This is a genomic window from Diaphorobacter sp. B2A2W2, assembly GCF_056730635.1.
In genome coordinates this window covers 1-56,545 of record NZ_JBWZOR010000009.1, presented here as the reverse complement: position 1 = coordinate 56,545, position 56,545 = coordinate 1, and the positions used below count along the sequence as shown (strand labels likewise).

At 64.5% G+C, this 56,545-nt stretch carries 48 protein-coding genes, 3 tRNA genes and 4 pseudogenes (1 of these 55 cut by a window edge); 36 read left to right on the top strand and 19 right to left on the bottom strand.

Annotation, left to right across the window (positions count from 1 at the left end; all coding sequences use genetic code 11):
* The 7 genes from AC1PPL_RS14550 to AC1PPL_RS14520 form a co-directional block, all read left to right on the top strand.
* Window positions 1-1,296 carry the 3' portion of a multicopper oxidase family protein gene (locus AC1PPL_RS14550; RefSeq protein WP_479973578.1) on the top strand. 93 nt of this gene lie to the left of the window's left edge, so only the last 1,296 of its 1,389 coding nucleotides appear in the window; the start codon falls outside the window, past its left edge; the stop codon is at window positions 1,294-1,296.
* Between the two features lie 17 nt (window positions 1,297-1,313).
* Window positions 1,314-1,796 carry a cupredoxin domain-containing protein gene (locus AC1PPL_RS14545; RefSeq protein ID WP_479973577.1) on the top strand — a complete coding sequence of 161 codons (483 nt, stop codon included), beginning with the start codon at window positions 1,314-1,316 and terminating at the stop codon, window positions 1,794-1,796.
* 67 nt (window positions 1,797-1,863) lie between these two features.
* Window positions 1,864-2,325, top strand: a complete 462-nt coding sequence (locus AC1PPL_RS14540; protein ID WP_479973644.1) for a DUF411 domain-containing protein — start codon at window positions 1,864-1,866, stop codon at window positions 2,323-2,325.
* Window positions 2,326-2,348: 23 nt separating this feature from the next.
* Window positions 2,349-2,732, top strand: coding sequence for a copper-binding protein (locus AC1PPL_RS14535; RefSeq protein WP_479973576.1), 384 nt, complete (start codon window positions 2,349-2,351; stop codon window positions 2,730-2,732).
* A 55-nt stretch (window positions 2,733-2,787) separates the two neighbouring features.
* The gene (locus AC1PPL_RS14530; protein ID WP_479973575.1) at window positions 2,788-4,998 is read left to right on the top strand and encodes a copper-transporting P-type ATPase; all 2,211 of its coding nucleotides are present in this window, start codon (window positions 2,788-2,790) and stop codon (window positions 4,996-4,998) included.
* Window positions 4,999-5,053: 55 nt separating this feature from the next.
* Window positions 5,054-6,067 (top strand): P1 family peptidase, encoded by a 1,014-nt coding sequence (locus tag AC1PPL_RS14525; RefSeq protein WP_479973574.1) that lies wholly within the window; start codon window positions 5,054-5,056, stop codon window positions 6,065-6,067.
* A 2-nt stretch (window positions 6,068-6,069) separates the two neighbouring features.
* The gene (locus AC1PPL_RS14520; RefSeq protein WP_135147831.1) at window positions 6,070-7,407 is read left to right on the top strand and encodes a TAXI family TRAP transporter solute-binding subunit; all 1,338 of its coding nucleotides are present in this window, start codon (window positions 6,070-6,072) and stop codon (window positions 7,405-7,407) included.
* 29 nt (window positions 7,408-7,436) lie between these two features.
* Here AC1PPL_RS14520 and AC1PPL_RS14515 read toward each other — a convergent pair whose 3' ends face one another.
* Together AC1PPL_RS14515 and ettA are read right to left on the bottom strand one after the other, a co-directional pair.
* Window positions 7,437-9,665 (bottom strand): DUF1631 family protein, encoded by a 2,229-nt coding sequence (locus AC1PPL_RS14515; RefSeq protein WP_479973573.1) that lies wholly within the window; start codon window positions 9,663-9,665, stop codon window positions 7,437-7,439.
* 57 nt (window positions 9,666-9,722) lie between these two features.
* Window positions 9,723-11,384, bottom strand: a complete 1,662-nt coding sequence (ettA, locus tag AC1PPL_RS14510) for an energy-dependent translational throttle protein EttA (RefSeq protein WP_015912846.1) — start codon at window positions 11,382-11,384, stop codon at window positions 9,723-9,725.
* Between the two features lie 256 nt (window positions 11,385-11,640).
* On the opposite strand from ettA, the gene AC1PPL_RS14505 reads away from it, so the two are divergent.
* The 4 genes from AC1PPL_RS14505 (at window position 11,641) to AC1PPL_RS14490 (ending at window position 16,068) form a co-directional block, all read left to right on the top strand.
* Window positions 11,641-13,374 carry a DEAD/DEAH box helicase gene (locus AC1PPL_RS14505; protein ID WP_479973572.1) on the top strand — a complete coding sequence of 578 codons (1,734 nt, stop codon included), beginning with the start codon at window positions 11,641-11,643 and terminating at the stop codon, window positions 13,372-13,374.
* Window positions 13,375-13,510: 136 nt separating this feature from the next.
* Complete coding sequence (locus AC1PPL_RS14500; RefSeq protein ID WP_123676559.1) at window positions 13,511-15,331, top strand: M14 family zinc carboxypeptidase; 1,821 nt, start codon at window positions 13,511-13,513, stop codon at window positions 15,329-15,331.
* Window positions 15,332-15,541: 210 nt separating this feature from the next.
* Window positions 15,542-15,618, top strand: a tRNA-Arg gene (locus tag AC1PPL_RS14495).
* A 147-nt stretch (window positions 15,619-15,765) separates the two neighbouring features.
* Window positions 15,766-16,068, top strand: a complete 303-nt coding sequence (locus AC1PPL_RS14490) for a hypothetical protein (protein ID WP_270175230.1) — start codon at window positions 15,766-15,768, stop codon at window positions 16,066-16,068.
* 560 nt (window positions 16,069-16,628) lie between these two features.
* Here AC1PPL_RS14490 and AC1PPL_RS14485 read toward each other — a convergent pair.
* From AC1PPL_RS14485 to AC1PPL_RS14455, 7 genes are all read right to left on the bottom strand, one after another.
* Window positions 16,629-16,704, bottom strand: a tRNA-His gene (locus tag AC1PPL_RS14485).
* Window positions 16,705-16,753: 49 nt separating this feature from the next.
* Complete coding sequence (locus AC1PPL_RS14480; protein WP_479973571.1) at window positions 16,754-18,676, bottom strand: SurA N-terminal domain-containing protein; 1,923 nt, start codon at window positions 18,674-18,676, stop codon at window positions 16,754-16,756.
* 59 nt (window positions 18,677-18,735) lie between these two features.
* A tRNA-Val gene (locus AC1PPL_RS14475) sits at window positions 18,736-18,811 on the bottom strand.
* 14 nt (window positions 18,812-18,825) lie between these two features.
* Window positions 18,826-19,098 carry an HU family DNA-binding protein gene (locus AC1PPL_RS14470; RefSeq protein WP_011805814.1) on the bottom strand — a complete coding sequence of 91 codons (273 nt, stop codon included), beginning with the start codon at window positions 19,096-19,098 and terminating at the stop codon, window positions 18,826-18,828.
* Between the two features lie 406 nt (window positions 19,099-19,504).
* Window positions 19,505-20,071, bottom strand: a complete 567-nt coding sequence (gene pgsA, locus AC1PPL_RS14465) for a CDP-diacylglycerol--glycerol-3-phosphate 3-phosphatidyltransferase (protein WP_015912838.1) — start codon at window positions 20,069-20,071, stop codon at window positions 19,505-19,507.
* Window positions 20,072-20,119: 48 nt separating this feature from the next.
* Window positions 20,120-22,093 carry an excinuclease ABC subunit UvrC gene (gene uvrC / locus AC1PPL_RS14460; protein WP_252101099.1) on the bottom strand — a complete coding sequence of 658 codons (1,974 nt, stop codon included), beginning with the start codon at window positions 22,091-22,093 and terminating at the stop codon, window positions 20,120-20,122.
* A 100-nt stretch (window positions 22,094-22,193) separates the two neighbouring features.
* Complete coding sequence (locus AC1PPL_RS14455) at window positions 22,194-22,814, bottom strand: DUF6806 family protein (protein WP_015912836.1); 621 nt, start codon at window positions 22,812-22,814, stop codon at window positions 22,194-22,196.
* Between the two features lie 248 nt (window positions 22,815-23,062).
* On the opposite strand from AC1PPL_RS14455, the gene AC1PPL_RS14450 reads away from it, so the two are divergent.
* From AC1PPL_RS14450 to AC1PPL_RS14415, 8 genes are all read left to right on the top strand, one after another.
* The gene (locus tag AC1PPL_RS14450) at window positions 23,063-24,268 is read left to right on the top strand and encodes a tyrosine-type recombinase/integrase (protein WP_241349772.1); all 1,206 of its coding nucleotides are present in this window, start codon (window positions 23,063-23,065) and stop codon (window positions 24,266-24,268) included.
* Entirely contained in the window at window positions 24,265-25,428 is a 1,164-nt protein-coding gene (locus tag AC1PPL_RS14445; RefSeq protein ID WP_167814581.1) for a PDDEXK nuclease domain-containing protein, read from the top strand. The genes AC1PPL_RS14450 and AC1PPL_RS14445 overlap by 4 nt, the downstream gene beginning before the upstream one ends.
* A 325-nt stretch (window positions 25,429-25,753) precedes the next feature.
* Entirely contained in the window at window positions 25,754-26,260 is a 507-nt protein-coding gene (radC, locus tag AC1PPL_RS14440; protein ID WP_241349770.1) for a RadC family protein, read from the top strand.
* A gap of 283 nt (window positions 26,261-26,543) precedes the next feature.
* Entirely contained in the window at window positions 26,544-26,894 is a 351-nt protein-coding gene (locus AC1PPL_RS14435; protein WP_019372677.1) for a DUF2958 domain-containing protein, read from the top strand.
* A 65-nt stretch (window positions 26,895-26,959) separates the two neighbouring features.
* A complete protein-coding gene (locus AC1PPL_RS14430) occupies window positions 26,960-27,238 on the top strand; it encodes a hypothetical protein (protein WP_019372676.1) in 279 nt (92 codons plus the stop codon).
* Window positions 27,239-27,947: 709 nt separating this feature from the next.
* On the top strand, window positions 27,948-28,772 hold the full coding sequence (locus AC1PPL_RS14425) for a DUF932 domain-containing protein (RefSeq protein WP_040435350.1): 825 nt from the start codon (window positions 27,948-27,950) through the stop codon (window positions 28,770-28,772).
* A 79-nt stretch (window positions 28,773-28,851) separates the two neighbouring features.
* On the top strand, window positions 28,852-30,924 hold the full coding sequence (locus AC1PPL_RS14420; RefSeq protein WP_217960704.1) for a ParB/RepB/Spo0J family partition protein: 2,073 nt from the start codon (window positions 28,852-28,854) through the stop codon (window positions 30,922-30,924).
* Between the two features lie 61 nt (window positions 30,925-30,985).
* Window positions 30,986-31,192 carry a hypothetical protein gene (locus tag AC1PPL_RS14415; RefSeq protein ID WP_019372672.1) on the top strand — a complete coding sequence of 69 codons (207 nt, stop codon included), beginning with the start codon at window positions 30,986-30,988 and terminating at the stop codon, window positions 31,190-31,192.
* Window positions 31,193-31,324: 132 nt separating this feature from the next.
* On the opposite strand, the gene AC1PPL_RS14410 is transcribed toward AC1PPL_RS14415, so the two are convergent.
* A complete protein-coding gene (locus AC1PPL_RS14410; RefSeq protein ID WP_180551041.1) occupies window positions 31,325-31,486 on the bottom strand; it encodes a hypothetical protein in 162 nt (53 codons plus the stop codon).
* An 803-nt stretch (window positions 31,487-32,289) separates the two neighbouring features.
* On the opposite strand from AC1PPL_RS14410, the gene AC1PPL_RS14405 reads away from it, so the two are divergent.
* Window positions 32,290-32,604, top strand: a complete 315-nt coding sequence (locus AC1PPL_RS14405) for a DUF736 domain-containing protein (protein ID WP_019372671.1) — start codon at window positions 32,290-32,292, stop codon at window positions 32,602-32,604.
* 36 nt (window positions 32,605-32,640) lie between these two features.
* On the opposite strand, the gene AC1PPL_RS14400 is transcribed toward AC1PPL_RS14405, so the two are convergent.
* The 3 genes and pseudogenes from AC1PPL_RS14400 to AC1PPL_RS14390 form a co-directional block, all read right to left on the bottom strand.
* A complete protein-coding gene (locus AC1PPL_RS14400; RefSeq protein ID WP_075806994.1) occupies window positions 32,641-33,516 on the bottom strand; it encodes a DNA adenine methylase in 876 nt (291 codons plus the stop codon).
* Between the two features lie 2 nt (window positions 33,517-33,518).
* Window positions 33,519-35,207: an AAA family ATPase gene (locus AC1PPL_RS14395; RefSeq protein ID WP_082394029.1), complete on the bottom strand. Its 1,689-nt coding sequence runs from the start codon at window positions 35,205-35,207 to the stop codon at window positions 33,519-33,521.
* 37 nt (window positions 35,208-35,244) lie between these two features.
* A pseudogene (locus AC1PPL_RS14390) lies at window positions 35,245-35,542 on the bottom strand (helix-turn-helix domain-containing protein).
* 230 nt (window positions 35,543-35,772) lie between these two features.
* On the opposite strand from AC1PPL_RS14390, the gene AC1PPL_RS14385 reads away from it, so the two are divergent.
* The 4 genes from AC1PPL_RS14385 to AC1PPL_RS14370 all read left to right on the top strand — a co-directional run bounded on the left by AC1PPL_RS14385 (window position 35,773) and on the right by AC1PPL_RS14370 (window position 38,442).
* Window positions 35,773-36,123, top strand: coding sequence for a DUF2958 domain-containing protein (locus tag AC1PPL_RS14385; protein WP_040435232.1), 351 nt, complete (start codon window positions 35,773-35,775; stop codon window positions 36,121-36,123).
* 308 nt (window positions 36,124-36,431) lie between these two features.
* On the top strand, window positions 36,432-37,193 hold the full coding sequence (locus AC1PPL_RS14380; RefSeq protein WP_241349761.1) for a DUF2285 domain-containing protein: 762 nt from the start codon (window positions 36,432-36,434) through the stop codon (window positions 37,191-37,193).
* An 83-nt stretch (window positions 37,194-37,276) separates the two neighbouring features.
* Entirely contained in the window at window positions 37,277-37,558 is a 282-nt protein-coding gene (locus AC1PPL_RS14375) for a helix-turn-helix transcriptional regulator (RefSeq protein ID WP_003107109.1), read from the top strand.
* 26 nt (window positions 37,559-37,584) lie between these two features.
* Window positions 37,585-38,442, top strand: coding sequence for a replication initiator protein A (locus tag AC1PPL_RS14370; protein WP_241349759.1), 858 nt, complete (start codon window positions 37,585-37,587; stop codon window positions 38,440-38,442).
* A 162-nt stretch (window positions 38,443-38,604) separates the two neighbouring features.
* Here AC1PPL_RS14370 and AC1PPL_RS14365 read toward each other — a convergent pair whose 3' ends face one another.
* Window positions 38,605-38,733: a hypothetical protein gene (locus AC1PPL_RS14365; RefSeq protein WP_257789741.1), complete on the bottom strand. Its 129-nt coding sequence runs from the start codon at window positions 38,731-38,733 to the stop codon at window positions 38,605-38,607.
* Here AC1PPL_RS14365 and parA point away from each other — a divergent pair.
* The 5 genes from parA (at window position 38,732) to AC1PPL_RS14340 (ending at window position 43,199) form a co-directional block, all read left to right on the top strand.
* A complete protein-coding gene (parA, locus tag AC1PPL_RS14360; RefSeq protein ID WP_479973570.1) occupies window positions 38,732-39,370 on the top strand; it encodes a ParA family partition ATPase in 639 nt (212 codons plus the stop codon). The genes AC1PPL_RS14365 and parA overlap by 2 nt on opposite strands.
* Window positions 39,367-39,630 (top strand): hypothetical protein, encoded by a 264-nt coding sequence (locus tag AC1PPL_RS14355; protein ID WP_041111083.1) that lies wholly within the window; start codon window positions 39,367-39,369, stop codon window positions 39,628-39,630. The genes parA and AC1PPL_RS14355 overlap by 4 nt, the downstream gene beginning before the upstream one ends.
* Window positions 39,627-40,172 carry a DUF2840 domain-containing protein gene (locus AC1PPL_RS14350; protein WP_041111055.1) on the top strand — a complete coding sequence of 182 codons (546 nt, stop codon included), beginning with the start codon at window positions 39,627-39,629 and terminating at the stop codon, window positions 40,170-40,172. The genes AC1PPL_RS14355 and AC1PPL_RS14350 overlap by 4 nt, the downstream gene beginning before the upstream one ends.
* Window positions 40,169-40,768 carry a S26 family signal peptidase gene (locus AC1PPL_RS14345; protein WP_041111053.1) on the top strand — a complete coding sequence of 200 codons (600 nt, stop codon included), beginning with the start codon at window positions 40,169-40,171 and terminating at the stop codon, window positions 40,766-40,768. Before AC1PPL_RS14350 ends, AC1PPL_RS14345 begins: the two co-directional genes overlap by 4 nt.
* A gap of 448 nt (window positions 40,769-41,216) precedes the next feature.
* Window positions 41,217-43,199 (top strand): relaxase/mobilization nuclease domain-containing protein, encoded by a 1,983-nt coding sequence (locus AC1PPL_RS14340; protein ID WP_479973569.1) that lies wholly within the window; start codon window positions 41,217-41,219, stop codon window positions 43,197-43,199.
* A gap of 234 nt (window positions 43,200-43,433) precedes the next feature.
* Here the strand turns inward: AC1PPL_RS14340 and AC1PPL_RS14335 are convergent.
* Together AC1PPL_RS14335 and AC1PPL_RS14330 are read right to left on the bottom strand one after the other, a co-directional pair.
* Window positions 43,434-43,736 (bottom strand): annotated as a pseudogene (locus AC1PPL_RS14335) (DUF4148 domain-containing protein); the annotation flags it as partial.
* Window positions 43,737-43,861: 125 nt separating this feature from the next.
* Window positions 43,862-44,096: pseudogene (locus AC1PPL_RS14330) on the bottom strand (ATP-binding protein); the annotation flags it as partial.
* Between the two features lie 2 nt (window positions 44,097-44,098).
* Between AC1PPL_RS14330 and AC1PPL_RS14325 the strand changes: the two are divergent.
* Window positions 44,099-44,332: pseudogene (locus tag AC1PPL_RS14325) on the top strand (LysR family transcriptional regulator); the annotation flags it as partial.
* 178 nt (window positions 44,333-44,510) lie between these two features.
* On the opposite strand, the gene cadR reads toward AC1PPL_RS14325, so the two are convergent.
* A complete protein-coding gene (gene cadR / locus AC1PPL_RS14320; RefSeq protein WP_019372870.1) occupies window positions 44,511-44,954 on the bottom strand; it encodes a Cd(II)/Pb(II)-responsive transcriptional regulator in 444 nt (147 codons plus the stop codon).
* A gap of 94 nt (window positions 44,955-45,048) precedes the next feature.
* Here cadR and AC1PPL_RS14315 point away from each other — a divergent pair, with 94 nt between their 5' ends.
* Window positions 45,049-47,289 carry a heavy metal translocating P-type ATPase gene (locus tag AC1PPL_RS14315; protein WP_167372733.1) on the top strand — a complete coding sequence of 747 codons (2,241 nt, stop codon included), beginning with the start codon at window positions 45,049-45,051 and terminating at the stop codon, window positions 47,287-47,289.
* Here the strand turns inward: AC1PPL_RS14315 and AC1PPL_RS14310 are convergent.
* The gene (locus tag AC1PPL_RS14310) at window positions 47,249-48,601 is read right to left on the bottom strand and encodes a heavy metal sensor histidine kinase (protein ID WP_040435565.1); all 1,353 of its coding nucleotides are present in this window, start codon (window positions 48,599-48,601) and stop codon (window positions 47,249-47,251) included. The genes AC1PPL_RS14315 and AC1PPL_RS14310 overlap by 41 nt on opposite strands.
* Window positions 48,598-49,284, bottom strand: coding sequence for a heavy metal response regulator transcription factor (locus AC1PPL_RS14305; protein ID WP_088887060.1), 687 nt, complete (start codon window positions 49,282-49,284; stop codon window positions 48,598-48,600). The genes AC1PPL_RS14310 and AC1PPL_RS14305 overlap by 4 nt, the downstream gene beginning before the upstream one ends.
* Before the next feature lie 144 nt (window positions 49,285-49,428).
* Between AC1PPL_RS14305 and AC1PPL_RS14300 the strand changes: the two genes are divergently transcribed.
* From AC1PPL_RS14300 to AC1PPL_RS14280, 5 genes are all read left to right on the top strand, one after another.
* Complete coding sequence (locus AC1PPL_RS14300) at window positions 49,429-49,764, top strand: DUF4148 domain-containing protein (protein WP_088887059.1); 336 nt, start codon at window positions 49,429-49,431, stop codon at window positions 49,762-49,764.
* Between the two features lie 727 nt (window positions 49,765-50,491).
* The gene (locus tag AC1PPL_RS14295) at window positions 50,492-51,679 is read left to right on the top strand and encodes a TolC family protein (RefSeq protein WP_236748577.1); all 1,188 of its coding nucleotides are present in this window, start codon (window positions 50,492-50,494) and stop codon (window positions 51,677-51,679) included.
* A gap of 105 nt (window positions 51,680-51,784) precedes the next feature.
* Complete coding sequence (locus AC1PPL_RS14290) at window positions 51,785-52,339, top strand: hypothetical protein (RefSeq protein WP_075807007.1); 555 nt, start codon at window positions 51,785-51,787, stop codon at window positions 52,337-52,339.
* Window positions 52,336-53,448 (top strand): efflux RND transporter periplasmic adaptor subunit, encoded by a 1,113-nt coding sequence (locus tag AC1PPL_RS14285; RefSeq protein WP_051001391.1) that lies wholly within the window; start codon window positions 52,336-52,338, stop codon window positions 53,446-53,448. Before AC1PPL_RS14290 ends, AC1PPL_RS14285 begins: the two co-directional genes overlap by 4 nt.
* Before the next feature lie 9 nt (window positions 53,449-53,457).
* A partial coding sequence (locus AC1PPL_RS14280) for an efflux RND transporter permease subunit (RefSeq protein ID WP_479973568.1) occupies window positions 53,458-56,545 on the top strand: 3,088 nt, incomplete at its 3' end.

The following is a 56,545-nucleotide window of genomic DNA, read 5'->3' as shown; positions in this document are numbered from 1 at the left end:
GAGGCGCCCTCGCAATCCTCTGCCGACACGGCCGCGCCGCTAACCCCGTCCAGCGGCCGGCCCTACCAGCCCGTGGTCACGCTCAACGGCTGGACGCTGCCATGGCGCATGAACGCCGGCGTCAAAGAATTCCACCTGGTGGCCGAGCCGGTAGTGCGCGAGGTGGCGCCCGGCTTCATGGTCAACATGTGGGGCTACAACGGCCAGAGCCCGGGCCCGACCATCGAGGTGGTGGAAGGCGACCGCGTGCGCATCTTCGTCACCAACCGCCTGCCCGAGCACACCAGCGTGCACTGGCACGGCCAGCGCTTGCCGAGCGGCATGGACGGCGTGGCCGGGCTTACCCAACCGCACATCCCCGCGGGCAAGACCTTCGTGTACGAGTTCACGGCGCGCCGCCCCGGCACCTTCATGTACCACCCGCATGCGGACGAAATGGTGCAGCTGGCCATGGGCATGATGGGCCTGTGGATCACGCACCCGAAGGCGCGCCACCCCCTGATCGCGGAGGTGCAACGCGACTACGCCTTCCTGCTCAGCGCCTACGACGTGGAGCCGGGCAGCCTCACGCCCAAGGTCAACACCATGACCGACTTCAACATCTGGACCTTCAACAGCCGGGTGTTCCCCGCCATCGACCCGCTGGTGGCGCGACAGGGCGACCGCGTGCGCATCCGCGTGGGCAATCTGACCATGACCAACCACCCCATCCACATCCATGGGCATGAGTTCGAGATCACGGGCACCGACGGCGGGCCGACCCCGAAGGCCGCGCGCTGGCCCGAGGTGACCACCGACGTGGCCGTGGGCCAGATGCGGCAGCTGGAGTTCATCGCCGACGAGCCCGGCGACTGGGCGCTGCATTGCCACAAGAGCCACCACACCATGGGCGCCATGGGCCACGGCGTGCCCACCATGATCGGCGTGGACCATCGCGGCCTGGTCGGGAAGATCCAGAAGATCATTCCCGACTACATGGTCATGGGCGAGCGCGGCATGGCCGACATGGGCGCGATGGAAATGCCGCTGCCCGACAACACCTATCCCATGATGACCGGCACCGGCCCCTTCGGCCCGCTGGAGATGGGCGGCATGTTCACGACCCTGAAGGTCCGCCAGGGCCTGGCCGCCCAGGACTGGCGCGACCCGGGCTGGTACCAGCACCCGGCGGGCACGGTGGCGCACGAATGGGCCGGCGCGCCCTTGGACGCCACAGCCCCGCGCCAGACCCCGCCCGGCCGGGTCCCCGGCGCCCCCAGCGTGCGCAAGCCGGGCGCCGACCACGAACACCATTGAAACCCTCGGAGAAACCCATGAAATCTATCAAATTCATAGCTGCTTGCTCTTTACTGGCGGGCGCTACAGCCAGTTTTAGCCATGAGAACATGCACAACAGCCACCCTGCCGTCGCCCCGCAGCAGCAGGAATGGGGGATTGCGGGAGAGGCCAAGGGCGCAAAGCGCACCATTACCTTGCGCATGACAGACGACATGCGCTTTACCCCCTCGCACTTCACCGTCAAGCAAGGCGAGACCGTGCGCCTGCGCGTGGAGAACAAGGGCCAGGTCATGCATGAGGTGGTGCTGGGCACACAGGGCACGCTGGACCAGCATGCGGCCATGATGCGCCAGTACCCCGACATGGAGCATGCCGAACCCCACATGGCCCACGTGGCCCCGCGCGCCAAGGAAGACCTGGTCTGGCACTTCAACCGGCCCGGCCGCTTCGACTTCGCCTGCCTGATCCCCGGCCACTACGAAGCAGGCATGCGCGGCACCTTCACCGTCACGCCCTGAACAACACCACCATCCGCATCATCAGGAGTCCACCATGCGAATCACGCAACCCACCCGCCGCCAATGGATGACGGCCCTCGCCGCCGGCTTGGCCGGCGCTACCCTGCCCGCCCTGGCCCGTGCCGCCGCCCCGCAGACTGCCGTGGAGGTCTGGAAAGACCCCAACTGCGGCTGCTGCAAGGATTGGGTGAGCCACATGCAGGCCAACGGCTTCACGGTCACCGTGCACGAAACGGGCAACGCCGCCGTACGCGCCAAGCTCGGCCTGCCCACGCGCCTGGGCTCATGCCACACCGCGCTGGTGGGCGGCTACCTGCTCGAAGGCCATGTGCCCGCTGCCGACGTGCGCAAGCTGCTCAAGGACAAACCCAAGGCCCTGGGCCTCACCGTCCCGGGCATGCCGGTGGGCAGCCCCGGCATGGACGGGCCCGAGTACAACGGCCGCAAGGACCCGTACGACGTGCTGCTGGTCACCAAGAACCTGATGAACAGCGACGTCTCCACGCGCGTATTCACCAGCTACCGTTGATGCACACCATGAAAGGCCACGCCATGCCATCGCACACCCTGCCTGCGCGCGCGCCGCGCATTGCCCTCGCATCCGTGGCCGCTCTGGCACTGCTGGGCCTGCCCGGCAGCTGGGCACATGCCCAGGGCTCGGACCACGACGCCCATCACACCGAAACGCCCGCCGCGTCCGGCGACAGCACGCAGGATCTCAGCGAGGGTGAAGTCACGCGTTCGGATGCACGCAGCGGCAAGATCACGCTGCGCCACGGCGAGCTCAAGAACCTTGCCATGCCGCCCATGACCATGGTGTTCACGTTGCGCGACCCGGCACAGGCGGCCACCTTCAAGCCCGGCGACAAGGTGCGCTTTCGGGCCGAACGGGTGAAGGGCGTATTCGTCGTCACCCTTATCGAACCATTGCGCTGACGCCCCACGGACCGGGCGGCAGTTGCCCGGCCCCTTGTCGCACCAAGGAGCCCCCATGCATTCCCACAGCACGCCGCCCGCAGCTGCCCCACACGGGCAGCACCGGCACCACAGCCCCCAAGTGCCCCGGCCATCGGCCGCTCCACCCGCCCCACCAACCGCCGACACGGTCTATACCTGCCCCATGCACCCGGAGGTGCGACAGAGCGGCCCCGGCCACTGCCCCAAGTGCGGCATGGCGCTGGAGCCGGTACTGCCCAGCCTGGACGCAGCCGATGACAACCCCGAACTGCGCGACTTCTCGCGCCGCTTCTGGTGGACGCTGCCGCTCACCATGGTCGTCACCACGCTGGCCATGGCCGGGCACCGGCTGGGTTGGGTCGGCATGGCCACGCAAAGCGGGGTGGAGCTGGTGCTGACGCTGCCCATCGTGCTGTGGGCCGGCGCACCGTTCTTCGTGCGCGGCTGGCAATCCGTGGTGCAGCGCAGCCCCAACATGTGGACTCTGATCAGTCTGGGCACGGGCGCGGCCTTCCTCTACAGCGTGGTAGCCACCGTGGCGCCGGGCGTGTTCCCGGCCTCGTTCCAGTCCATGGGCCGCGTGGGCGTGTACTTCGAGGCGGCCGCGGTCATCATTTCGCTGACGTTGCTGGGCCAGATGCTGGAGCTCAAGGCGCGATCACAGACCTCGGCCGCCATCCAGTCGCTACTGGGCCTGGCGCCCAAGACTGCGCGCCGCATCGCAGCCAACGGCAGCGAGGAGGACGTGCCGCTAGCCCACGTGCATGTGGGCGACCTGCTGCGCGTGCGCCCCGGCGAGAAGGTGCCGGTGGACGGCGTGGTCGTCGAAGGCGGCAGCGCCGTGGACGAGTCCATGCTCACGGGCGAGCCGCTGCCAGTGGGCAAGCGCACGGGCGACAAGCTGATCGGCGCCACGCTCAACACCAGCGGGGCGCTGGTCATGCGCTCCGAACTCGTGGGTGCGGCCACGATGCTGTCGCAGATCGTGCAACTGGTGGCGCAGGCCCAGCGGTCGCGCGCGCCCATGCAGCGCATGGCCGACCGCGTTGCGGGCTGGTTCGTATTGGCCGTGGTCGGCGTGTCGGTGCTCACGCTGCTGGGCTGGGGACTGTTCGGGCCCGAGCCCAGGTGGGTCTACGGCCTGATCAACGCTGTGGCGGTTCTCATCATCGCCTGCCCCTGCGCGCTGGGCCTGGCTACGCCGATGTCCATCATGGTGGCCACGGGGCGCGGCGCCACGCAGGGCGTGCTGTTCCGCGATGCGGCCGCCATCGAGCATATGTGCCGCGTGGACACGTTGATCGTGGACAAGACCGGCACCCTGACCGAGGGCCGGCCGCGCTTTGAGCGCACCGTGGCCGCGCCCGGCTGGGGCGAGGCAGAGGTGCTGCGCCTGGCCGCCAGCCTGGACCAGGGCAGCGAGCATCCGCTAGCGGCGGCCATCGTCGCTGCGGCACGCCAGCAGGGGCTGGCGCTGGACGCGGCCGAGCAGTTCGACTCGGCCTCGGGCATCGGCGTGCGCGGCCGGATCGCGGGCCGCACCTTGGCGCTGGGTAACACGGTGCTGATGCAGCAGTCCAACGTGAATACGGGACCGCTGGCGCAGACCGCCGAGGCATTGCGCGGCGAAGGCGCCAGTGTGATGTTCCTGGCCGTGGATGGGCAACTGGCGGGCCTGCTGGCTGTCTCCGACCCCATCAAGGCCAGCACGCCCGACGCGCTGGCCGCCCTGCATGCGGCCGGCCTGCGCATCATCATGGCCACCGGCGACGGGCTGACCACGGCAGGTGCCGTGGGACGGCGCCTGGGCATCGACGAGGTGCACGGCGAGGTATTGCCCGCCGATAAGCTGGCCCTGGTCGAACGCCTGCAGGCCGAGGGACGCACCGTGGCCATGGCCGGCGACGGCATCAACGACGCGCCGGCACTGGCGCGCGCCGACGTGGGCATCGCCATGGGAACCGGGACGGACGTGGCCATGAACAGCGCCCAGCTCACCCTGGTCAAGGGCGACCTGCGCGGCATCGCCACGGCGCGCGCACTGTCGCAGGCCACGGTGGCCAACATGCGCCAAAACCTGGGCTTTGCCTTCGTCTACAACGCGCTCGGCGTGCCGCTGGCCGCCGGCCTGCTTTACCCGTTCACGGGCTGGCTGCTGTCGCCGATGATCGCGGCGCTGGCCATGAGCCTGAGCTCGGCCTCGGTGATCACGAATGCCCTGCGGCTGCGCCGCACCCGGCTTTGAGAGCACCCCGCAAGACGCGGGGACAGGTGCCGGCGCGGCACCATAATCGGCGCCCATGCAAGCTTGCTCCCTGCACAGCGCCTGCGGCGCCATCACCGACGTTGCCGGCATCGAGGTCGGCCACTTCACCGACCCACGCCGCCCCACCGGCTGCAGCGTGGTGATTGCGCGCGAGGGTGCCGTGGCAGGCGTGGATGTGCGCGGCGCTGCCCCCGGCACGCGCGAGACCGACCTGCTGGCCCCGGGCAACCTGGTGGAGCAGGTGCACGCCATCATGCTGGCGGGTGGCAGCGCCTGGGGGCTGGAGGCCGCCACGGGGGCCGTGCGCTGGCTGGAGGAGCACGGCGTAGGGCTGGACGTGGGCGTGGGCCGCCTGCCATTGGTGCCAGCGGCCGTGCTGTTCGACCTGCACGTGGGCGACATGAAAGTGCGACCCGATGCGGCGGCCGGCTATGCGGCCTGCGCTGCCGCCACACGCGAGCCGCCAGCCGAGGGCAACGTAGGCGCCGGCGCTGGCGCCGTGGTGGGCAAGATGTTCGGCCTGCAGCACGCCATGAAGGGCGGCGTGGGCACAGCCTCGGTCACCGTCGCGGGCGTCACGGTGGGTGCGCTCATTGCCTGCAACGCCGTGGGCGACGTGGTCGACCCGGACACCGGGCGCCCACTGGCGGGCGCCCGCGCTGCCGACGGGCTGACGCTGCGCGATACACGGCACGCGCTGCTGCGCGGCGAGCCCCCTCATCCCCTGCTGGCCGGCAGCAACACCACGATCGGCGTGATCGCCACCGACGCGCGGCTGACCAAGGTTCAGGCTCAGCGACTGGCCGTTGCCGGCCATGACGGCCTGGCCCGCAGCATCAACCCCGTGCACACCATGAGCGACGGAGACACGCTGTTCACGCTGTCGACGGGCCACGTGCCGCACCACCCCGGCATGATGGTGTTGGCCACGATGGCGGCCGAGGCGGTGGCCCGCGCCACCGTGCGCGCCGTGCTCGCCGCGCGCACCCTGCGCACGGCCGAGGGCCTGGCACTTCCGTGCCATGCCGATCTGGCTGCCGGGAGCTAGCCATGGGACAGATGTCACGCCGCCTGCGCACGGCGCTGCTGTCGCTGCGCGACCTGTTGGTGTCTGCCGGGCCGCTGGCGCTACTGGGCGCGGGCCTGGTGCTCCTGGCCTATTGGTGGCTCAACCCCACGCCGCCGCGCACGGTGACGCTGGCCACCGGCCCCGCGCAGAGCGCCTACGAGGCCTTCGGCCAGCGCTATCGCGACGCACTGGCGGCAAGCGGGATCAACGTGGTCTTGCTGCCCAGCGATGGTTCGTCATCCAACCTGCAGCTGCTGCGCGATGGCCACGCCGACCTCGCCTTCGTGCAAGGTGGCACGGGTGAGTTGCGTCCCGAGGACAGTGATGAGCTGGTCTCGCTGGGCAGCCTCTTTGTGGAGCCCATCTGGCTGTTCTACCGCGGCGATGTGGCGCGCCGCATCCACCGATCGGCCCGGCTGGAGGGGCTGCATCAGCTGCGCGGGCTGCGCGTGAACGTCGGCTCGCCCGGCAGCGGTGTACCAACGCTCATGGAGCGCCTGCTGGACGCCAACCACATTCCGCTGGATGCCCTGACGCTCACCCGTCTGGAGCAGACGCCCGCCACGGTGGCGTTCCTGGCGGGGCGGTTGGACGCCCTGGTGTTTGCCTCCGCCCCCGAGTCATTGATGGTGCAGATGCTGCTGCAAACGCCCGGCGTGCAGCTCATGCACTTCCCGCAGAACGAGGCCTACAGCCGCCGTTTTCCGTTCCTCACGCCAGTAGTGCTGCCACGCGGCGTGGTGGACCTGGCGGCCAACGTACCTCCGCGCGACGTACGGCTGGTGGCATCCACCACATCCCTGCTGGCGCGTGAAGGCACCCACCCCGCCCTGCTGCAGTTATTTGCCCAGAGCGCGCAGGGCATCCATGGCAATGCGGGCTGGTTCAACCGTGCGCGCGAATTCCCCAGCACCCGGCACGCGGAACTGCCCATTGCCAAGGAGGGCGAACGCGCCATCAACGAGCCGGCGCCGCTGATGCAGCGCTATCTGCCATTCTGGATCGCCAACCTCGTCGAGCGCATGTGGCTGGTACTGGGTATCTTGATTGCCATCATGCTGCCGCTGTCGCGCGTGGTGCCGCCGCTGTACCAGTTCCGCGTGCGCTCGCGCGTGTTCCGCTGGTATGGGCATCTGCGCGACATCGAAGACGACATGGAACGAGGAGAGGCCACCCCCGACGCGCTGCGCGAACGGCTGGACCGCATGGAGGCGCAGGTGGAAAAAGTGAGCGTGCCACTGTCCTATGCCGACGAGCTCTACGCCCTGCGCAACCACATCCAACTAGTGCGCCGGCGCCTGCCACGCGCGGCAGGCTGAACGGCAGTCCCCGCGACCGGCGGAGCGCCCTAGCGCAGCTTGGCCGGCTTGGTGCGCACGGCGCGCAAAGCGCGGTCCACCACCGGCTGGTCGGAAATCAGGCGGAATGCCCCGTCGGAGGACAGTTTGTCGATCATGCGCCGCGTCATGGACTGCGTGCTCGCGTCGGCTCCGGTGAACAAAAACAGCGTGTTGTGCGGGCTGCACCAGGTGAGCTGGGTTCGTACCGCACGCTGGTTGGTGATGATTTCCACCCACTGGCCGATGCGCAATGCGGGCTGAGCCACTGCTCCGGCCACCGACGGGTCCGCCGCGGCGGCCGTATCGGAGGACAGCACATCGTCAGCGCGGGTTTCAGGGCTGACCTCTTCCGCCGGCGTGTCGCCGAAGACGCTCGCCGCTGCGTAGTTCAGCGCTTCACCCTGAAGCTGCGCCAAGCGCTGCGTCACTTCGGCAATACGCTCGATCGGGTGGTCAATGCTCTCCAGCCCACGCACCAACACCGGCACCATGTCGGCAATGGCCTGGCCCAGGCGCTCCGGGTCCGAGCGCAACTGCTCGGGCTGCGCGCAGCACAGCAGCAGCGGCACCAACGCCAAATAGCCTCCGGGGTCCCCGCCGGTTTCCTGGGGCTGGCTGCTTTGCGCCTGCGCCACCACGTCCGCCCACGGGCCGGTCACGAAGGCCAGCAGGTCGGCCGGTACCTTGTCCGCATCGGGCAGGCGGCGGAAGTCGGCGGCAATCTTCTCGGCCAGCAATTCCCGCTGCTCCCGCTGGAGCAGTTCGCGCTGCTGCGCTTCATGGCGCTCAAGCTGTCGACGCTCCTGCGCGGTCCAGGCCTTTTCCAGCGCCTTGAGCACTTGGGCGAACGGTGCGGCATCCCGGATCTCGATGGAAGCCAGGTGGCCTACGGCTTCGTTCACCAGCCGCATGAAGCGGCTGAAGGCGGGCCCATCCTCGGCGTTGAATGCCAGGCTGCGCTGGGTCAACTCGTCCAGCAGGCGCCGGGCGGGGTGCTGCTCATCCGTGAAGAACCGCGTGTCGTGCTGCACCAACTCCTTCAGCGCGGGCTCCAGGCTTTGCACGGCACGCTGCATGGGGGGCAGCAGCCGCGAATCCTGCGCAATGTTGTCCATCATGCGGCTCACGACCTCATGCGCCGTCCGCGTGGGGGATGCCGCCACCGGCGCATGTGCAGAGGTGCCGTTCCAGCCCGTCACCGGGACCGCGGCCCCCCCCGACAGACGGCCCACGATGCGTTCCAGCTGCGCAATGTCTTCCATTGCTTCCGCCGCGGCCGGCGTGACGTACGCGTTGGCCGGAGTAGCTGCCGTATAGCCGCCGCGTGCATCGTAGGCGAAAGGGTCACCACCACCGGCCAGCATCTGGCGCAGGATACCCACGGTCAGCAGCGCTTCTTCGGCCTGCGGCGCCAAGGCCACGTTGCCCGAGGCGCCTCCCCAGCCTGCCCCGTAACCTTGGCCATAGGCGCTCGCGGCACCATATTCGCTGGCCGGCGCACCATAGGCCGAGGGCGGCGCGTAGCCCACGCCCATCTGGGAACTGTGGGCATATCCACCGCCATGCCCGCTGCGCACACCAGGGGCTCCCGCCACCGCGTAGCCCACGGGCTCGACGCCATGCTCGCGCAGGCTCTGGGCGGCGCGCTTATAGGCGCTTACCAGTTGCATGCCCAGCAGTTCGCGCATCTGGCTCATCCACAGCTGCCGCACTTCCCCGCTTACACCGGTATCGCTCACCACTTGCTGCAGCGCGCGGATGTAGTTCTCGGGGCGGAAAGGGTTGCTTTCGGGTTGCACGCTGTGCAGGCCCTGCGCCGAACTGACGAGCGTGTTGAGTTCCGCCAGCGTTGCCTCTGTCGCCAGAGCGGCGATCTGCTGCGCCCGCGACAGCTCCACCTGGACCAGCACGTCGGCATCGTCCATGAGGGCGAGCTCGCCCAGGTCCATTCCGCCGGGCTGCCCGGCCCTCGTCTTCGCGGCCGAGGGGCCTTCGGCAAAAATCTCCAGCAAGGCCATGGGGTAGGCCTTGGGCAACGACGCCTCGTGCTGCTTGAGCAGGCGCAAGGCATCGCTGATCTGGGTGCGCTTGTGAAGGTCGCGGGTGGAGGATTCCTGCGCCGTGAGCGCTTCGCGCGTACCAGTCACCAGCGCCTCCATCAGGGCCTCGCTGTCCCTGACGGCGTTGACAACGCAGGCGCGAAAAACCGTACGGGCGCGGGACGCGGAAAGGGACATGGTGGAGACGGACGAAGAATGGGCGGCGGTCCGCCCGATGCTACTACCTGTAAGTGCTTATTTGAGGGCCTTGTAGCGCATACGCTTCGGTTTCGCACCCTCTTCACCCAATCGTTTTTTCTTATCAGCTTCGTATTCTTGGTAATTACCGTCAAAGAATACCCATTGGCTGTCGCCCTCGGCAGCCAAAATGTGCGTCGCGATACGGTCGAGGAACCAACGATCGTGGCTGATGACCAGCACGGTACCAGCGTATTCCAGCAGCGCGTCTTCCAGTGCACGCAGGGTTTCCACGTCCAGGTCGTTGGACGGTTCGTCCAGCAGCAGCACGTTTCCGCCCTGGATCAGCGTCTTGGCCAGGTGCAGGCGGCCGCGCTCGCCCCCGGACAGGTTGCCCACCTTCTTCTGCTGGTCCTGGCCGTTGAAGTTGAAGCGCCCGGCATAGGCGCGCGATGCCATTTGGAACTTGCCCACATTGATGATGTCCAGCCCGCCGGAGATGTCCTCCCACACGGTCTTGTCATCGGCCAGTGCGTCGCGGTGCTGATCGACAAAGGCCATCTTCACGGTCTGGCCGATTTCCACGGTACCGGAATCAGGTTGCTCCTTGCCCGCGATCAGCTTGAACAGGGTCGACTTGCCGGCACCGTTCGGGCCGATGATGCCGACGATGGCGCCGGCAGGGATGTTCATGCTCAGGTTGTCGATCAGCAGGCGGTCACCAAAGGCCTTGGAGACATTCTTGAATTCGATGACCTTAGAGCCCAGGCGATCCGCTACAGGAATGAAGATCTCCTGCGTTTCGTTGCGGCGCTGGTATTCGTAATCGCTCAGCTCTTCGAAGCGGGCAATACGCGCTTTGGACTTGGCCTGGCGGCCCTTGGCGTTCTGGCGCACCCACTCCAGTTCCTTCTTCAAAGCCTTGGCGCGAGCCTCCTCGCCTTTTTGCTCGGCTTCCAGACGGTTGCCCTTCTGGATCAGCCAGTCAGAGTAGTTGCCCTTGTAGGGGATGCCGTGGCCTCGGTCCAGTTCCAGAATCCACTCAGCGGCGTTGTCCAGGAAGTAGCGGTCGTGGGTGATCGCCACCACGGTACCGCTGAAGCGGTGCAGGAATTGCTCCAGCCAGTCCACGGATTCGGCGTCCAAGTGGTTGGTGGGTTCGTCCAGCAGCAGCATGTCGGGCTTGGACAGCAGCAGCTTGCACAGGGCCACGCGACGCTTTTCGCCACCCGATAGCTTGCCGATCACCGCATCCCACGCCGGCAGACGCAGCGCGTCGGCCGCAATTTCCAACTGGTGTTCGGAATCGGTACCGGCCGCGGCGATGATGGCCTCCAATTCACCCTGTTCTTTGGCCAGCGCGTCAAAGTCGGCATTCTCTTCCGCGTAGGCAGCGTATACCTCTTCCAGGCGGGCTTTGGCGTTGTTCACCTCGGCCATGGCTTCTTCCACGGCCTGGCGCACGGTGTGCTCGGGATTGAGTTGGGGCTCCTGGGGCAGGTAGCCGATCGACAGCCCGGGCATGGGCAGTGCCTCGCCTTCGAATTCCTTGTCCACGCCCGCCATGATCTTGAGCAGAGAGGACTTGCCGGAGCCGTTCAGGCCCAGCACGCCGATCTTGGCGCCCGGAAAGAAGCTAAGGGAAATGTCCTTCAAGATCTGCCGCTTGGGCGGCACGGTCTTGGTGACGTGGTTCATCGAGAAAACGTATTGGGCCATGGATTTATTCAGGAAACGGGCAGAAGAAGGCGCCAAAATTTTTTGCGCACAAACGCGGATTATCGGCGCATGCGACAATAGACCCCGTCTTGGGCTCCAGTTGCCCACGGCATCAGCCTAGACAAGCTGGGGACGAAGGAAGAATTTTCCGGGCTCCCACCCTTGCAATCATCTGCCTAACAAACTGGCTCGGCGGCCCGTAAAGTCGCCTGCGACAGGCCGATACCCAGCGCCCCGGATGGGCGCATCCAATTACATGACATTTGAAGAACTGAAGCTGGCGCCGGCCATTTTGCGGGCCGTGCAAGAACAAGGCTACGACAACCCGACCCCTATCCAGGCCCAGGCCATCCCGGCCGTCCTCGCTGGACACGACCTTCTCGCCGGCGCACAGACCGGCACCGGCAAGACCGCCGCGTTCACGCTGCCCATGCTGCACCGCCTGGCCGAAGGCCAAGCCCCACGCAGCCAGTTTGGCGGCAAGGGTGTGCGCGCCCTGGTGCTCACGCCCACGCGGGAGCTGGCAGCGCAGGTCGAAGAATCCGTGCGCGGCTACGGCAAATACCTGGATCTGAACTCCACCGTGATCTTCGGCGGCGTCGGTATGAACCCGCAGATCGAACGCATCAAGCGCGGCGTGGACGTGCTGGTGGCCACCCCTGGCCGCCTGCTGGACCTGCAGCAGCAAGGCTTCATGGACCTGTCCACCGTCGAGATCCTGGTGCTGGACGAAGCCGACCGCATGCTCGACATGGGCTTCATCCAAGACGTGAAGAAGGTGCTGGCGCTGCTGCCCCAGTCCAAGCAAAGCCTGCTGTTCTCGGCCACGTTCAGCGACGACATCCGTGAACTGGCCAACTCACTGCTCAAGAACCCGCAGAGCATCCAGGTCACCCCGCGCAATACCACGGTGCAACGCATCAGCCAGGTGATCCACCCCGTGGGGCGTGGCAAGAAGAAGCAGGTGCTGCTGCACATCATCCAGGAACACGACTGGAGCCAGGTGCTGGTGTTCACGCGCACCAAGTTCGGCGCCAACAACGTGGCCGAGTACCTGACCAAGAACGGCGTTTCGGCCATGGCGCTGCATGGCAACAAGAGCCAGAGCGCCCGCACCCAGGCGCTGGAGGGCTTCAAGACGGGCCAGATCCGCGCCCTGGTGGCTACCGACATCGCGGCACGCGGCATCGACATCGACGACCTGCCGCACGTCGTGAACTACGAAATCCCCAACGTGCCCGAGGACTACGTGCACCGCATCGGCCGCACGGGCCGCGCCGGCCGCGAGGGCCATGCCGTGAGCCTCGTCTGCATGGACGAGGAAGGTTTCATGATGGAGATCGAGCGCTTCACCAAGCAGGAAATCCCCGTGCAGGTGATCGACGGCTTTGGCCCGGACGAGGGAGAGAAGGCCGAACCCATCGCCATGGGCCGCCAGACCATCTGGGGCGGCGCGGGCAAGCCGCCCAGCCGCGAAGTCATGCAGGCGGCGGCCAAGGCGGCACGCCAGGAGATGATGGAGCGCATCCGCACCAACAAGGCGGCCACTGGCGGCCAGCGCGGTTCGCGCCAAGGCGGTGGCCAGGGCGAAGGCCAGCAGCGCGCCGGGGGTCAGAACGGCAGCGGGGGCCGCGGCGGCAACGCAGGCAATGCGGGCCGTCCTGCCGGTCCACGTGATCAGCAACGTCCGCAGAACACGGCCGGTGGCCGCCGCCGCGGCGGTCCCGCGGGTGCAGGCAATGGCGGCGGTAATGGCGGAAATCGCCGTTTCGACGACAGCCAGCCTCGCAGCGAGAACGCTCACCTGGGCACGCAGCTCGGCAACATTGGCATCGGCCCACGCCATGGCAGCGGCCGTGCCAGCCAGCCGGACCCCATGCGCACCAGCGTGGACAGCATGGCGGACCGCGGGCGTCGGGGCGGCTTCGGCCGTGGCAACGGCGGCGGCGGTGGTGGCCGCGGCCCACGCGGCGGCGGCTTCGGCCGCTGAGACCTTCACGACAACAGAAAGCCCGGCACAGCCGGGCTTTTTTCCATGGCCCCTGGGCCAACCACCCCGCCGCACGCGCAGGACATCAAAGCTGCCGGGTAACATCCGCCCCAGCACCACTTCCGCCACGCCCACCATGACGCCGAAGAATCTGCTCTCCCACACTTACGCGCTGCCAATCGCCGCAATCGCTGCACGGCACCGCGCTACCGCGCTGCTGGGCGCATTCCTGCTGTCCGCCTGCTCCAGCACGCCCCTGCCTCCGTGGCCCGCGCAGTCCTCCCCCCCCGCGCCCACTGGTCCGCAAACGTCCCGCGCCGTACCGCCGCCGCTGGGAACAGTGCAGCGTGGCGAAGTCGTGCCCAGCCCAGTCACGGTAACGCCCGTCGCCCCGGCCACCGAGCCGGCCTCCACCGCGCTCCCCTACAGCGCGGCTGTCGCGGCACGCTTTCCCGCGCCTTCCGTGCGGTACGAAACGCCGGGGCTCGCCGAGGGGCGCCAGGCTTTCACCACCAACGCCGAACTCACCCAATGGCTGCGTAATCTGGCCACGGCGCAGCGCGGCACGACCCGTGTGCAAATGCTGGACCTGGGGGTATCGCAGCGCGGCACACCCTTGCACGGCCTGGTGCTGACCCGCGCGGCTGGCACCGACGTGGCCGCGCTGGACGCCAGCCGCCGCCCCACGGTGCTGCTGCTTGGGCAGCAACATGGCGACGAACCCGCCGGCAGCGAGGCATTGCTCGTACTGGCGCGCGAACTGGCACAGGGTCTGCTGGAGCCCATGCTAGAGCGCATCAACGTGATCGTCGTTCCCCGCGCGAATCCCGACGGAGCCGAGGCCGGCACGCGAGCCACGTCCAACGGCATCGACATGAACCGGGACCACCTGCTTTTGCAGACTCCGGAGGCCCAGGCACTCGCCAAACTGGTGCGCAACTATCGCCCGATCGCCATTTTCGATGCGCATGAATACACCGTCACCGGACGGTTCCTCGAGAAATTCCATGCCATCCAACGCTACGACGTGCTGCTGCAGCACGCAACGACGGCTAACCTGCCGGAATTCATGACCAAGGCAGCTCTGGAATGGTTCCACCACCCCATGATCAGGGCCCTGGAAGCGGAAGGCCTGAGCCAGGAGTGGTACTACACCACCTCGACCCGCGCCGAAGACCTTCGCCTGTCCATGGGAGGGACGCAACCCGATACCGGCCGCAACGTGAATGGTCTGAAGAACGCCGTCAGCATGCTCGTGGAAACGCGCGGCGTGGGCATTGGCCGCACCCACATCCAGCGGCGCGTGCACTCGCAGGTGACGGCCCTCACCAGTGCGCTGCGCAGCACCGTGGACCGCGCCGCCGACTTGGAGCAGGTGCGCTCCTATGAAGCGCGGGACATTGCCTCCCAGGCATGCCGCGGCGAGATCGTGGTGGAAGCCACGCAAACCCCTGGCCAGCGCGACCTGGTCATGCTGGACCCACAGACCGGCGCAGACCGGACCCTGCGCGTGGATTGGAATTCCTCGCTGCAACTCAAGCCGGTCAAAAAACGCCACCGTCCCTGCGGCTATTGGTTGGCAAGCGGCGCAACGGATGCAGTGGAGCGCCTGAAGCTGCTGGGCATCCAGGTGATGCACGTCGCCGAGGCGGGCTCCGTACTGGCCGACATCTATGAGGAAACCAGCCGGGAGAGCTCCGAGCGAGAGGACGTGCGCGGAGCCATCCCTGGCGCCCGCCCGATCATCCGCGCCACCGTGACCCCCATGCGCAGCGCCATCGACGTGCCGGGAGGCAGCTACTACGTGTCTCTCAACCAGCCATTGGCCAATCTGGCCGTGGCAGCGCTGGAGCCCGATACGCAGAACAGCTATTTCGCCAACCATGTCATCGGCCAGCTCGGCGATGTGGCACGGGTCATGGCACCTCCATCGCTGGTGTTTGAGGAGATGGACTGAAGAGCACGCCAGACTGCGGCCACTCTTTAAATGATAGCTGCTTGCGCTTGCTGGATAAGCGCTAAAGGCATATTTGGCATCATACACAGCACCCGCATGCCGTCTTCTATTTCATGGGCTGCGCAGGCTGGTGCGGGAGCGCTCCGGGCGCCTGTATGATCCTGCACTCCGAGCGCGCACATCACCGCTCGCACCGCATACCTGCATCATCTGCCCGTAGCTCAACCGGATAGAGCAATTGCCTTCTAAGCAATAGGTCGGGGGTTCGAGTCCCTCCGGGCAGGCCACCTCACTTCGGCTGTGCCTCGGCATCCTGCGAAGACATCTTTCTGCGGCCGAGGTGCCACTGTCGGGCGGAAATGCGGGACGCCGTCCGACACTCTACAGCGCGTAGCGCGCTCTATGGTCTTGCTACCCCCTCACAGGAGAAAACCATGCTCAAGCGCCTCTTTGATCCCGCTGCCATGTATGCCCACCGTCTCGAGACCAGCCTGAATGAGGCGCGAATGGCGGCATTCGAACACGAAAACGCTGCCGAACACCATGCTGCACTGGCACGGATGTACCGGCAGCGCATTGCACGGCTGGAAGCCGAGCTGGCTCCCGCAACTGCGGGCATACCTTCGCGGTTGATCCTCGACCCTGCGGGGCCCATTCCTCGTGTGACACCGCTCAAGAAGCCTCGCGAGCCGCACCAACGCATGCCAGCTTATCTGCCTCAAGGGGCGGGAGGATAGTGTGCGGTGCGACTGTGCAGAGCAACCTTTGGTACCCCGCCCCGTTCCCAGGACTCACGCCATGACTCCCCAGGACCCGAAAGAACACCCGCTGCACACTGTGCCAGACGATTTACCGCGCCCGCCCGGTGATCTGCCACCGGCCCCACCAACGGCCTCGCCACCGCGGCAGCCCGACGAGGAAATACCAGCCAACTTGCCGGGTTAAACCACCTGCAGGCTCCACTAGCTTGGTTCTTGCATAGGGTCACCGGGCAGTTCGATGGGCGGCGTATTGTCGGGCGGATCAATGGGAATAGGTCGCGGCGGCACCTCGCCGGGATTCGGCGGGACGGGCGGGACCGGTTGAGGGGCGGGGGTTGCTGGCATGGGGCATCCTTTGTCCTGGTTGTAGTGCCTTTGCACTTGGCACTCCGTCGGACAAAACCGTATGCAGGCGAACGGCTTCCGGCACGATCAGTCTGCTGTTCGGGAGTGCCTCTTCAGTCAGGCACCGGTCACACCAACCTTGTTGAATGCAAAAGGCCCCCGCAGCTTGCGCTGCGGGGGCCTTCGTTATTTGGGGTGGCTGATGGGACTCGAACCCACGACGACAGGAATCACAATCCTGGACTCTACCAACTGAGCTACAGCCACCGTAGCCTTGAATTATAGCCTGATAAATCTACCCTCTGAGGTAACCGGCTTAGTTTTGTAGCTCTGCCTGTGCCACCGGTCGGGGGGCCTTGATCTGGACCTTGAAACGCTGCTTGAGCAAATCGTAATACGCTAGCGCCTCGGCCGACGCCCACGATTGCAAGTATTGCTCTCGCTCCATACGCGCACGAGCGTCGTTCACACCGTCCCGGGGAACGACGCGGTTGATTTTCACCACGGCATAGCCCTGCGCACCAAGGTCCACACCTGTCCAGGCCGGGAGTTGGTCCACATTGGCACGCAAGGCGGCATCCACCACTGAACGAGGCTGATCCTGCAGCCGGTCCCGCGATACCGTCAACGCAGCAGTCAACCCGGAGGCTGCATCCGGCGCGGCCTTCCAAGCGGTCAGTTTGGCTTGGCCTTCCTGCCGCGCAAGTTCAGCGGACTTCTCGGCGATATAGATCGCGCGCACCTGGTCGCGCGCCTTGTCCAGCGGCAGCGTCATGGCTGGCTGGTATGCCGTAACGCGGCCGGCTGCCAGCACACTTGTACCGATCTCGATGGCCTCGGTATTGCGCTTGTTCTGCAGCGAGTCCGACTGGAACAGCGCCTCCAGGAAGCGTGCGTTGGCAAGCGGCCCCGCGCCGCCGGCAGCCGGAGTACGGGTAACCCCCTCGGCCGTCTGGATCTTGAGCTTGAGCTTGTCGGCAACGGGCTGCAGGCTGTCCGCCTGTTCATACACACCATTGGCAAACGCCTCGGCCACTTCTGCGAACTTGCGTTGGGCCTGCTGCTGCTTGAGTTCTGCCTCGAGCGAGGGGCGCAGCTCCTCGAAACTGGGCTGGCGCGGAGTCTTGATATCGGAAAGCAGGATGATGTGGAAGCCGAAATCGGTTTCCACTACGTCGCTGATCTCCCCCTTCTTCATGGAAAAAACGGCGTCTTCAAAGGGTTTGACCATGGCTCCCCGGCCAAAAAAACCGAGGTCACCGCCGGACGGTGCTGAGCCCGGGTCCTGCGATTCCTTTTTGGCAATCTCCGCGAAGCTGCCCGGCGCTTTGCGTACCTGCGCGAGCAGTTCCTCCGCCTTGGCCTTGGCCTGGGTGCGCGCATCCGCAGGGGCGTCTTTGTTGGCGTTGATCAGTATGTGACTTGCCCGGCGCTCCTCCTTGCCCGCGAGGCGATTCATGTTTTCCTTGTAATAGGTGCGCAGGTCATCTTCGCTGAGCGTGATTCCCGCTTTCACGGCATCAAGGTCAAGCACCACATACTCCACCGACGCTTGTTCAGCCTGCTGAAATTTCGCAGGATGGGCGGTGTAATAGGCCTCCAGGTCGGCATCCGTCACCACGACCTTTGACACAAACGCCGAAGCATTGAAACGGGCGATCTGGATTTCACGGCGCTGGAACAGTGCATCAAGTGCCAAACGTGCTTCCGCCGGGCCGCTGAACGCCGAACCCATGACACCGCCCATGACCTGGTTGACCGACAAGTCTTGGCGAATGCGTGCTTCAAGCCCCTCAGGGGTGAGTCCCTGCGCACCAGCCAGAGCGCGATAGGCTTCGGCATCCAGCGTGCCGTCAGCTCGCTTCAACGCCGCTATCTGCGGAATGCTCTGCAGTTCGCGTGCCAACCGCGCATCGCTGGTCAGCATGTGCATGTCCTGCGCCGCGACTTGCAGCACGCGGTCACGCACCAGCCGCTCCAACGTGGCATAGCGTGCCTGCGGTGAATCCAGCAGCTTGGCATCGATACCTGGCGACTGAGCGCGGATTCGATCGCTCTCCATACGGTGAGCGTTGTCCCAGTCGGCTTGGGTGATGTCCTTGCCATCGACCCGCGCTACCACCGGGCTTCCTCCGCTGAAATAGTTGCTGTCGATACCCACGAGGATGAACGACGGGATGATCAGCAAGAACAACAAGAACATGACGATCTTGGAGTGCTTGCGGATGGATTCGAACATGGTCAATCTTTCAACAGCTGCAAAAGAAAAGGCGAACTTGCGTTCGCCTTTGAATGGGGTGGTGGGTGCTAACGGGGTCGAACCGCTGACCTACGCCTTGTAAGGGCGCCGCTCTACCAACTGAGCTAAGCACCCCCCATATTTCACAATCAGTTCAAAGCATCTTTCAGTGCTTTGCCTGGACGGAACTTTGGAACTTTAGCAGCCTTGATTTTAATCGTAGCGCCCGTGCGGGGATTACGACCAGTGCGCGCAGCGCGCTTGCCGACGGCGAATGTGCCGAAACCGACGAGCGACACCGTGCCGCCCTTCTTGAGAGTCTTCTTAACCGCTTCGATCGTGGACTCCAGTGCGCGCGCAGCTGCAGCCTTGGAGATATCAGCGTTGTTGGCGATGTGCTCAATCAATTCGGTTTTATTCACAAGAAGCCTCTCGGGAAAAGAGTGGATGAATGTCTTTATGCAAATCTGGCCTCCGCGCCCCCTGCAACGGAAGCGGTCCGAAAGGCAGAGGCGGAGGGAACTGAAGCAGCGTCAGAAATTGCTGTGTCAGATTAAAGCCATCGCACTGTAGGGTGTCAATAAGACGTACCGCGTGGGCGACAGCATGGGAGCGAATTCTAGTCGTATTTGATCCCCGTCCCGGATTCGAGCACCGCTTTTGTTTCGACCTTGCGCGCTAGGCGCATTCCGTATTGACAAGCACTTTCGCCCTGCGGTGCCGAGTTGCCGCCACCAGCCTTCTCCATGTGGGCGCGGATTGCCTTGCTATGTCATATATAGCAATGAACCCTTTTGACACAAGGCTCTCCCAGCAGTAGCAAGAAACTTAACGGACTCTCGCTCGAATTTCTGGCAGTGCTTTTTGCAGGTAATAAACCATAGACCACACCGTCAGCACTGCGGCGACCCAGATCAGCCAGGTACCCCACACACCCGTGTCAATGACGCCAAACAACTGCCCGTCATACAACAGGAAAGGAATGGCAATCATCTGCACCGTGGTCTTGAGCTTGCCGATCATGTGCACGGCCACACTCTTGCTCGCCCCGATCTGCGCCATCCATTCCCGCAAGGCACTGATAGCGATTTCGCGGCCGATGATGATGAGTGCCACGAACACATCGGCACGTTGCATATGCACGAGTACCAATAGCGACGCACATACCAAGAACTTGTCAGCCACGGGATCCAGAAACGCCCCGAACGCGGAGGTCTGGTTGAGCTTGCGTGCAAGAAACCCATCGAGCCAATCGGTGGCCGCAAAAACGATGAACATCACCGTGGCGATGAGGTTGCGCATCGCAGGGTCCAGCGGCGCATAGAACACTCCCACGATCAAGGGTATCGCGACAATGCGCGTCCAAGTCATGATGGTGGGAATAGTGAAAAACATGGGTGCCAATTGTGGCACGCGCGGCAATGCCCCGGGCCGTCAACCGGGTCAGCGCAGCGCGCGATAGATCTCTTCTGCCAAGTCGTGAGATATGCCCTCGACCGTGGCGAGGTCGTCCACGCTGGCATCTGCCACGCCGCGCACGCCCCCAAAGCGCTGAAGCAGCCTTGCCCGTTTTTTAGGCCCCACACCGGGTATATCTTCCAATCGGCTGCCGCCTACGCGTACTTTTGCACGAGCGGCGCGCATTCCGGTGATGGCGAAGCGGTGGGCCTCGTCACGGATCTGCGCCACGAGCATCAGCGCAGCCGAGTCTCGCCCCAGATAGACTTTATCGCGTCCATCCGCAAAGACCAGTTCTTCCAGCCCCACCTTGCGGCCCTCCCCCTTTTCGACACCAACGATGCGTGAGATATCCAGGCCCAGTTCCTGGAACACATCGCGCGCCATGCTTACTTGCCCCTTGCCACCGTCCACCAGCACCAGGTCCGGCAAGCGCGGGGCATTTGTCACCTCCGCTCCCCCTGCCTCGCGCTGTGCTTCGGCAACCTTGCTGTAGCGACGCATGAGTACCTGACGCATAGCTGCATAGTCATCGCCCGGGGTAATGCCCTCGATTTTGAAACGGCGGTACTCGCCACTTTGCATTTTGTGGTGATGAAAAACCACGCAGGAAGCCAGGGTCGCCTCCCCTGCAGTGTGCGAAATGTCGAAACACTCGATGGTGAGGTCATCCAAGCTCTCTGCCTCCAGATCCAGCGCTTCCGCCAGGGCACGCGTGCGCGCCCGCTGGGAACCCTCCTCCGCCAGCAACCGTGCCAACTGAATCTGTGCGTTCTGCTCCGCCATTTCCAGCCAGATTCGCCGTTGTTCGCGCGGCTGGTGGACGACTGTCGCTCGCACCCCCGTCTGCTGTGCCAGTACCCAAACCAATGCGGGGTCGACTGGCTCGCTCGTAATCAGTGTCGGTGGCAACGGTACCCCCAGGTAGTGCTGCGCAATGAACGCAGCAAGGATCTGCGCCGGCACCGACTGCTCGAGTCCGCCAGCCTCCTCTACCATTAGGTTATCCGGAGCATCCTCGCGCGTTTCCAGTTGGAAGACGCCTGTCGCTTCCTCTACGTGAACCGGAAAGTAAGGCCTGTCGCCAAGGTGCCGGCCACCGCGCACCATCGCCAGGTTGACGCAGGCACGGCCGCCAGCCACTTTAACGGCGAGTATGTCCACGTCCTTGTCCGATGCCGTCTCCACCGCTTGTTGGTGCAACACACGTGCGAGTGCCGTGATCTGGTTGCGGACCTCGGCCGCCTGTTCAAACTCCAGCTTCTCGGCGTACGCGAGCATGCGCTGTTCCAGCGTTTGAAGCAGTTCCTGGGTTTCACCCAGCAGCAGCGCCTCCGCACTGCGGACATCTGCGGCATAGGCCGTTGGGGAAATCAAACCCACACACGGAGCGGAGCAGCGTTTGATCTGGTACAGCAAGCAGGGACGCGTGCGATTCGCAAACACCGTGTCTTCACAAGTACGCAACCGAAAAACCTTCTGCAGTAGCTGAATGCTTTCTTTGACGGCCCATGCGCCAGGGTAAGGACCGAAGTATCGGTGACGTTTATCCACTGCCCCCCGGTAATACGCCATGCGCGGGTAGCACTGTCCCGGAGCATCCCCCGTACCGTCCTTTGCCGAGACACCGGTGATCTTGAGATAAGGGTAGCTCTTGTCGTCCCGAAAAAGAATGTTGTACTTCGGCCCCAGGGACTTGATGAGATTATTTTCCAGCAGGAGCGCCTCAGCCTCGGAGCGCACCACCGTCGTTTCCAGCCGCGCAATTCTGCCCACCATATGGCCAATGCGCGTGCCTCCGTGCTGCTTGCTGAAGTAGCTGCTGACCCGCTTTTTCAGGTTGCGCGCCTTGCCGACATATAGCAAGACATTCTGTGCATCGAAGTAGCGGTACACCCCGGGCAAAGGTGGCAGCGCCGCCACCTGTGCCAGAAGCTCATCCGAATAGGTTGTGGTCATGACGCTATTGTGGGCACGCGTCGAAAGCCTCTTCTATACCGTGCGAGGGGAGCACTGCAGCTCACGCCATGGTGTTCGACACAAAGATTTGTCGAGCACGTCAGTGAAGGTGACGCGGCCGGCGTCCGCCGCCATGCCCGCTGCCACCCGGACCTCGTGGCGGTTTACCAATTTCAAGCGAACTCACCAGCGCATCAAAACGTTGAGAGAAGAGCTTGTCAATCTCTGAGACAACGCCACCGAGCTCCGAGCCGTCGAAGTGCCGCTCCATCAGATTGACCACATCTTGCACAAGAAGGTCACGTTGTACTTGCATGATGGCGGCGGGAGTGGGCCCCACAAACAGCATCACGAAATCATCACGCGCCTCTTCGTCCTCGGGTGCCTCATCCTCATCGAACTCGGCATCGTAGAACGTCACCTCGATGGCTGCGCCCTGCTCAGCCAATTCATTGAGACTCATGCACATTTCATCCAGAGACTGGCGGAAGTCTTCGTCGCCACGCACTGTCCAGCACATCTGCAGGATGTGCTCCTTGGCATCGAACTGTATGCCCGGCTCCTCCTCATAGGCGCTCGAAGCTCCATCCGCGAGAGAACGCGCACCAGCGTACTTCCACAATGGCTTGAGTGCTTCCTGAAGCTGACTGAAGTCCACATCAGCACGCAATTGCACTTGACCATGGACGTGGATTTCAAAGGGAGCGTTGTAATGTGACATAGCGAATCCAGATGGTGCCCCGAGCCGGGGTCGAACCGGCACGCCCCTTCTCAGGAAGCGGCGGATTTTAAGCCAGAGCATGGCATCCGCACCGGGCTAACGCTGGACTTGGATGTGGCTTGCTGTAGCAGGTTTTCCGCCAGACCAATGCCTTCGATCATATCCCGGTGCGCGATGCAAACCGCCCCGGTTCTCCTCCGCCTGGCTCCTAGCCGGCCCCTGGAATCGGGGCCTTTCAGGAGCACCTCATGGCAAAGATCAAACTCACCAAGTCCGTCGTTGACACGGCGCAGGCGCAAACCTGCGACATGGAACTCCGGGATACGCTCGTTCCGGGCTTCTTGTGCAAGGTTACACCAACCGGCCGCAAGGTATTCATGGTTCAGTACCGCACGAACTCCGGCGTGCGGCGCAAGCCGGCAATCGGCCAGTTCGGCGAACTGACGGTCGAACAGGCCCGATCGCTGGCGCAAGACTGGCTGGCCGAAGTCCGGCGCGGGGGCGATCCCGGACTCGACAAGGCCGAAGCCCGCAAGGCGCCGACGGTCAAGGAGCTGTGCGGCCGGTTCATGGACGACCACTCCAAGCCGCACAACAAGCCCAGCACGCAGGCCGGCTACCAGTACCAGATTGACAGCTTCGTCATCCCGGCCTTCGGCAGCAAGAAGGTTCATGAGGTCACGCGCAACGACATCACTGCGCTGATGAAGCGCATGGAGAAGTCGCCCACCCAGGCCAACCGCGTGCTGTCGCTCGTCCGAAAGATGTTCAACCTGGCCGAACTGTGGGGCTACCGGCCCGATGGCTCCAATCCCTGCCGCCATGTGCCCAAGTACCCGGAAAAGGGTTCGACCCGGCTCATTACCGACGACCAGATGACCAAGCTGTTCGCCTATCTGGAGAAGGCCGAGGCCGAGGGCTTAGAACATCCCATCCACCTGCTGGCCGTCCGGCTGCAATTCGAGTTCGCGGCGCGCATGTCGGAAATCCTGCTGTTGCAATGGGATTGGCTCGACCTGCCCAACGGCCGGGTGGTCTGGCCGGACAGCAAGACCGGCGATATGTCCAAGCCCCTGAGCGCCGAGGCTCGCCGCCTGTTGGAGAGCGCCCCCCACTATGGCGATTCGCCCTACGTTTGCCCTGCGATCCTCGATCACAAGAAGCCGCTAAGCCCCCACTCCTACTATCAGGCGTGGCGGCGCATCCTTGACCGTGCCGGTGTGCCGAAGGTCGGCACCCACGGCATCCGCCACCGCTCGGCGACGGACATTGCCAATTCGGGCGTGCCGCTCAAGGTCGGCATGGCGCTGACAGCGCACAAGACCGTGGCGATGTTCATGCGCTATGTCCACACCGAGGACGATCCTGTGCGCCAGGCGGCCGAGCTGGTGGCGACCCGGCGCCAGACCATCACGAAGGCGCGGCAACGCCAGCCCCAGGAGGCCACGGCATGAGCGCCCGGACGCCCAAAGCAGTAAAAGGCGCTGCCGTGCCTGCCGGCTACGCCGGCATCCACGGCGGCATCGTGGAACTGCTCGATGCCGCCCGCCAGGCGGCGGCGCGCAGCGTCAATGCGCTGATGACGGCCAGCTATTGGGAGATTGGTCGCCGCATCGTGGAGGCCGAGCAACAGGGCAAACGGCGCGCAGGGTACGGCGAACAGTTGATTGCCCGGCTGTCCGCCGACCTGACCGCGCGCTTCGGGCGCGGGTTCAGCCCGGACAACCTGGAGAACATGCGGCGGTTCTTCGCCGCCTATCCCCGGCCGGTGATTTCCGAGGCACTGTCTCGGAAATCGGGCGACGGGCTGCCCGCCGAGAAATCCGAGACAGTGTCTCGGAAATTGGCCTTGGGCGAGCTGGCGCAGGTGTTCACGCTGCCGTGGTCGGCCTACGTGCGGCTGCTGTCGGTCAAGGACGAGCACGCCCGCCGCTTCTACGAGGCCGAGGCGCTGCGCGGCGGCTGGAGCGTGCGCCAGCTTGACCGGCAGATCGGCAGCCAGTTCTACGAGCGCACCGCTTTGTCGAAGGACAAGGCGGCGATGCTGGTCAAGGGCGCTGCGCCTAGGCCGGAGGATGCCGTCAGGCCGGACGATGCGATCAAAGACCCGTATGTGCTGGAGTTCCTGAACCTCAAGGACGAGTATTCGGAATCCGATCTGGAAGCAGCCCTGATCCAGCGGCTGGAGGATTTTCTGCTGGAGCTGGGCGAAGGGTTCACCTTCGTCGGTCGGCAGCGGCGCTTGCGCATCGACCAGACGTGGTATCGGGTGGATCTGCTGTTCTTCCACCGGCGGCTGCGCTGCCTGGTCATCATCGACTTGAAGCTGGGCAGCCTGACCCATGCGGACGTGGGCCAGATGCACATGTATTGCAACTACGCCAAGGAGCATTGGGCGTATCCCGACGAAAACCCGCCCGTGGGTTTGATCCTCTGCGCCGACAAGGGCCACGCGCTGGCGCGGTATGCCTTGGAGGGCTTGCCGACGAAGGTGATGGCGGCGAACTACCGTACCGTGCTGCCGGATGCCGAACTGTTGCAGAAGGAGCTGGAAACCACGCGGCGACTGCTGGAGTCGCGTGCGGCGAAGCAGCTCAAGAAGCTGCCGCAATAGCCGGGCGTCCCGGCGTGCCGCCGTCGGGTTCGCGGGCTGCGCCCCGCGCTTCGTGCCGAATCGCGGCCATTCGGCTTTGACCCCTGACGCCTCCGGCCCTCTCGGGCCTGCGCGCTCCGCTTGCCCCAAAAGCCGACTGTGTGCAGTGGGCGGGTGTGGGCGGTCTTGCTGTTCCCTTCACCGTATCACGGCGTTCTCGCCGTCAAGGGCGGCGCGCGCCATGCGCGCTTGCGTCCTGGCGGCCGTCTGCGACCCCTGACTGCTTGCGCTGCGCCGTGCTGGCGCCGGTTCCGGGCAATTCCGCCCGAGCAACCGGAGCACGATCATGTCGCAACTTTCCCTCTCTCTCGATACTCCGCTGATGGTGCGCGATGGCCGTGGGCGCTATCGGCCGGCGGACGCCGACCAGATTCTGGAAGCCGCGCGCCAGGTCATCGAACAGAAGATGCAGCGCGGCGCCGAGTTCACTTCGCCAGTTGTGGTCAAGGACTACCTGCGCGCCAAGCTGGCCGGCTTCGAGCACGAAGTCTTCGCGGTGCTGTTCCTCGACACGCGCCATCGGCTGATCGACTACGTGGAGATGTTCCACGGCACGATCGACGCGGCCGAGGTGCATCCGCGCGAGGTGGTGAAGCTGGCGCTGCGGCTCAATGCGGCGGCGGTCATCGTTTCGCACAACCATCCGAGTGGGAACCCCGAGCCGAGCGCGGCCGACAAGGCGATGACCGCGCAGCTTCGGCAGGGGCTGGCGCTGGTGGACGTTCGCACGCTGGATCACGTCATCGTCGCGGGAAGCCGTACCACGTCATTCGCCGAGCGCGGCCTGCTTTGACCCTTGGGGGCTTCGGCCCCCTTTTTTTGCTGCGCCCGGCCGCGCGACTCCGGCCCTCGCGGGCCTGCGCGTGCTGCGCACTTGCCGAAAACCGGGGTGCGTGGAGGTGCGAGAGAGGCGGTCTTGCTGTTCCCTTCATCGTGCCACGGCGTTCTCGCCGTCAAGGGCTGCGCGCCGATGGCGCTTGCGTCCTGGCGGCCGTCGTTGACCCCTGACTGCTTGCGCTGCGCCGTGCCCCGGAAGGGTCGGGCAATACCGCCCGGCATCCTTTCAGGAGTTCACCGTGAACAACGCACTCATCACTGACGAGCAGCGCATCGTGCTGCTGGCCAACGGCCGCGAATCCTTGGAGAACCCGGACTTCGATCCGGCACCCGTGGTCAAGCTGTTTACGCCGGACGCCGGCGCGACCTGGCTGCTGACCGAGATTGATCCCGATGACCACGACCACGCCTTTGGTCTTTGTGACCTGGGCCTGGGTGCGCCAGAAATCGCCTGGGTCAGCCTGGGCGAGCTGGCGACGGTGCGCGGCGGGCTGGGCCTGCCGATCGAGCGCGACCTGTCTTTCCGCGCCGAGAAGCGGTTGAGCGCCTACGCGCGCGATGCGCGGCTGGCCGGGCGGATCGCTGTCTGAGCCGGCCCTCGGAGCGCCGCAAGGCGCTCCTTGCGCTTTTCCAACCTTCGCAGGAGATCAATGCCATGAGCAGCCATCACGACTACATCATCGAAATCACTGCGCAGCACGATGCGCTCAAGCCGTTCGCGCCGGAGAACGGCCAGCCCCTGCGCTTCAAGATCGGCGACGCGGTGATCTACACCAACGAGTTTGGCGCGCAGTTCCGGCGCCGCGTCACCGGGTTCTACCAGCCCACCGGGCTGTCGGGTCTGTACGCGCGTGGTGCGCGCTACCTGCTGGACTCGTCATCGCCGTGGATGCCGGTATCGGAATCCAGCCTGCGCCCTGACGACTCGGCGTGATGCCTACGCGCCCCTTGTGGGGCGCTGCGCGCTTCGCTTGCCTCCAGGGAAAGCCCTGCGGGCTATCCCCGCCGCGCGGTGCTTGGCGCCCCTCAAAGACCGCCGAACCGGCTGCGCCGGATCGGCCAGACCACAGCAGTCGTTGTCGAACCTGTTTCCCCATGACTGACGCATGAGCTTGTGCATCGAGCATTGAATGCTGTGCGTCCCCGGCCAAGAAACATGGCCGGTCGCGCTGTCGTGCGCGCTGCGCATCGAGCCGCCTGCGGCGTCTCGCCCCTTCCGGGCTTCCATCGTTCCCTCGCTCCGCTCGGCTGACGCCTCAGGCCCGGATTCCTAGATCCGGGCCTGCGCGCTTCGCTTGCCGTGCGGTCGGCGTGTGGGGAAGGCCGTTGCCTTGTCCAGCCGTCTTCCCTGACTCCATCACCTTGTCCGCGACTGTAGCCCGCGGCCGTGTGCCGTCAAGGCGCGCAGGGCCGTGTCCTCGCTTCGCTGCGGGCCGCACCAACCCTGCGCTTGCCTCCTTGACGACCCCCGTCCGCGCGCTCCTGACCGTCGCGGGCGATGAACTCAGGAAAGACGGTGGCAACAGGGCCAACCGGGTTCCTCGTGCCGACCGCACCGAACAGCCGAAAGGCTGGGCTTCCGAATCTAGGAATCCGGTGTGCGGTGAACAGCAAACCCTTTTTTCTTTGTCAGGAGAAATGCCATGCAACTCGCATCCCGCTTCGCTTCCCGTTCCCCGGTGCTGCGTTCGGAACGTCCCTTGTCCGACGACCAAATCCGGGCCGTGGCCCCGTCCATCTTCGCGGACGCGCCGCACGAAAGCCGCTCCGAGCGGTACAGCTACATCCCCACCGCGACCGTGCTGCAAGAACTGCGCGGGGAAGGCTTCGAGCCTTTCATGGTGACGCAAACCCGCGTGCGCAACGACGACCGCCGCGACTACACCAAGCACATGATCCGGCTGCGCCACTCCAGCCAGATCAACGGCCGCGAGGCCAACGAAATCATCCTGCTGAACTCCCATGACGGCACCAGCAGCTATCAGATGCTGGCCGGGATGTTCCGCTTCGTTTGCAGCAATGGCCTTGTCTGCGGCGACACCGTGGCCGACGTGCGCGTGCCGCACAAGGGCGACGTGGCGGCGCATGTGATCGAAGGCGCTTACGAAGTCCTGCACGGCTTCGACCGGGCGCATGAATCCCGCGATGCCATGCGCGCCATCACGCTGGACGCCGGGGAATCGGAAGTGTTCGCCCGCGCTGCGCTGGCGTTGAAGTACGACGAGGACAAGCCCGCGCCCATCACGGAATCGCAAATCCTGATGCCGCGCCGCCACGACGACGACCGCCGCGACCTGTGGAGCGTGTTCAACCGCACGCAGGAGAACTTGACCAAAGGCGGCCTGTCCGCCCGCGCCGCGAATGGCCGCCGCCAGACCACCCGGCCCGTGCAGGGCATCGACCAAAGCGTGCGCCTCAATCGCGCCCTGTGGCTGCTGGCCGATGGCCTGCGCCAGTTGAAAGCCTGAATCCCCACGCGGCAGGGGCAGGCAGCAGCCCTTGCCGCTTCTCTCGCTGCTGCATCCCTAACCGCAAGGAGTTATCACCATGAACGCCGTACTCAAAACCGAAGCCGTCGCCATCGAAGCCGCCGCCCCGCTGGAAATGGCCGACCCGTCCAAGAACCTGATTCTGGTTCCGCTCTCGCAGTTGCTGCCGCGCCGCTCCAAGCGCAACGCCCGCAAGATGCCGCGCCTGTCCATCCCCGAACTGGCCGCGAGCATTGCCCGCATCGGCCTGCTGCAAAACCTGATTGTCATCCTCGCCGCCGATGGCGAGCAATACGAAGTCGTCGCAGGCGACCGCCGCCTGACCGCCTTGAAGCTGCTGGCGAAGAAGAAGCGCATCCCCGCCGACTACGAAGTGCCGTGCCTGCTGGTGGCCGATGCTTCCGCCCGTACCGTCAGCCTCGCGGAGAACGTGCAGCGCGAGAACATGCACCCCGCCGACCAGTTCGCGGCCTTCGCCGCGCTGGTCAAGGAAGGCCGGCCCGTCGAAGACATTGCCGCCGACTTCGGCGTGTCCCCGCTGGTGGTGCAGCGCCGCTTGAAGCTGGCGAACGTCTCGCCGCGCCTGATGGCCGACTACCGGGCCGGTGGCGTGACGCTGGAACAGTTGATGGCCTTGACCATCACCGATGACCACGCCGCGCAGGAAGCCGCGTTCTATGGTGCGCCGGAATGGCAGCGCAGCCCGTCCAAGCTGCGCGAGCGCCTGACCGAGCGTGAAATCGACGCCACGCACGCGCTGGTGCGCTTCGTCGGGCTGGACACCTACCGGCAGGCAGGCGGCGGCGTCCGCCGCGACCTGTTCGCCGAAGGCGATGCCGGAACCTACCTCACCGATACCGCAGTGCTGGAAACGCTGGTGCGCGACAAGCTGGCAACGCTGACCGAGGACGTGCGCGCCGAGGGCTGGGCATGGGTGGAGGCCGTGCCGCATCTGGCCTATGAGGAACGGCAGGCGTTCCAAAACGCCCCGCGCCACCGCCGCGAGCCGACCACCCGCGAGGCCCGCCGCATCGCCTCGCTGGAAACCCGCCTCGAAAAGATCGACGCCGAACTGGAAGAGGCCTACCAAGGTGAAAGCAGCGAGGACGAGGCCAAGGCCGAGAAGCTGGAACAGCGGCGCGATCAGGTGGTCGGGGAACTGCAAGACGCGGAGGACGCCTTGCAAGGCTACGCCCCCGAGGTGCGCGAGGTGGCCGGTGCCATCGTCACCATCGACCGCAACGGCGAGGCCGTCATTCATCGCGGCCTGCTGCGCGAAGCCGAGGCCAAGGCGCTGCGCACGCTGGAAAAGCTGCGGCGCGGTTTCGGCAGTGCCGAAGGCGAAGCCGCCAACGACGAGCACGAGGACGCCGACGACGCGCCCAAGGCCGCGAGCCTGTCCGACCGGCTGGCGCAGCGGTTGAGCGCCCACCGCACGGCGGCGCTGCAAATCGAAGTCGCGCGGCATCCGCACGTCGCGCTGGCCGCGCTGGTGCATGGCATGGTGCAGAGCGTCTTGCAACCCGACGCCTACGGCGACGGCCTGCCGCTGGGCGTGCGCCTCACGGCGCAAGACCGGCTAGAAGGCAGGGCCCCGGACTGGCCGGAATCGCCCGCCGCCGTGGCGCTGCGCGAACTGCAAGAGTTGGCGGGCGAAGCCTTGCCGCAGGACAGCGCCGAACTGTTCGCCGCGCTGCTGGCGAAGTCGCAAGACGAACTGGTGCGGCTGCTGGCCGTGTGCGTGGCTTCCACGGTGGACGTGGTAACGCCCCGCGCCACGCCATACCAGCCCGGCGAGGAACTGGCGCAGGCCGTGGGCCTCGACATGGCCGCATGGTGGAAGCCGACCGCAGAAGGCTACTTCAAGCACGTTTCCAAGGCCGTGATTCTGGATGCCGTGGGCGCATTTGCACCGGAATCCGTCACCCGACTGGCGAAACGCAAGAAGGCCGACATTGCCAGCGAAGCCGAGCGGCTGGCCGATGGTACGGGCTGGATGCCCGCCATCTTCAAGGCCGAAGGCCCGCAGCAGGCAGTACGGGAAAGCGCGCAGGAGGCAGGCCCGGAGCAGGACGCACCGGAGGATGCCGAAGCAAGGGCGGATGAACCCGCCGAGGCGCTGGCCGCTTGACCCGCGCCGAAGGCAAGCGCCCCGGCCTCGACCGGGGCGCTTCGCTGGAAGGAGAGGCCCCATGACCCACATCACCAACAGCCGCCCGCGCATGGCGGCGATCTACGCCCCCGGCAAGGCACGCGCCCGCCGCTGGCACGGCGCAGGCGACGTGCGCGGCTACCGCCCGCCCTCGGGCTGGTCGGCTTGCGCCGACCTCACCGACATTCATCCCATCACGGGCCACGCCTTGCCGCGTGCCGTGTGGTGGCTCATCGAGACGAAGTAATAATCGCGTTCAGCACCGCGTCCAGGCCGTTCCGACCTGGACGCGGTGGACGCAAAATCCGGGCGCGGCAGTGGCCGCGCCCGGTGTTCCAAGCGCACAGCCGAATCGGAACGCCGTCGCCATCACCACAGTTCAGGCGGCGGCGTTGACGTGACCGGGCTTCCCGCCCGGCAATACCAGGCCCGCATGGACCTGCAAGCCGAAGCGCCCGCGGTGCGCAGGAATCACCAGCAGTTTTCGGCTTGCCGCGTGCATACCCCGCAGCGTAGGCCGCGCCCATTTCATCAGAGGCATGTCCGCGTTTCCTGTTTGGAAATCTGGAACTGCCTGGGCGTGTCGGCGCACTGCGCCGCCGGGCTTTCGGGCTGCGCCCCGTGCCGACTTCGCTGTCACGGCCATTCGGCTTCAATCCCTCACGCCTTCGCGCCTGCGGCGCTGCGCTTGCCTCCAAGGGAAAGCCCTGCGGGCTATCCCCGCCGCGCGCAGCTTGGCGCCTCTCGATGCGGCCAAACCGGCTGCGCCGGATCGGCCCGGCCAGCGCCCCGCCGCGATGAACGGAGCGCTGGCGACCACGCTGGCGCTTGCTGCGGCAGGTTGTGCAGGTGCGTGCCGTCCTCAACGCTGGCGGTTCCTGCCCATCACGTCACGATGGACGGTTCACGGACAACCCGCCCGGCATCGCTATGGAACTTCCACGCCACGCCTCAAGACCGGCACCGCAAGATGTGGCGGAGGCGTTCTCGCCTGTCGTTGCGGGGCTGACCTGGCCCGCGTCAGCGGGCGAGCCGGAGAAGCCTTCGGGCGGGGATGCCGAGTTGGCCCCATCTCCTTTCGGAGCGGTTCGGCCCAAGGCGTCCTTGTCTCGTTATGAATCCTGGCGGGGGCGCGGCTGCGCCTCGGGCTTCATGGCTGCAACCGTCCGGCGAAAACAATTTCCCCGCCGCTGCGCGGCTTCCTCGCGCAGCAAATTCTTTTCGCCTCCCGGCTCTCCACTGCGTTTCGACCGCAAGCGGTGCAGCCAGCCCGTCCCCCGCCGGCCGGATCACAACAAGGACGCGATGGGCGCGAACCTTGTTCAACCGAAAGGAGAAATCATCATGGCCAACATCGGCACCTTCACCGCAGACAAAGACGGCTTCACCGGCACGCTTCGCACCCTGACGCTCAACGTCAAGGTCAAGCTGGTTCCCAACGACAAGGGGGACAGCGAGAAAGCCCCGGACTTCCGCGTTCAGGCCGCCAGCCACGATATCGGCGCGGCGTGGAAGAAGACCAGCGAGGCCGGGCGGGACTACCTGTCCGTGACCCTCGATGACCCTTCGTTCCCGGCTCCGGTCTATGCCCGCCTGATTGAAGGCGAGGACGGCACGCACGACCTGATCTGGTCGCGCAGCAAGCCCCAAGCGGCGTGACCGCCGCAGCGCCCCGCCCATTGCGGCGGGGCGTTTTTAGCTCACGGCCCTAGTTTGAGGAATGGCTTCATCAGGCACTGTCAAGTTCTGACTGAAGAACATTACCTCATTACCAACATATCGTCTTTGTGCGGTGTAGTTCAGACCATAGCTCAACGATTGGCTCATGCGATACATGGCACAAATTTCTTCCGCGTTGTCATAAGAAACAACCCAAGGCCATTTGAACTTCTTCTGTTGAATGACTTTGGCAATGGCCGCGTGGTCATCATGCTCGTAGTAATTTCGATACAACCCCTTTCCCTTAACGTAGTATGGGGGGTCGAGGTATATCAGAGATTGTTTTGGCAGAAAATCCGAGCAGCGATTCAGAAGGCGCAATGAATCTTCACGATACACCGATATGTCACTCTGTCGCCGGGCGATTTCACGAATGCGTGAAGCAACAACGTCCTTCTTAAATCTAGCATCCAGCTTGTAGTTCCCGTTCTGACTCTTTCCGCCAATGACGCCTGCCTTGAGAATTCCAGATCGATTCGTCCGATTCATGAATAAAGTCGCAAATCCTTTCTCGACTAGGCTGGCAACGCAATCTTCGCGCAAAATGGTTCGCCATCTAAACCATTCTTCAATGGTAATAGGGGTGGATTCGAGTAAATCAAGAAGCTCAGTTGAATGCTTTGTTACAGCAACCCAAAAAGCGTATACGGCAGGATCAGCATCGTTGATATGGATATGACTTGCGTGCCCATGAAAGAGTAGATCAAGTGCAACGCCTGCCCCGCCAGCGTATGGCTCCAAGTAATGCCCTCCCGTGACACCATTCGTTTCCATTATTTTTGCAATGAATGGAGCAAATGGCGCCTTCCCGCCAGGGTAGCGCAGAGGGCTATACAGTCTGTTTGAGAACATCGTTATACCTTTCTTGGCTTAACTTCCAAGGCGGCCAACTTGGTGACGTCCACAGCATACCCTATGCTCATCACACCGTGAACAGCCGTCTTGAAATTTTCCAAGAATTCGTTAATAAGCACTGGATTGTTATCTGCCCAATGCTTCCAAGGATTGTAGGGCTTGGCTCCAGAGGTGAGCAATTTCTGAAATTCGACACTCTTATAAAAACGCTTAAAAACCTCTCTCGGCTTCTTGGTTCCAGTGTATGCAGCCACCCGCTCCTTCACCTCAACAGAATCCCCGTTGATTGAAAACTCGTTCAAAACCTCGCGAGCTGCATTGGTGAAAACATCTCTTGTGAACTGCAAGTCATTTTTCCAAAACGGATGTGCGGCAGGGAGATTGTACAAGTGCTCGAATACAAGTTGGTCAGGCGGGAGATGCCCGGGCAAGAGAGTCACTGTCTTATAGCTCTTCCCTGTAACTTGAGAGCCTTGATCTGCATCCAGACAGACGATGCTTCTTTCCGAGAACTCAGGGATTTTCTTCTGGATCAACTGAAGATAGTTGGAGCATCCGAGTGACACTTCCGACATCGGGTTTGTGAACTTCTTTATTGGCTGCCTGTACAGCAAAGTTGCAAAAAAGTCTTCAGCCTCTTTATCTTCGAAATAGATATTGATGCGAGGCAGTGAAACTCCAGACGATGTATCGATGGTCTTTGTGTTGATGTCTGCACTAATCTGCGCCCATGACCAGTCTTGCATCACCTGGACATTGCCATAGGTGTTGCTCAAATAAATGGTCTTGTACTTTCTTCTGAACTGGCGACTTTGCTCATATGCATACTCAATCAGAACTGGCGAATGCGAAGTCATGACAACTTGAAGATCCAAGTTCTTGCACTCGCGATCAAGCATCTTCAGTAGATTTACTTGTGCAGTCGGAAATAGCCCAGCATCAGCCTCGTCGATTAAAAGCAAACCGCCTTTATAGTCAGCATAATCTTCCTTCAGCTTTCTGAAAGACATCAAGGCCAATATGATCTGGCCTGCATTGTCCTCACCCGCCGAAACAGAGTCTTGGTCGTAGTTCTCCCCGTGCGCCACCGCAGAACTGATTGTTCCATCAGTCCCTGTTGCAAGCGATGCGTTGCGATTGAGAAGTTCGTTCGTTAGCGCAATGAAATCTTTCTTGTGTTGCTCTAGATAATCAAAGTCGCCTAGCTTGTAGTCTCTGGCCGCGATAGGGTAAAGACGCTTCAAGCTAAGAAAAATCACCGGATGAGTAAAATTCCTGCTCGTGTTGCTGCTTCCGGCCGCTGTACTATTATTCCTAACCACAGGCCTGGGTGACTTCCCTCTTTTCATCAGCTCAAGTTTGGCGGTCGCAGCCTGATTTGTATATCCATCAAGCAAATCAATGTTCACGGACATGGAGCCGGGGACATCAAACTTTTCGGATATCCTGAAATGGTCACTGTATTGAGACTTGAACATCCCTCCTGCAATCTGCCGGAATGCAAGGGACTCATCCTTGACGTAATCTTTTTCAAAGCTAAAAATTTGCGCAGCTATGCCCAGTATCGAGGACTTTGATGTGCCATTTTTCCCGCAAACAACAGTGATGTAATCGCCGAACTCAACCGCCACATCGTTCAATGCGCGGAATTTCTCGATTGTTAGCTTTTTTAGTTGAGTCTTAGGCATGGTGTGCGGAGTTTGTTTTTAAGTCCCTTGAAGAAACCTATCTTTGGCCGGAATCATCCACAGCCAATTCTTTGAGTTCCTGTCGAACTAACATTAAAAGGTGATCGGCTTTCTGTTCGCTGTCGCCGGAGTACGCCAAGGTCAGCAACGTGAGCGGGTGGATCTTCATTCACTTCGCACAGTTCGGCCAGCTTGTGCAAGGTCGGGCTTTTCAGGTCGCGCTCCAGGGTACTCATGTAGGTGCGGCTAGACACGTCAGAGAACGCTTCCTGGCTCAAGCCGCGCGCCTTCCTGACCGTCTTCAATGCCTTCGCCAGCGAGTAAGTTGTTGCCACCTTGGGTTCCCCACAAATACCAAGATGACACCCCATTGCATCCTATAGAGCTACAATCTATAGTGCTCATTCAATGCCTGTGCTTTTACGGAAATCCGTATCGGCGGGTTCCTGTAGAGCCACGGAACCGCATCCGTGCTTGCGCACGAAGGCGCAAATCCGGTTTCGCGGTTCTGCGCTTCGACGTGGAACCGCGTTCGTGCACCATTGGATTTGTGGGATTGCCGACCATGCCGCAGCCGCTCACCACCGCCCCGGAACGCGCGCAACTGCTCGCCAACGGCGAGGCCCGCGCCGCTGGCCGGGCCATCGACCCGGTGCCCGTGGTGCGGCTGTTCACGCCGGACGCGCATGTGACCTGGCTGCTGGCCGCACTCGATCCCGCCGATGGCGACACCGCCTGGGGACTCATCGACCTGGGAATCGGGATGCCGGCGCAGGGAACCGTCAAGCTGTCCGAGCTGGCCGGCATCGTCGGGCCGCGCCAGCAGCCCGTGATGCGCGACCTCTATTTCCGCCCCACGCGCACGCTGTCGGAATACACCCGGCTGGCCGAGCGCGACGGAGCGATCCCGGACTGAATACGGCTTACTGTGACTTTTTCAGTCTGGTGTCATACCGGGTAAGTCTCAATCGGGATTCTTGCGGCGTAGCCCCACCAGTCTGACCCAAATAGACAGGATGCTTGGCGCGGGTCGCGGCAGGCTGGCTTGTGCAGTGTCCCCGGTCGGGGCGCTGCCGCCGCAGCATTGAGACGAATACCGCAACACATCGGAGCCAATCGGTCTTGACAGCCCCATCCGCCTTTGTAACCCATGACGTTCCGACGAGGGCGATGTAGCGCGTAGTTCTTCCGTGGCGGCGAGTCCTGTTCGCAGGAGGAGACGTCATGGTCAATCCTCATCACCTCGCGCATTGGTATCCGACTGCCGCATACCTGTATGTCTTTTGGCTGGATGCGCTCGCGCTCGCTTGGGAGTACCTGCGCAGGCATCCCGACTACCGGCTCGACTGGCTGCGCCGTCATGGCCGGCCTGAAGCAGCGCATCGCTGGGGCTTGCGCCTGCTGGAAGATCCGATGCTGGATGCGCGTGACGCGCATCCGGCCTGGCTGCCTGGTCATGCCGCCGTGGTGCAGCTCTACCCCGACGCTGATCCGCCGCAGGATGCCACCGCCTTCGCGTTCTGGCGCATCCCCGGCCACAAGCAACTGTTCCACGACGGCAAGAAGCTGGCGCTGATCGCGCGCAGCCCAGGCCATTGCCTGCGCTTTGCGCTGGCGCCCGGCCTGGAAGACGGCATGGCCGTGGCCTATGCCCAACGGAGCGGCACTGCCGCGCCTGTGCGCGGTCATGCACGCGGCGCGACCTTCGCTGCCACCACGCCCAGGCCAACACCTTCCGCGCTGCTGGAACTGCACACCTTGCAGGCGCTCGACGCGACCCTCGCGGGCGCGTCCTTGCGCGATGTGGGCGAAGGACTGTTCGGTGCCGACGCTGTGGCCGATTGGTACAGCGACGGCGGCCTGCGCTCGAAGGTGCGCCGCCTGGTGCGGCGCGGCGATGCGCTGATGCGCGGCGGCTATCGCCACCTAGCACAGCTTCCGCCGCTTGAGAAGGGTCGTTTTGATGTGGACGCAAAACGACCCTGAGTAGAAGGGCCGCGTTTTCTGAGACTGCCTCCATCCGGTCGCGCTGTGTGGCCGGGCGCTTTCAACCGATGGAGGTTCACACCATGCGTCCCGCTCCCTTGCGGCCTGCCGCCACTGTCTCGACCGCTGCCGCGCAGCCCCAACGCTATCTCACCAACGACGAAGCGGCCGAATACCTGCGCCTGTCGCCGCGCACGCTGGAAAAGCAGCGCGTGATCGGTGGTGGTCCGCGCTTTCGCAAGTTCGGCCGGCGCGTCATGTACGCCGTGGCCGACCTCGATGCCTGGGCCGCCGACCGCAGCTTCGAGACGACTTCCGATCCCGAGTACGCCGAGCACCACTCGGCCGACAGCCGTGCGCGCTGATCGGCGGCGCGCGGCAGGCCATCGCCATGTCCAGCCCTGCGCTGCCGTCCCGGCAGCGGCCGTTGCAAGAGCGCGAACAGCTCGACCTGTTCCGCGCCTTGCCGGGCGACATGGCGCCGCGCGACAGTCAGGACTTGATGGCCTATCCCTTCTTCTCGCTCGCCAAGTCCAAGCGGGTCAAACCCATCGACTTCCGCGCGGGCAACGTGACGATCCGCGTGGAAGGCACCGCCGAGCACGGCATCGCCACGATTTGGGATGCGGACATCCTCATTTGGGCGGCCTCGCAGATCGTGGAAGCGAAGGACGCGGGCCTGCGCCCGTCGCGGCTGATGCGCGCGACGCCCTACGAGATCCTGCGCTTCATCGGGCGCGGCAAGTCGCTGCGCGACTACCAGCGCCTCAAGGCCGCACTCGACCGGCTGCAATCGACCACGGTGGCCACGTCCATCCGCGAGACAACCGGGCGGCGTCTGCATCGGTTTTCGTGGATCAACGAATGGAAGGAACTGGCCGATGCCAGCGGCACGCCGCTGGGCATCGAACTGATCCTGCCGGACTGGTTCTATGCCGGCGTGCTCGACGCCGCCCTGGTGCTGACCATCGACCCGGCGTACTTCCGGCTGACCGGCGGCATCGAGCGGTGGCTGTACCGGCTCGTCCGCAAGCACGGCGGCAAGCAGGCATACGGCTGGCAGTTCGACTTCCGCTACCTGCACCAGAAATCCGGCAGCACCGCCAAGCCCTACGACTTCGCCTGCGACCTGCGCGCCCTGGTCGCGCGGCAGTCGCTGCCCGGCTACGTCCTGGGCATCGAGCGGATGCCGGACAACGGCATGGAGCTGCTGACGTTCCGGCCAGTGCCGCATACGGCACGGGGATAACTCCGGGAGAGCCTGTGAATGGTGTCGTGCTATCAGGCGTGCGGGGTATCGTGCTATCAGGCGTGGGACTATCGTGCTATCAGGCGTGCCGATCGGCCGCAAACCCGCGCCAGCATTGGGTTTGCGCGCCCTCTAACTTCCCTAACTTAATTTCTCTAACTTTTAGTAGGGCAACGCCGCTGCGGTGGACAACCACCACGCGGCCAGAAACGGCAGGTAATACCAGCCACCAGCCGACAGGTTTTGCAGACCGATCAAAGCAAGGCTTTCCAGCATGGAGGGCCACGCCATGATCGTCGCTCTGCTCAACCAGAAGGGCGGCGTCGGCAAGACCACGCTCGCCACACACATCGCCGGCGAACTGGCAATGCGTGGCCAGCACGTCATCCTGCTGGATGCCGACCCGCAGGGTTCATCGCTCGACTGGGCGCAGCGCAGAAGTCAGCAAGGCTTGCCACGGCTGTTCAGCGCCGTGGGCCTGGCACGCGAAACGCTGCATCAGGAAGCGCCAGAACTCGCCAGTCGGGCCGATCACGTCGTCATCGACGGGCCGCCGCGCATCGCCGCCTTGGCGCGTTCCGCGCTGCTGGCGGCCGAGCGCGTGCTGATCCCGGTGCAGCCCAGCCCCTATGACCTGTGGGCCAGCGCCGAGATGGTGGCGCTGATCCGAGAGGCGCAAGTCTTTCGGCCTGCGCTGCGCGCGGCCTTTGTCATCAATCGGCGCGTCAGCACCACCGTGATCGGGCGCGAGGCACGCCAGGCGCTCGCCGACCAGCCGCTACCTGCGCTGCGCGCGGAAGTGCATCAGCGCATTGTGTTCGCCGACAGCGTGGCCGCTGGCCGACTCGCCCGCGAAACGGCACCTGACAGCGCCGCCGCACGCGAAATCACCGCCCTGGTGGATGAACTGATGCGGTGGCCGACATGACAGCGCAACCGTCACCACGCGCCAAGCGCGTCGGCATTGGCGCGCGTCCGCCCACGAATCCACACGCCGAGGCGTGGATTCGCCAGGGCGATGCCGATGCGCTGAACAAGGGCGACCTCTACACAGCCCGCCTGACCCTCGACATCACGCCCGCGCTGCGGGCGCGTATCAAGGTGTCGGCCTTCACGCAGGGCGTGACCGTGGCCGACTTGCTGCGCGGCCTGCTGGAGCGGGAGTTTCCCCCGGAGAAGATGCCATGAACGCATCCGCTTTACCTGCGGCGCACGCGGCCACGGCTGCGCCGCTGCGCGCGCCTTCGGTACTCGCTGGCCTCGTCGGCAGCGTGCCGCTGACGCGCGTTTCGCTGGCCTACATCGAACCGCAGTTCAAGCTCTACCTGCGCTTCGGCGAACCGGCACGCATGCTGCGGCTCGACCGCTGGCGGCGCTGCGCGGTGTTCCTGCCGGGCGCGATGTTCTGCCGCATTCGCTGGCAGGCCAACGACTACGGAACGATCCGCTGGCAGCTCATGGTGATGCAGGCTGGCACGCCGCTGGACGACGTGCAGCGCATCCCCGGCGTGCGGCCCGGCGCACGCCTGCTGCTGCACGCCGAAGGCGAGAACGCGGTGCGTGCCGTGCTCGAACGCATCGACGGCATCGGCGCGCAGGGCATCGCCGCCATCGACGTTTCGCCCGCGTACTGGCGCACGCTGGGCAACCGTCTGGCGGCCCGTCTGCCGCTGCCCGAATACACCGCCGAGCGGCACGCCGCTTGGCTGACCGGGAGGGCGCTGCCATGACGGTCCATTCCACTGTCGCACGCACGCCCGAAGCCGCGCCGCATCCTCGCTCGCGCCTGCGCGCTCGCATCGTGCTGGCTGGCCTGTCCGCCTGCGGCCTCGCTGCGCTGGCCTGGGCGGCGTTCGTGCAGCCGCTGCCGCGCCTGATCTACAACCCGTCCGACAGCGTGCCGGTCGGCTGGTATCGCGTGAAGCCGCTCGACCATCGGGCCACCTCGCTGCCACGTTCCTTGTCCGTGGGCAGCATCGTCTTGACCCTATTGCCTGCCGACGCTGCCGCGCTCGCTGCGCAGCGCGGCTACCTGCCGGCACACGTTCCGCTGCTCAAACGTGTGGGCGCGGTCGCGCCGCAACACGTCTGCATCGTCGCCGGTCAGGTACGCATCGACGGCGTGCCTACGGCCGCCGCGCTGCCTGCTGATCGGCTGGGCCGGCCGCTGCCATCCTGGCCGCATTGCCGCCCGCTGGCCGAGGGCGAGCTGTTCCTATTGAGCGTGACCAATCCGGCATCGTTCGACAGCCGCTATTTCGGGCCGGTCAGCGCATCCGTCCTGATCGGCGTCGCGCATCCGGTCTGGCTGGAGACACGCTCATGATGGCCGCCGATTCGCTGCACGTCACCGTGCATCTCATCGTGCCATCTGGCATGTCGTTCTGGATGCTGTTGCCATGTCGTCGCGCGTGCAGCGCGAACGCATCCGCGCCGCGCTTCGCGCAACATCCGGCGCAGCCGTCCAATGTGCAGGCGTCTTGCCTCGAACGCGCCCGGCCTGCGGCCATTGGCGCGCTCGCCGGCGCGCTAGCTGCAAGCAGCACAGCGCCGCCGGACCGCCGACACCCGGAGCGACAGCGAAGGGCAAAGGCGGAAGGCAAGACAAAAGGGGGCAACACCTGGCCGCCCGCAAAGCCAGTCTGCACGTGGGGGTGGCGCGGCACGGGGCGGCTTCGCCGCCGTGCCGCGTGGGGCGCGTGGCCCGCACCAATGCAGGCATGTCCGCGTGCTTCGCACGACCGGACACGCCGGGGCTTGCAGGGAGCGCGGCCATGACCGACCGCCGCGACGATGATTTCCGCATCCGCCCCAGCGCCCCGAAGAATCGGGGCCAAGGCTTCGTCTCCAAGGTGCTCAAGCAGACCGGCAAGGCCAGCAGCGGCAAGTCTTCGGTGCGCCGTCCCGGAGGAGCCGGCAAGGGTGCCGGAACCGGCCAGCGGCCCGGCTCGCGCCTGGGGCGCGGCCACACGGCCGCGCGCTTCGCGGGCGCAAAGCTGACGCCCATGTCGCGGCGCGTGACCATCAAGACGCTGCTGGTCAATCAACGCCAGGCCAGCCCGCAGTCGCTCGCCAAGCACCTGCGCTACATCGAGCGCGACGGCGTGGGCCGCGATGGCGAGCCGGGCCGGGCCTACGGGTCGCAGACCGACGAAGCCGACCTCGATGCGTTCAAAGAACGCTGCCAGGACGACCGGCACCATTTCCGCTTCATCCTCTCGCCCGAGGATGGCGCCGAGCTGGAAGACCTGCGCACCTACACCCGGCACCTGATGGGCCGCATGGAAGCCGACCTTGGCACGAGCCTCGATTGGGTGGCCGTCAACCACTGGAATACCGACAACCCACACACGCACATCGTCGTGCGCGGGCGCGACGACACAAGCAAAGACCTCATCATCGCGGGCGACTACATCGCCGATGGCTTCCGCCATCGGGCCGCCGAGCTAGCGACCGAATGGCTGGGGCCGCGCACCGAGCTGGAGATCCAGCAAACCTTGCAGCGCGAGGTAGAACAGGAACGGTGGACGAGTCTCGACCGTACCCTGGAACGCGAGGCTGACGACGATGGCCGCGTGCAGATCGAACGCTTCAACGAACCCCGGCTGCAACGCCAGCGCCTGCTGCTGATCGGTCGCCTGCAGCGCTTGCAGCGCCTGGGCCTGGCCGACGAGATGCAGCCCGGAACCTGGGCCGTCCATGCCGATGCTGAAAAGACCTTACGCGCCCTGGGCGAACGCGGCGACATCATCCGCACCATGCGGCGGGCCATGCGCGGCGAGCCGCGCGAGCTGGCGGTGTTCGAGCCAGGCGACGACGGCCGAACCATCCTCGGCCGCGTGGCCGCGAAGGGGCTGGCCGACGAGCTGCGCGACCGCGGCTATCTGGTGATCGACGGCGTGGACGGCAAGGCCCACTACGTCGCACTCAATGCCCGCGACGAGCTGGCGAACTATCCCACCGGCGCCGTGGTGGAGGTGAAGGGATCGGCCGACGTGCGCGCGGCCGACAAGAACATCGCCGCGCTGGCGGGCGATGGCCTGTACCGCACCGATCATCACTTCGCCATCGCGCAAGGTCAGGCCACGCCCGACCGCGACCCGCACGAAGTCGTGGCGGTCCACGTCCGGCGCCTGGAAGCCCTGCGCCGAGCGGGCATCGTGGAGCGCGTGGCCGAGGGGCTATGGAAGGTGCCGGACGACCTGCCCGAGCGTGGCCGCCAGTACGACGCGCAGCGCCTGGGCGGCGTGGCCGTGGAGCTGAAATCGCACATACCCATCGAGCGGCAGGCCCGCGTGATCGGCGCCACCTGGCTCGACCAGCAACTGATCGGCGGCGGCAAGGGCCTAGGCGACCTGGGCTTTGGCGGCGAGGCCAAGCAGGCGATGCAGCAACGCGCCGACTTCCTGGCCGAACAGGGGCTGGCCGAGCGGCGGGGGCAGCGGGTGATCCTGGCACGCAACCTGCTGGGCACGTTGCGCAACCGGGAACTGGCGCAGGTTGCCCAGGACATTGCCGCCGAAACCGGCCTGGCGCACCGCCCCACGGCAGACGGGCAGCGTGTGGCCGGCATCTACCGGCGCTCGGTCATGCTCGCCAGCGGACGCTACGCCGTACTCGATGACGGCATGGGATTTAGCTTGGTGCCGTGGCGGTCGGTGATTGAACAGCGGCTGGGGCGGCAGATCGCCGCGACGGTGCGCAGCGGTGGGGTTTCATGGGAAATTGGGCGGCGGCCTGGGCTGTCCCGAGGCTAGTCAGGCCGACCCCAACGATCCCATAAAATGGATTCAACGCAGTCCACTGCAATCCCAACTGGGGGGCCATCAACCCCGGGAGTAGAAACGCAGGCGAGCATTGCGTTCGGCAGGCGATTCGTTCTGCAATTCGTTGATCACCTGTGCTCGCGTCTTGCCAGAGCCTGCGTCGGGTGTGGGTGTGCCGATCGGGTAATTACTTTCACCGTAGGAAAGGCGGCCTTGCTGCATGGCAGCCTTGGTTTCCGCAATCACCTGTGCTCGCGTCTTGCCAGAGCCTGCATCGGGTGTGGGCGTGCCGATCGGGTAATTACTTTCACCGTAGGAAAGGCGGCCTTGTTGCATGGCAGCCTTGGTTTCTGCAATCACCTGTGCTCGTGTCTTCTCGCTCTTGAAGTGCTCCGGGTGAACGATGACTCCGGTTTCGTTGTTGGCAGGGTGCTCGTATGCGGCCGAAGCCATCCCCGGAAGGCCCAGGGCGGCCACTGCGGCCGCGGCGGCGATCATGGAGGAGAGGGAGAGGCGTTGTTGGGTCATGGTCAAAGCTCCTGACGAGGTTGGATGAAACTTGCATCTCTAATGCCTTGGGCGGGCGTTGAGGAGATGTGTTCATGGTAGAAACCCCTACCCAACAGAACCCAGACAACCCGATGACATTGTTGTCAGCTTCGGGGCTTGGCAACGCGATGCGGAAACACCAGAGCGAAGCAGGTTCGCCCCCTGGCCCGAGGTCGCCGTGACCTGGCCGGCATGGGCCTCGGCGATGGCCCGCGTGATGGGCACACCCAGCCCGGAGCCGTCGGAATCCGGATGGGCCCTGGAAGCATCGGCGCGGTAGAAGCGGTTGAACAGCCGGGGCAGGGTCTTGGCATCGATGTCGGCGCCGGTGCTTTCCACGGCTATTGGCCTATAGGCGCATTCCGTTGGATGAAGTTCTGCGCTTCCCATTGGCATTGGGTGACCCGGCAAACTGCGAAGGGTACGCGCGCCAAGTGGATCACTTCCAGCGCCAACAGACCGCGCTGGAACCGTTGATCGCGCACCGGGTGGCGACATTCGATGTCATGATGACACTGGTTTCCGTAGGGCTGGCCCTGGGACTGGTAGGCGCTGCGCGCATTGCATCCAGCCGCAGCAGTGAGGCCGGTATGCCGGGCATGGCTTGACAAAATCAACGTCGAGTTTTGACGGTGCCATTTCAAACCCTGAAGTCAACGCAATGTCAAGCAGATGTGCTGCAACCGACTCTAGCCCTTGGCCGAACCGCGATGACTGGCCCAGATGGCGACAGTCTATGCGCCGCTGTACCCCTCAGTGCGCGCCATGCACATGACGTCGCCTAGCTAGCTCCGGCCCCGCCGCAGCCGCGGTGTCGAGGCCACTGAGGATGCCGCATTCGGTGACCGCATGCGGTGCGATGCAGCGCGCGCGCAACGCCTTGAGGTCTGCCTCAAGCGCGCGAAGTTCCCGGATGCGCTGCGCGACGTGGCCGATGTGTTCGTCGAGCAACGTGTTGATGTCGCCACAATCCTGCGCGGGTGATTCCCGCAGCGCGAGCAGCGCGCGGATTTCGTCGAGGGTCATGTCGAGGTTGCGGCACTGCCGGACAAATGCCAGCCGCTCGACATGGACCGGCAAGTACATACGGTAGTTGTTTTCGGCACGCGCCGGAGGCGGCAGCAGACCTTCGCGCTCGTAGAAGCGGATGGTTTCAACGGGCGTTCCCGTGGCTTCGGCCAAGATTCCAATCTTCATCAGCAGCCCCTTTCCGCCTGTCTTCAAGGCAGTATGGGCTTGACTCTACACCGACTACAGGGTTTGCAATATGGGAAAGGTTAAAGGATCGTCCATGAAAAACACTCACACTGACCAAGATTATGCGGACGCTCGCAGCAACGATTGCTGCGGCGCCTGCTCCATCGACACGGCACCTATTTCCCGTGTTCCGACCGCCACGCGCGGCCGCAGTTTTCGTATCGCCACGATGGATTGCGCGGCGGAAGAGTCGGAAATCCGCCGAGCTCTCGACGGAGTTCCAGGTATCCGTGGGCTGCGCTTTCAACTCGGCCAGCGGATGCTGACCGTCGATGCTGACGAACCGTCCATTGCGCCAGCGCTGGAGGCCATTCGCAAGGTGGGGTTTGACCCCCAGCCGGTCGTTGCGGCAGGCGCAGGACAGGTGCATTCGGAGGAAGGCGGCCACGATCACGAAGGCGTCCGAGGCCAATTGCCCAAGCTGGCTGCCGCGCTGATCATGGCCATCGCTGCCGAGTTGATCGGGTATTTCGCACCGGAGACCGCAATCTGGCGCGCCGCTGGCCTCGCCGTGGCGGCGGTAGCGATCTGGCTAGCCGGCTTTGATGTCTACAAGAAGGGACTGACGGCCCTGCGGCATGGTCGCCTGAACATCAATGCGCTGATGACTGTCGCGGTGACAGGCGCGTTTGCGATCGGCCAGTGGCCCGAGGCTGCGATGGTGATGGCGCTGTATGCCATCGCTGAGGCGATCGAGGCGCGGGCAGTCGATCGCGCGCGCAATGCGATCAAGGGCCTGTTGGAGATGGCGCCTGAGCAGGCATCGGTGAGGCAAGTCGATGGCAGTTGGACTACCCTGCCGGTGGCCGAGATCGCCGTCAGTGCAGTGCTGCGCGTGAAACCCGGTGAGCGCGTGCCAATGGATGGTGTGGTGCGCTCCGGTCAGACGAGCATTAACCAGGCCCCTGTCACCGGCGAGAGTATTCCTGTCGACAAGACGGCTGGCGATACCGTCTTTGCAGGCACGATCAACGAGTCGGGCACTTTCGAGTTCGAAGTCACGGCCCTCGCATCGGAATCAACGCTTGCGCGCATCATCCACGCTGTCGAAGTAGCGCAATCGACGCGCGCGCCTACGCAGGGCTTCGTCGACCGGTTCGCGGCTGTCTATACGCCAGCCATCTTCGTGCTCGCGCTGGCGGTCGCGTTGCTCGGACCATGGCTGCTGGACTGGACCTGGATGCAGGCCATCTACAAGGCGCTCGTGCTGCTGGTCATTGCCTGTCCGTGTGCGTTGGTGATCTCGACACCGGTGACTATTGTCAGTGGGCTCGCGGCAGCCGCCCGCCGCGGCATTCTCATCAAAGGAGGTATTTACCTTGAAGAGGCGCGCAAGCTCAAGGCGATTGCGCTGGACAAGACCGGCACGATCACCGAGGGCAAGCCGAGGCTGGTGGACTGGGCCGTCGTCGATTCGCAGACGGAGTCGGCGGACGCGGAACACGTCGCCGTGGTGTTGGCCAGCCATTCCGACCATCCAGTCTCGCGCGCGATCGCGGCCGGACTGAAGCCGAATGGCGTCGAAGCGAAGAATTTCACGGCGCTGGCGGGGCGCGGTGCACAAGCAGAGGTCAGCGGCGTGAGCTATGTGCTCGGCAACCACCGTTTGATCGAAGAGCGCGGACAGTGCTCACCGGCGCTGGAGGAACGGCTGAAGCAGCACGAAGAGGCAGGCCGAACCGTCACGCTGTTGGCCAGTCCGGAGCGGGTCATCGCGTTGTTTGCCGTCGCTGACACCATCAAGCCTTCGTCTCGTGAGGCGGTCGCATCGCTGCAAGCGCTGGGCATCACTCCCGTCATGCTGACAGGCGACAACCAAGCCACGGCCACGGCTGTAGCACACGAAGCCGGCATCGAGCAGGCACGCGGCAATCTACTGCCCGAGGACAAGCTGGAAGCCATCAGGGCCTTGCAGCGAGACCTGGGGCCGACCGCGATGACCGGCGACGGCATCAACGACGCGCCCGCGCTGGCCCAGGCCGACATCGGCGTGGCGATGGGTGCGGCCGGAACCGACACAGCAATGGAAGCAGCCGACGTGGTCGTGATGAACGACGACCTGCGACGCATTGCCGAGACAGTGAAGCTCTCGCGATCGACGCACGCGGTGTTGTGGCAGAACATCACGCTGGCGCTTGGTATCAAGGCCGTCTTCCTCGTGCTTGCCCTTTTTGGCGGAGCAACGATGTGGATGGCCGTCTTCGCCGATATGGGAGCCAGCCTGCTGGTTGTGCTCAACGGGTTGCGGCTTCTGGGTGCGGTGCAGAAGGCTTGAAAGGGTCAGGCACCGTGAGTCCGATGGACGTGACGCCACCGTTTGATTCCGCCACGGTCCGCCCTCCGTGCATGCGAGCGATGGCGGCCACGATGGCCAAGCCCAGTCCGTGATTGCGGGCGGCGTTCGACCGCGCTGCATCCGCCCGGTAGAAGCGGTGGAACAGGTAGGGTAGATGTTCAGTCGGAATGGTGTGACCTTGGTTCACCACCCGTAGGGCCACCTCGTCGTCCAGCCGGTCGATCTGCACCAAGATGGTGCTGCGCTGATGCGCGTGCCGGGTTGCGTTGCCGATCAGGTTGGATAGCGCGCGCTGCAGCAGGCGCACGTCGGCCGTGCATGTGGCATCGCCGTCGATACGGACTTGAAGACCGGCTTCCTCGATGGCCGCCTCGTGCAAGTCCACCACCGCGCCCGCAACATCGGCCAGGCTGTCGACGTGTTCGCGGCGGGCCTCGGCTCCGCGGTCGGCCTGCGACAGGAAGAGCATGTCCTGCACGATCATCGACATGCGCTGGAGGTCTTCGAGATGCGAACCCAGTACATCCCGAAGCGCGTCGGCGTCGCGTGCCTTGCGCAAAGCGATCTCGGTGCCTCCCATCAAGGTTGCTAACGGCGTGAACAGTTCATGGGCAACATCGGCATTGAATGCTTCCAATTGTTCATAGGCCTTGTGCAGACGCTTCAGCAACTCATTGACATGGGCCACCAGCGGAACCAGTTCGTCGGGTTGAGCGGAGCCATCCAGAGGCTGGTGCAGGGTATCGGCCTCCAGTGCTTGGATTTGTGCCGAAAGATCGTGTACTGGACGCAGCCCGATTTGCACCAGCGTGAATCCACCGACGGCAATCACCACTGTCCCAGCAAGCGCCGCCGTGACCAGCGTGCGGGCTAAGCGCTCAAGCACGCGATCGTCCTCGCTGGCGTCCAGGATCAGCACCGCCTGGATGGAGGTGGTGCCGTTCGTGGCCTCGAACCGCATGTCGATCGTGCGGTGATCCATTGGAACGGCTGAACTGGCATAAAGAACACTGCCGTCGGCACCGCTCAGGATCACCATCACGTCCTGCTGGCCGACCATGGCGTCATTGAGCTTGTGCGTAAGCGTGTCGTTGTCCAACTCTCCCGCCTCGGCAATGAGATGGCTCACTTGGAGCTGCTTCTGCCGCAGCGTGTCCATCTGCCGCTCCTTGAAACTCAGTGCGGTGACGGTGTAGACGCCCAAGCAGATCAAGGCGAGTCCGGCCAGCGTAAGAAAGGCGAGCCAGCGGGCAAGCCGCCGTCCTAGTGATCCGGCAGGCCGCAGTCTCACGGCTGACGATCTTCGAGCATGTAGCCCATGCCACGGACTGTGTGCAGCAGCGGACGCTCGAAGGGCAGGTCGAGCTTGTTCCGCAGCCGACGCACAGCAACATCGATCACGTTCGTGCCGTAGTCGAAGTTCACGTCCCACACCTGCTCGGCGATCTCTGTGCGCGACAGTACCTCACCCTTGCGGCGCAAGAGTAGCGTCAGCAGTTGGAACTCCTTTGCCGACAGGTCGATGCGCTGGCCGGCCCGAGTAGCGCGCCGCCGCGCCAGGTCCACCTGCAAGTCCCCCAGGCACAGCACCAGCGCATCGGGTGCGGGCGCAGTGCCAGCAACGCGGCGCAGCAGCACTTCGATGCGGGCCACCAGCTCGGAAAAGGCGAACGGCTTGACGAGGTAGTCATCCGCTCCCGCCTTCAGTCCGCGCACGCGGTCCTCGATGCGATGGCGGGCCGTCAACATGATCACCGGCGTCTGCTTGCTCTGCCGCAGCGCGGCCAGCAAGCCGAAGCCATCGATGCCCGGCAACATGGTGTCGAGCACGATCAGGTCGTAACTGCCGTGCGAGGCCATGTGGAGGCCATCGATTCCGTTGGCAGCCACATCGATCGCGTAGCCTTCTTCAGAGAGCCCCTTGCGAAGATAGTCCGCGAGCTTGGCTTCGTCTTCCACGATTAGCAGCTTCATGCGTGCCGTTCCTTCCACGGTCGCTCGCAACCCGTCCAAATTGTCATCTGTACGTTCTACTCCCGTTCGGTGTCGGTTCTTACATTGTGCTCATGCCTTCGGGCATATCGATTTTTTGCAAATCACGCTGGAAAGGACCATGCAATGAAACTGACCCATCTTATCGCCCTGAAGGCCATCGTCCTGGCTACGGCGCTGCCCATGACGGCCCAGGCCGATTCGCTCTGGCATCCGGCGCCTACGGAGCAAGGCTTTACGTATCACTCCGATCACTTCAAGAGCACCAAGACACGCGCCCAGCTGATGGCCGAGGTCGATGCAGCCCGCAAGGACGGTACGCTCGCGTTGATGCAGCGTGGACGGTCGGTGCCGATCAAGAGTTCCGCAGCACCGAAGACGCGCCAGCAGGTTGTCGATGAGATGCGTAGCGAAGCACCGGAAGCACAGCGTGCGCGACTGGAACTGTATTCCGGCGGTTGACACTGCTGACACCCGCGCACTCTGCCAGAGTTTGTTTCCATGCCGCCTCGCCTCATCAAAGCGAGCAGCACCTCGCTGGGCATTGAGGTGGCCGGAGAGACACCCCCTCATCGTTGCTCCTGGACTGACATTGCTACTGCTACACTTTCTCCATGCGCCGCTGGCTCGCCATACTTCTGCTCGTACTACTGCCTACCCAGGCAACCTGGGCGGCGGTGGCTGGCTATTGCGTGCACAAGCTAGGCTCCGCGGTGAGCCATCTCGGACACCATGACCATGCTGCGCACGGCCATGCTTCCACGCTCCTCGATGAATCGGATACGACGGTTTCCAGCAGCGATGCCACGCTCGGCGTGAGTCATGACTGCGGGCACTGCCACGGGCAATACGCTGGCATGCTGCTCCGTGTCGAGTCACTGCGATTCGAACAAATACCCAGTCCATCCATCGCGGTCAACGATGAGCCATGTACTGCGTACCACTCCCTTAGACCCGAGCGCCCCAAGTGGTCTCACCTTGCCTGATCGGCGAGGCGGGGTCTTCCTTTTCTGATTCCCGTTCGCGTCCGAACGCCTGCTGACGTGGGCGTTCAGATGTGGCGCGGCCGTATGGTCGCTATTCGCCGGTCTCCCGTGTATCCCCCTCAACACTGGAGCATCGGATGTATCCGAAGACAAAAACATCAATCCGTCTGCGGCAAGCCGTACTTGCCGCTTTCTTGGCCGGCGTGAACGCCGGCGTATATGCCCAACCGGAAGCGCTCCCAGCCAACCTGAAGGACGTCTTCGACGCAGCCTGGGCGCGGCAGCCCGAATCGCAGGCGCTGCTGATGCGCCGTGATGCCGTCCAAGCGCAGCGGCGTGCGGCGGCGGCATGGACGCCCGAGCCACCCGCGCTCGAAATCAGTAACAAGACGGACCGGCTTACGCGCAACGACGGTGCCCGTGAGCTAGAGGCCGGCATCGCCATCCCTCTGTGGCTGCCAGGTGAGCGAAGCAACAGCGGTGCACTGGCAGATGCGCAGACTGCGGCCGTGGAGAGCCGTGTGGAAGCGGCGCGACTGCGACTCGCCGCCACGGTACGTGAGGCCTGGTGGAATTGGGAACGCACGCGCATCGACGCCGACATCGCACGTGGGCAACTGGACAATGCTCGCCGCATCGCCACCGACGTTGCGCGGCGCGCCAAGGCCGGCGACCTGGCGCAGGCCGACCAACACCAGGCCGACGGTGCTGTGGCCGCAGCCGAAGCGGCCGTGGCGCAGGCCGAGGCAGGAGCGACGACGGCGCAGCAGCAATTGAAGGCGCTGACCGGCAGTGTTGCCCTCGCTGCGCCTACGGGTACATCGCCTGCCGAGGTTGAACCCACCTCGTCAGACATGCCAATACACCCTGCACTCAACGAGTTGCAAGACCGTGCCGCCGTGGCCGAGCGCACCGCGGCCCTGGCCGCCAAGCAGTCGCGGGCGAACCCGGAGTTGACACTGTCCACCACGCGGGAACGTGGGGCATTCGGCGAGCGCTACGACCAAGCCATCACGGTGGGCATTCGAATTCCGTTCGGCGCAGGCCCTCGCCACGACAGCCGCGTGGCGGCTGCTCGGGCCGATGCTGTGGAAGCACAGGCCCAATTCGCGCTGGATCGTGCGCGGTTGCAGTCGGAGAGGGAGGCCGCAGAGGTCCGGGTCAATGCGGCACGCACGCAGCTTGCAGCCGCGGAACGCCGCGCCACCTTGGCTCGTGAGACGCGCGGATTCTTCGACAAATCCTTCCGCCTGGGCGAGACCGATCTTCCGACACGGCTGCGCATCGAAGCCGAAGCCACCGAGGCCGAACGGCAGGCGGCGCGCAGCCGCATAGAGCTGGCCTCGGCGATTTCCACATGGCGCCAGGCACTGGGCCTGCTGCCGCAGTGAACGGCAGGATATGAGTGAAATTGGCACCCAGAGCTTATCCATCAATCGTAAACAGCTATTAATAACGCAGCACATCCATCTGGAATCCCATCTGGAACCTTCACCATGAAACTTTCTCCCCTACTGGCGGTGCTCAGCATCGCCACGGCCCTTCTCCTGTCTCCGCTGGCGCGCGCTAGCGAAGGCCATGACCACGGCGACGCGACCCCGGCCACTACTGGCCCCGCGCTCCCACGGTTCATCGCCGTCTCCGACATCTTCGAACTTGTCGGCGTGCTCAACGGCAAGCACATCACCCTCTATCTTGACCGTACCGCTGACAACACCCCGGTGACAGACGCCCAGATCGAACTCGAAGTTGCCGGTGAAAAGTTCAAGGCCGAGAAGCACGAAGATGTTTACGAGGTCGTTCTGACGGCTGAGCCTGGGCCTGGGGTACTGCCGATCACCGCAACGGTCGCCGCAGGCAATGAGGTGGACTTGCTCGCCGGCGAACTCGATCACCACGAAGAAGCGCATACCGATGCTGCCGGGCCTTCCAAGCCTTGGACACCTTATGCGGCCTGGGCCATTGGCATAGTGGCCGCGCTTGCGGCCCTGTTCACCATTGGCCGCCGCATGGTGTCCTCCCGTCAACGCCATGCTGGAGATGCCGCATGACCTCGAAACGCATTTTTCTTGCCATAGCCATCGCTCTGTCGCTGGGTGCAGCCACTCCAGCTTTCGCCGGCGAAGGCCATGATCATGGCGACGCAGCCGCCGCGCCGAACGCCAATGGCCCACAACGCTTACCTGATGGCAGCGTGTTTCTGCCCAAGCCCGCGCAGCGGCAACTCGGCGTGCGCACCTTGCTCACCGAAGAGGCCGAGTTGCCGCGCTCGTTCGAGCTGAATGGCAAGGTGGTGATGGACCCCAACGCAGGGGGCAAGGTACAGCCACTGAATGCCGGCCGCATCGAACCGGGGCCACGAGGTCTGCCAAATCCCGGACAGGCGGTGCGCAAAGGGGAAGTGCTGGCCTATGTCGTGCCCTCGGCCGCGCCGATCGAGCGATCGAACCAGGCCGCGCAACTGGCCGAGCTGCGCGCAGCCAAGAGCCTGGCGGACAAGCGCGTCGCGCGCTTGCAGGAGCTGGCCGACACCGTGCCGCGCAAGGACATCGAGGCGGCCGAGAGCGAGGCACGCAGCCTGACCGAGCGCATCGCTGCTGTGGGTGGGGGACTTGCGACCCGCGAGGTGCTGATTGCGCCCGTCTCGGGCGTGATTGCCTCCGCCAACGCGGTGGCGGGCCAAGTAGTCGATTCCCGCGAACTCATCTTCGAAGTCATCGATCCGGCGCGGCTGCGCATCGAGGCGCTCGCCTTCGATGCGGCGATCAGCTCGGATGTCGGTAGCGCCACGCTCGCCGTCGGCAAGGAGCGCGTGCCGTTGACTTTCGTCGGTGCGGCGCACAGTCTGCGCGAACAGGCATTGCCGTTGGCCTTCCGCGCTGAAGCTGCCGCGCTGTCGGCGCTGGCGGTAGGCCAACCGGTGCGCGTCTTCGTGCAGAGCAAGAGCAAGGTAAAAGGCATCGCCGTGCCGTTGGCCTCGCTGATGAAGAACCCGGCGAATCAGAGCATTGTCTGGGTGAAGACCGCGCCTGAGCGATTCGAGCCCCGCACCGTCACGGCCGAGCCGCTGGACGGTGTGAACGTGGCGATCACGTCGGGCCTGAAGGCCGGCGACCGCGTGGCCACGCAGGGGGCCACACTGATCAACCAGGTGCGCTGAGGAGTCCGCATGTTCAAGTGGCTTCTCGACAACAGCCTGGCCAACCGGATGCTGGTGATCATCGCCAGCGTCGTGCTGATGGCCTATGGCGCCTTCACGCTGTCCCAAACGCCGGTGGACGTGTTCCCGGACCTCAACAAGCCCACGGTCACGATCATGACCGAGGCCGGCGGCATGGCCGCCGAGGAGGTGGAGCAGCTCATCACCTTCCCGCTGGAGACGACGATGAACGGGCTGCCCGGCGTCGAGTCGGTGCGTTCGACCTCGTCGGCTGGCCTGTCTTTCCTCTACGTCACGTTCAACTGGAGCACGGACATCTTCCGCGCGCGGCAGCTCGTCTCAGAGCGACTGTCGGCCATGGAGGAAGGCCTCGCCGAAGGCGTCGTGCCGCGCATGGGTCCGATCAGCTCGGTCATGGGCGAGATCATGCAGATCGCGATTCCCGTCGATCCGCAGAAGATCAGCCCGATGGCGGTGCGCGAGTACGCCGACTGGGTACTGCGTCCCCGACTGCTGTCGGTGCCGGGCGTGGCGCAGGTGATCCCGATCGGCGGCGAGGTACGGCAGTTCCAGGTACAGCCGAACACGGCCCGCATGGCCGAGCTCGGCATCACGCACGATCAGCTCGAAGCGGCGCTCAAGGGCTTTTCTGCCAACACCTCGGGTGGATTTCTGGAGTTGAACGGCCGGGAGTACCTGATCCGCAACCTCGGGCGCACCTCACGCCTGGATGATCTAAAGAACCTTGCGCTCACCGCCAGCCAGGGTCAGCCCATCCTGTTGCGCCAGATCGCCGAGGTGACCTTTGCCGCTGCCATCAAGCGTGGCGATGCCGGCTTCGAGGGCAAGCCGGCCGTGATTTTGGGCATCCAGAAGCAGCCCACCGCCGACACGATCGCCCTGACCAACGCCATCGAGGACGCGCTGACCGGGTTGAAGGCCTCGCTGCCCGCAGGCATGGAAGCGCCTCGCGTTACCTTTCGCCAGGCAAGCTTCATCGAAGCATCGATCACCACGCTTCAAGGCAAGCTGATCGGCGCGTCGGTCTTCGTCGCGGCTATCCTGTTCTTCTTCCTTGGCACACTGCGACCGACGGTCATCGCGCTGACCGCGATCCCCGTTTCGATCTTCATCACCGCCCTGGTCTTCCGCTATTTCGGCCTATCGATCAACACGATGACGCTCGGTGGCCTGGCCATCGCGATCGGCGGGCTGGTGGACGATGCCGTGGTCGGTGTGGAGAACGTGCTGCGCCGGCTGAAGGAAGACCGCGCGAAACACCCCGACAAGCGGCTACACCCGCTCGAAGTTGTGAGCCGCGCGACGATGGAAGTGCGCTCGGCCATCCTCTATGCCACGGTGATCATCGTGCTGGTCTTCATCCCTCTGTTCGCGCTGCCGGGGCTGGAAGGCAAGCTGTTCGTGCCGCTGGGCATCGCCTTCATCGTCTCGACGCTGGCCTCGCTGGTGGTGTCGGTGACGATCACGCCGGTGCTGAGCTTCTTCCTGCTGCCACGTATGAAGAACCTCGACCACGGCGACACCAAGGTGCTCGCCTGGCTGAAGGCGCGCTACCGCAACGGCCTGGAGACCGTGCTGGAACGGCCCAAAGCCGCGATCGTCGCGGCGGGTATCGCGGTCGTGGCGGCCACGGCTGCGGTGCCTTTCTTCCCGACGACCTTTCTGCCGCCCTTCAACGAAGGCACGCTGCTGATCGGCCTGCGACTGAACCCCGGCGTCACCCTATCCGAAAGCTCCGCGGTGGCGCGCCAGGCCGAGGTGCTGGTGAGCCAGGTGCCCGAGGTCACGCACGTCGGGCGGCGTAGTGGCCGCGCCGAACTGGACGAACATGCCGAGGGCGTGCATGTGAGCGAACTCGATGTCGGCCTGAAATCGACCGCCGAGCTGACGCGAAGCATGGACGAGGTTCGGGCCGACATTCGCGCGCGCCTGTCCAACCTGCCGGCTGCCATCGAGATCGGGCAACCTATTTCGCACCGCATCGATCACATGCTCTCGGGTGTGCGCTCGCAGATCGCGATCAAGATCTTCGGCGAGGACCTGGATGCGTTGCGCGGGCAAGCTGAGGCCCTGCGGCAACAGCTGGCGGCCATTCCCGGCATCGCCGACCTGCAGATCGAAAAGCAGGTGCTCGCGCCGCAGATCAAGGTGCATATCGACTACGCCGCCGCCGCGCAGTATGGCGTGCCGGCACCGCAGGTACTGACCACGCTGCAATCGTTGGTCGAGGGCGAGAAGATCACGCAGATCGTCGAGGGCGGTCGGCGCTTTGCGCTGGTGGTGAAGCTACCCGAGACCGCGCGGTCAATTGATGGGCTGAACCAGATCCTGATCGAGACGCCGACGGGACGCATACCCCTGTCAAAGATCGCGACGATCGAGGACGGCGACGGCCCCAACCAGATCAGCCGCGACGATGGCAAGCGCCGCATCGTGCTGTCGGCCAATGCGTCAGGCCGTGCGCTGTCGGAGATCGTGGCGGACATTCGCAAGGTCGTGGCTGAAACCAAGTTGCCCGAGGGGTACTTCATCACGCTGGGCGGACAGTTCCAGGCGCAGGAGGAGGCCTCGCGCCTCGTCGGCCTGCTGTCCATCGTGTCGCTGGTGCTGATGTTCGTGGTGCTGTACAGCCGCTACAAGTCGAGCACGCTTTCGGCACTGATCATGGTCAACATCCCGCTGGCATTGGTCGGCGCGGTGATCGGGTTGTGGCTGTCGGGCCAGCCCCTGTCGGTGGCCGCGCTCGTCGGCTTCATCACGCTGGCCGGCATCTCGGTGCGCAACGGCATCCTGAAGGTCAGTCACTACATCAACCTGATGCGCTTCGAGGGCGAGAGCTTCGACAAGAAGATGATCGTGCGCGGCTCGCTCGAACGGTTGAGCCCGGTGCTGATGACTGCGCTGGTCACGGCTTTCGCGCTGGCGCCGCTGCTGTTCGAGGCCGAGCAGCCTGGTACCGAGGTGCTGCATCCGGTAGCCGTGGTCATCTTCTCCGGCCTGATCAGCTCGACGCTGCTCGACACCTTCCTCACACCCGTCTTGTTCTGGCTATTCGGCCGCAAGGATGCAGAGCGGC

Bases quoted from the DNA above. Each gene is read 5' to 3' on its own strand.
- AC1PPL_RS14285 (WP_051001391.1), top strand. From the start codon at position 52,336: ATGACCTCGAAACGCATTTTTCTTGCCATAGCCATCGCTCTGTCGCTG.
- parA (WP_479973570.1), top strand. From the start codon at position 38,732: ATGATCGTCGCTCTGCTCAACCAGAAGGGCGGCGTCGGCAAGACCACG.
- AC1PPL_RS14420 (WP_217960704.1), top strand. From the start codon at position 28,852: ATGAACGCCGTACTCAAAACCGAAGCCGTCGCCATCGAAGCCGCCGCC.
- AC1PPL_RS14355 (WP_041111083.1), top strand. From the start codon at position 39,367: ATGACAGCGCAACCGTCACCACGCGCCAAGCGCGTCGGCATTGGCGCG.
- AC1PPL_RS14350 (WP_041111055.1), top strand. From the start codon at position 39,627: ATGAACGCATCCGCTTTACCTGCGGCGCACGCGGCCACGGCTGCGCCG.
- AC1PPL_RS14370 (WP_241349759.1), top strand. From the start codon at position 37,585: ATGTCCAGCCCTGCGCTGCCGTCCCGGCAGCGGCCGTTGCAAGAGCGC.
- AC1PPL_RS14525 (WP_479973574.1), top strand. From the start codon at position 5,054: ATGCAAGCTTGCTCCCTGCACAGCGCCTGCGGCGCCATCACCGACGTT.
- pgsA (WP_015912838.1), bottom strand. From the start codon at position 20,071: ATGTTTTTCACTATTCCCACCATCATGACTTGGACGCGCATTGTCGCG.
- radC (WP_241349770.1), top strand. From the start codon at position 25,754: ATGTCGCAACTTTCCCTCTCTCTCGATACTCCGCTGATGGTGCGCGAT.
- AC1PPL_RS14395 (WP_082394029.1), bottom strand. From the start codon at position 35,207: ATGCCTAAGACTCAACTAAAAAAGCTAACAATCGAGAAATTCCGCGCA.
- AC1PPL_RS14535 (WP_479973576.1), top strand. From the start codon at position 2,349: ATGCCATCGCACACCCTGCCTGCGCGCGCGCCGCGCATTGCCCTCGCA.
- AC1PPL_RS14290 (WP_075807007.1), top strand. From the start codon at position 51,785: ATGAAACTTTCTCCCCTACTGGCGGTGCTCAGCATCGCCACGGCCCTT.
- AC1PPL_RS14520 (WP_135147831.1), top strand. From the start codon at position 6,070: ATGGGACAGATGTCACGCCGCCTGCGCACGGCGCTGCTGTCGCTGCGC.
- AC1PPL_RS14425 (WP_040435350.1), top strand. From the start codon at position 27,948: ATGCAACTCGCATCCCGCTTCGCTTCCCGTTCCCCGGTGCTGCGTTCG.
- AC1PPL_RS14530 (WP_479973575.1), top strand. From the start codon at position 2,788: ATGCATTCCCACAGCACGCCGCCCGCAGCTGCCCCACACGGGCAGCAC.
- AC1PPL_RS14515 (WP_479973573.1), bottom strand. From the start codon at position 9,665: ATGTCCCTTTCCGCGTCCCGCGCCCGTACGGTTTTTCGCGCCTGCGTT.
- AC1PPL_RS14410 (WP_180551041.1), bottom strand. From the start codon at position 31,486: ATGCCTCTGATGAAATGGGCGCGGCCTACGCTGCGGGGTATGCACGCG.
- AC1PPL_RS14365 (WP_257789741.1), bottom strand. From the start codon at position 38,733: ATGGCGTGGCCCTCCATGCTGGAAAGCCTTGCTTTGATCGGTCTGCAA.
- AC1PPL_RS14450 (WP_241349772.1), top strand. From the start codon at position 23,063: ATGGCAAAGATCAAACTCACCAAGTCCGTCGTTGACACGGCGCAGGCG.
- AC1PPL_RS14445 (WP_167814581.1), top strand. From the start codon at position 24,265: ATGAGCGCCCGGACGCCCAAAGCAGTAAAAGGCGCTGCCGTGCCTGCC.
- AC1PPL_RS14315 (WP_167372733.1), top strand. From the start codon at position 45,049: ATGAAAAACACTCACACTGACCAAGATTATGCGGACGCTCGCAGCAAC.
- AC1PPL_RS14430 (WP_019372676.1), top strand. From the start codon at position 26,960: ATGAGCAGCCATCACGACTACATCATCGAAATCACTGCGCAGCACGAT.
- AC1PPL_RS14385 (WP_040435232.1), top strand. From the start codon at position 35,773: ATGCCGCAGCCGCTCACCACCGCCCCGGAACGCGCGCAACTGCTCGCC.
- AC1PPL_RS14345 (WP_041111053.1), top strand. From the start codon at position 40,169: ATGACGGTCCATTCCACTGTCGCACGCACGCCCGAAGCCGCGCCGCAT.
- AC1PPL_RS14405 (WP_019372671.1), top strand. From the start codon at position 32,290: ATGGCCAACATCGGCACCTTCACCGCAGACAAAGACGGCTTCACCGGC.
- ettA (WP_015912846.1), bottom strand. From the start codon at position 11,384: ATGGCCCAATACGTTTTCTCGATGAACCACGTCACCAAGACCGTGCCG.
- AC1PPL_RS14500 (WP_123676559.1), top strand. From the start codon at position 13,511: ATGACGCCGAAGAATCTGCTCTCCCACACTTACGCGCTGCCAATCGCC.
- uvrC (WP_252101099.1), bottom strand. From the start codon at position 22,093: ATGACCACAACCTATTCGGATGAGCTTCTGGCACAGGTGGCGGCGCTG.
- AC1PPL_RS14380 (WP_241349761.1), top strand. From the start codon at position 36,432: ATGGTCAATCCTCATCACCTCGCGCATTGGTATCCGACTGCCGCATAC.
- AC1PPL_RS14375 (WP_003107109.1), top strand. From the start codon at position 37,277: ATGCGTCCCGCTCCCTTGCGGCCTGCCGCCACTGTCTCGACCGCTGCC.
- AC1PPL_RS14400 (WP_075806994.1), bottom strand. From the start codon at position 33,516: ATGTTCTCAAACAGACTGTATAGCCCTCTGCGCTACCCTGGCGGGAAG.
- AC1PPL_RS14540 (WP_479973644.1), top strand. From the start codon at position 1,864: ATGACGGCCCTCGCCGCCGGCTTGGCCGGCGCTACCCTGCCCGCCCTG.
- AC1PPL_RS14480 (WP_479973571.1), bottom strand. From the start codon at position 18,676: ATGTTCGAATCCATCCGCAAGCACTCCAAGATCGTCATGTTCTTGTTG.
- AC1PPL_RS14300 (WP_088887059.1), top strand. From the start codon at position 49,429: ATGAAACTGACCCATCTTATCGCCCTGAAGGCCATCGTCCTGGCTACG.
- AC1PPL_RS14455 (WP_015912836.1), bottom strand. From the start codon at position 22,814: ATGTCACATTACAACGCTCCCTTTGAAATCCACGTCCATGGTCAAGTG.
- cadR (WP_019372870.1), bottom strand. From the start codon at position 44,954: ATGAAGATTGGAATCTTGGCCGAAGCCACGGGAACGCCCGTTGAAACC.
- AC1PPL_RS14415 (WP_019372672.1), top strand. From the start codon at position 30,986: ATGACCCACATCACCAACAGCCGCCCGCGCATGGCGGCGATCTACGCC.
- AC1PPL_RS14505 (WP_479973572.1), top strand. From the start codon at position 11,641: ATGACATTTGAAGAACTGAAGCTGGCGCCGGCCATTTTGCGGGCCGTG.
- AC1PPL_RS14305 (WP_088887060.1), bottom strand. From the start codon at position 49,284: ATGAAGCTGCTAATCGTGGAAGACGAAGCCAAGCTCGCGGACTATCTT.
- AC1PPL_RS14340 (WP_479973569.1), top strand. From the start codon at position 41,217: ATGACCGACCGCCGCGACGATGATTTCCGCATCCGCCCCAGCGCCCCG.
- AC1PPL_RS14490 (WP_270175230.1), top strand. From the start codon at position 15,766: ATGCTCAAGCGCCTCTTTGATCCCGCTGCCATGTATGCCCACCGTCTC.
- AC1PPL_RS14545 (WP_479973577.1), top strand. From the start codon at position 1,314: ATGAAATCTATCAAATTCATAGCTGCTTGCTCTTTACTGGCGGGCGCT.